The following is a 57,671-nucleotide window of genomic DNA, read 5'->3' as shown; positions in this document are numbered from 1 at the left end:
GCTTCCCCGAAATTTCGTTGGTCCCGATCGCCCAGCATAATCGGACAAGAGGCGGAGTTCGGTGGCGGTGGTTCCACGGGGGATAAGGGTTCCACGGCTGAACCCCCGACGGATTGAAACAGTCCCCAGTCTGTCCCGCCATAATACATCTGCTGTAAAGCGGGGGCGTATATCCAACCGGCGATCGGTTGAAAATTTGAGAGTAAGCCAATCATCACGGAGTAATGGGGCTTCCCTTGAATAAATCCTTCGGTGCCATCAAGGGGGTCAATGCACCAGAGTTGTTCGCGATCGCCATTAAATGCCAGTCGCGATCGCTCGTTTTCCTCCGTAATAATTCCATCTTGGGGAAATAACTCAGAAAATCCGGCGGTTAACAGGCGATCGAGTTCCCGATCTATGCTGGTGACATAATCTTCTGGCCCTTTTTCCGATACCGAGTAGGGTTGTTTCGCCAAGTCTTCAGCCCGGGTCCCGCATTGGTAGATTAAGTCTCGGATTTTTCGCTCTAGCTCAACGGAGAAAGTTTGCATATAAACAGTATCAATAGGATTTGACTCTGGCTTATTCTAACCCCCGGACTGATTTCTGAATATTGTTGGAATTAATCACACCCTTGTGTTTTCGAGGGGTGATTCCCAGGGGTCCTAAATGAGTCGAGGGCCAATCGGGATGGATTGAGGCGATCGGCTTTAGATGGAGTGGTTTCGCTGGTCGAACACCGGGTCTAGCAACTGTGCCCAGTCAACTTTTCCCTCAACAGCGAACTAGGAATAAAATTTTTTTAAGTGTGCTTTAGCCTCTGGTTGTTTTCCTGGCAAGGCTAGAATGCTGGCGATGCTGTAGGGGACCTCAATATCCTCCGGCTGACGGGAAATTCTCTCCTGATACTCTTCTAACTGTTGTTGACGTTTTTGATTTCCCCTCACCATGAGACCGAAGAGTTCTCCAGGTTAAGGAACCAAAGATCTCGGCTAGGTTGTTTCTGTTGGTTCTATCCCCAAAAAGCTGTGAATTTCTTGAGTGGTCCGGAGTTTTTCCTCATATCCGGAACTTTTATAGGGCGTTACAGCAAAGGTTTCTCCAGAGGTAAGCATCACTTTGATAACATACGTTTGGCGACCAATACGGCGACTAATACTCGGTTCCACATAACTCCGGGCAATATTCCGCAGGGGATGTTCAATCCGTTTGGTCCCCAAAATTCCTCGCCAAGTAAGAATAAATTGATTGGAGGGTTTATCCAATTTGAGGATAATGATTTGGCCGAAGCAGGCAATGGTTAACAGACCTGTGCCACATACCAAGAGAAAGGGTGTAATCATCAACCCCAACATATTTCGAGAGATCGCCAACTTGGACTGGGTTGAATCTTGCACAAATTGGTTGATGAGATCGGCTTGTTTCTGATGAGCGGGGCGATCGGAACTCAAAAAATCATGAAGGGGAATGAGTTTTCCTGGGAGCAGGAGAACGACTTTGTAAGCGGTATTCGGGTTCCTACTGTTATGCAAGACAACCTCAGCCCCTTGTAAGTCTTTTAGAGGAAAGGTTTGGCGGTAGGTTTGCCAGAAACTGGACTGGCTGATTTCACAGTGACCAGAATCTGGGAGGCGATCGCAGATCACACGGTATCTCCCTATCTGTTGACTCTGACGCACCCCGATACTCATGATTATCCCCCCAATCATCCAAATCAACAAGGGGAGGATTTTTAGTTTTAACTGAGTTGAGGTTCGTTGTATAATTTGCATCTACACTCCCCCGATATTCCTGACCGCAATTCTATCTCAACAGAAAAAACGGGCTAACCTATGGTAGGTTAACCCGTAATTCAAGGGAACGCGCTCTATGTTTACTGAACAACGAGCTTAACGTTAGCGTTTTGCAGACCGGGACGGCGAACTTCATTGAGAGTCTTATTAACCGCGTACTTCTGGTTAATGGCGTTGATCAGTTCGGTCTGGTTGTGCTTCTTAGCAACACCCCACAGGTCAGCGATCAAGTCGTAGGTGCCGTCGCTGTTGCGAGACCAGCCCAGATCATATTCGCCTTCGAGCACTGCAACCAAGTCGGAACGAACACGCTGGCCATTGTAACCACGAACGTCCGCATCGGATTTAACGCTGATGCCTAAGTCGCGCAGAGAAGTCTTGAGGATTTCGGCATCGGTGATTTTTGTACGGAGAGTGCTAAAGTGAGACATTGGATTTCCTCCAGTAAGATAGTTAAAGAAACGACAACATTTGGGTTTGAAGGGAACCGCGATCGCGGTTTTCGGACACTGCTAACCCGATATATGTGGGTTAGCCTTTGCTCCTGGAAACTCCAGGAGAAAGCCTTTAGAACTCCATGCGCTGGTATTCAGCGACGGAAGAAGCAGCTGGTCTAGCTCGCTGTCTGGCCCAATCTCTCAGGGCCGTGACCTGTTCGGTCATCGTCTTCGACAGCGGTAGCGTAGACTTAATCGAAGCGATGATGTCTAGCTGCGTAAATTCTCTGTCTTGAGCAAACGCCTCGTACATGGCTGCAATCACAGCTTGTTCGATTTCTGCCCCGGAAAATCCATCCGAGACTTTCGCCAATTGCTCGATATCGAAGCGATCGATCTCTCGACGCCGTTTGCTCAAGTGAATCTTAAAAATATCTTGCCGTTCTTCGTTGTTGGGAAGGTCAACGAAGAAGATTTCGTCAAATCGTCCCTTTCTGAGGAACTCTCCAGGTAGGCGTTCTACACGGTTGGCTGTCGCCATCACGAACACGGGGGAGGTTTTTTCTTGCATCCAGGTTAGGAAGGAACCAAAGATGCGACTGGATGTGCCTCCGTCTGAGTCCGATGACCCACCGCTTCCACCAAATGCTTTATCTAATTCATCGATAAATAGTAGCACTGGGGAAATGGATTCGGCTGTTTTCAAGGCGTTGCGAAGGTTGGCTTCCGATCGCCCCACCATTGAACCGTCATACACACGACCCATGTCCAATCGGAGTAAGGGTAAACCCCATAGGCGGGCGGTTGTTTTGGCAATCATTGACTTGCCGCAACCGGGAACCCCGAGAATTAACATTCCTTTGGGTTGAGGTAAACCATATTCTCGTGCCCTTTCCGTAAAGGCATTGGACCGTTGTCTGAGCCAGCGTTTCAGTTCTTCCAGACCGCCGACGGAATCTAGGGTTTCGTCCTCTTCTATATAATCGAGAATCCCATTACGTCGAATGAGTTGTTTTTTCTCGGATAGGACGATATCCACTTCAGCTTCTGTCAGTTTTCCGCTGGTGACTTGGGCTTTACGATAGACTTTTTCGGCTTCATCTCGCGTCAGACCTAGGGCGGCTTTTAATAGTTTTTCCCGCGTTTCGGTCGTGATTTTGCGAGTCCGGCTTGTCTCTAGTTGCTGGGATAGCACCTGATTGAGTTCTGCCAAATCCGGCAGAGCAAAGTCAATGACAACGACTTCTTTCTCAAGCTCGATGGGAACTTGCTGGAGCGGTGACATTAGGATGATGGCTTTTTGCGTGCCTTTAAAGCTGGCGATCGCATCTCTCAACCACCGGGTGGTCGCTGGAGAATCGATAAACGGATGCAAATCTTTGAAGATAAACAAACCAGGCTCGCGCTGCCGTACCACCCACTCAATGGCCGCTTCGGGCGACACAGTGTTGTGTTGGGTAACGTTGCGGGGTTGACCATACTCCACGATCCCGTGCGTCACAGTCCAGATAAAGACTTTACGCTGGGGCTTGATCTGAGCAATCGTTGCGATCGCTTGCTCGGCCCGTTCTTCCTCGGAGGTCACGAGGTAGATTAAAGGATATTGAGCTTGGACTAAAATATTGAGCTCTTCTTTCATGACCATCGACCTTCTACAAACGGTGCCAACAATATTGCTAGATCTTTATTGCCCCTGGGTTTAGATGCGGAGCACTAAATTTACTTCCCGATGGAAGTTCTTGGGTTTAGCAGGGAACTAATTGTTCCTCACCTTGTTGATCGGTGTTCGCGGTGACCGCTGGCACTTTCTCAACCGTCAACCCTTCGTCAGCCAATACGCTCGGCTGGTTTTTGAGGGATACCATTTCTCCATCGCGCATCACGATTGAGCTGGTGCAGTCGGGACAGTTATAGACCCTATGGGTGCGCCCGTGGAATGACTCTAGTTCGTCTACCACGCCGGGGTGAGTCAGGTAAAAATCTATGGCTCGTTCGGCAATGGTTGACATTGGCTCGGAGTCTACTGCGGCTCTAATTTTGAGCTTTCGATGCAGTTCTGGTGGCAGATACAATGTAACCTTTTGCTTATCTTGCATAGGACGCTGAATTGATTTACCCGGGTATGTGAACCATGTTAGCGATTCCTTTTCAGACTGTCAAGATGTTAAACCGCTTTAACGGCACTATTGTAATATTTCGTTACAATTGACCTTGAAAATCCAGCCTCCTTGAGGGCCATCTTTACCCCATTTTACACTATTAGTAGAGATGAGATGCGGGACTAATACTAGATGTGGTGTCAACACGCTTGATGCGGGTGAATGCGGTTATGGGAGGCGATCGGGCTTCAAAGTCGGGCTTAAGAGGCTCCAATTCCCCTAATAGAGGATCCATTATCTCTGTAGGGGCGATTCGCGAATCGCCTGTAAGTAGGGGCCGGTCTATAAAAATCCCGCAGGCTAAAGCCTGGGGCTATACGGACGAAGCCTGCCTACGCAGGCTGAAGAGTTAAGTCTTTGACAACCGGATGAGACTCCAACCCGTCAAATAGAGGATCCATTATCTCTGTAGGGGCGATTCGCGAATCGCCAGTCCATATTTACAGGCGATTCGCGAATCGCCTCTACATTTATAGATGCGTAAGTCCCAACAACAAGGGATCCATATTTTCCTACAGGCTCCCTTGGACAGAAACCAAGAGTCCTATATATATGGAGGTAAATCTTTGAGTGGGTAGGCTAAACTTGCGAGATGAACAAGAAACTGGGAGGGTTTGCTCAATTCCGGATAGGTGGATCCGTCTCCCCTGCGGTCTGGCAAGACTAATGGAAGGGAATGTTAGCGGAAATGGCGATCGCCTCTTTGGCTATAATAGGGGGGCTTCCTAGTCAATTGCTTATGACCATTGGGCGATCGCTTCGTCGAATAGCGATTTTTGGGACAATTTGTGTTGGGGCTTCCATCTTACCGGAGTTGACCCTCCCGGTCGCTTTTTTATCCACAGACAAAGGTCAAGAGTTCTTGACAAAAGTGGCCGAAATGATTAGCGGTGTGACGATGGGAAATACCGCCAATGCTATTGATAATTTTCCTACAGGTCGTGCTGATTATGTTCGGTTAGAGAATGAGGATTTAATTCGAGTGTCCGGGAAGGCGATCGCGCAAATTATTTTCCTCGCTTCCCAGAATAGAAAATATGATAGATCCACTCGCAACCATCTCAAAAACATAGCCGCAAAAGCCACAGAAAACTGGGTAATATTGGCGCGTTCGGAATTTTTTCAGTCTACCTATCACGAGTTAACCGAGAGAGAAATCCCCTTGATTATTACCCCCTCAGAAGCCAGATTGACCCAATCTGAAATTTTGACATTTGAAGAGTGGCGCACTATTTTTTTAAAATTAGATTTAATGACCGTAGACCCAGGCAAAGGGGTAGAATTGGCGACTCATGTACGCCAAGATGTTTCGGAATTACTCCAAAAAGAATTTCCGAGAGTCTTGCGAGAAGCATTAAAGCAGGACTTTAAGGAAGACGGTAAAGCCTTTGCGGGGTTAATGATTCAACTGATAACTGGAATTAGGCAACAATTGGGTCAACAAGGTATAGTCACCCTAAATTTATTAGAAAAATTAAGTTATTTAGAACAGCAGCTAACCGGGACAGAACAACAGATAGAGAGACTATTTATAGCTATTTCCACCCAAATGCAGACGGGGTTTGATGAACTTTGCCTTCAGTTCGGGATAGTTGAAAAAAGTATTAACCGAAATTTACAGCAACTGCAATATGTTCTCATCAACAAGCTTGATGAACAATCTCATAAACTTGATTTTATTCTGGATTTAATTCAGCCTAGACCTTGTGAAAATATTGAAAATAAGTTGTTAAACGCATTGCTGCATTTAAATTATGATAAACAGGTAAATTTGTTTAAAGAATTTGTAGAAAATCATCAAATAGGCGCTTGTTTAATTCATGGTCCTTTGGAGAGTGGACCTCGTTGGTTGCTCAATCGGCTCATTCGCAATGTCCCCAATGGCAATACCTCAAACTTTGTGAAAAAAATCAAGTTTTCTCGCCGAACTCAGAATAGCTCTTTAGAGAGTATTTTTCAAGAGATTAGTCGCAAAGTAGAAATCAATAAAACCAGCTCCCTGACAGCAATTCACAAAAAGATTTGTGAGCTTTGGCAATCTCAAACAGTAATTTTAATTTTAGAAAATACTCATGAGGTAGAAGAATCTTATCTGGAGACATTTTTGCAAGAGTTTTGGCAACCTCTAGCTGATTTAGCCAGCCAAATGGGAACGGCGGATGAAAATCATAGTTTACTTTTATTTTTACTTGATGAAGACGGATTTACAAATGATTGGCAAATTCCTTATACTCAAGACCCAACCTCAGAGTTAATCCCCCAAACTCTGATTAAATTTATGGAAATACAGCCAATCAAACGCCGACAATTATCAACGTGGCTAGAATTATATCTTTGTGCTGATAATCTTTTACAATACACAGATAGTTTAGTGGATGAGGTTCTGCGAGACAATGAAAAGGGAACTCATCAATATATCTTGGAAAAAATCTGCTGTCTCTGTCAAATTACATGGGAGGACTGTGAGTCCAAATGGCTGAAATATTAAAACCAACGACCGACAACTTACACTATACCGGAAAACTTAACCCGCCTGATGACTATCGGGATAAGAATGGACAGCGAATTTATCCCTATTTACCCAGTGATGAACTTATCGAAGCGGTTAATTTAGCCATTACGTTACAGCGTCCTTTGCTACTGCAAGGGGAACCCGGTTGTGGTAAAACTAAACTCGCTCAAGCAGTCGCCTATGAATTGGGAATACCCTATATCTGCTGGACGATTAAGTCCACCAGTCGCGCCCAAGATGGACTTTATACCTATAATAATTTAGCCAGACTGCGGGACTCTCAATTACTAGCTTTTCGTCAAAACAGCGATCCAGAAGAAATTAATCGAATTAATGACCCTAAATCTTATCGAGAATGGGGGCAGCTTGGACAGGCTTTTATTAATGATAAACGTACGGTTTTATTGATTGATGAAATTGATAAAGCGGATATTGATTTTCCCAATGATTTATTATTAGAGTTGGATGAAAAACGCTTTAACATTCCTGAAACTAAGGAGGAAGTGGTTGCTAAACATCCTCCGATTATTTTCATTACCAGTAATCAAGAACGAGATTTACCTGATGCTTTTCTGCGGCGCTGTTTATTTCATTATATTCCGTTTCCGGACAAACACCAGTTAATTAAGATTATTATCGCTCGCTTTTTTGGGGGTTCACCGGATAGAGCAACCATTCCCCAACCCGAAAATTATCAGGTGATTCAAGAAGTGGTGGCGAAGTTCTGGGAGTTGCGGGAATTTTTACGGGAGGAAAAACGGCAAACTGGTAAAAATATCAGTACCAGTGAGTTAATTGATTGGTTTGATGTCCTGCGCCGTAATCCTGATGATCAAGTCCTGAAACAGCTACAGGGTCAACTTCCCTATTTAGGTGTTTTACTCAAAAATTGGGATGACCACCGGCGTTATTTAACCAAGTTTAAATCTTATCATGAAGATTAATGATTTACCCCTGCAAGAGTTATTTGATAATCTGCGTCAAGCGGGATTGGTGTTGGGGATTGAGGAATATGAACTGCTGTTAGAAGCGTTAATGAAAGGGTTTGGAATTGCTGATGAAGCGGCGTTAAAAAGGCTCTGCAAAACTTTGTGGGTGAAGTCGGTTTCCGAAGAAAAAATTTTTGATGATTTTTTTAAAAAGGTCATCTCTAAACCCATTGAAACCTCATTGGTAACATTAGAGAAGCCTGTCAGGACACAACCCGCGATTCCAACAACCCAGCCACAGGTCAAATTGACCCCACGCCAGTCTCTACTGAGGTCATGGTTAAACAAGTTCAAAAAATTTATCCCCAAACTGCCTGATAAACCTTTAAAACCTCAACCCTTAGCAGAGGAACAGCAAACGATTCCCGAAACTCCAGAACAAACCCCGATTCCACCCTCTTATCAAGTTGATAAATTAGAATCTGCTGAACCAGAACTTTCACCAGAGGTGGCTTTAGATATGGATGATGTAGTCGAGTTAGCCAAAACTAAAACCCGTGACAAGTTTTTGTTATATTCGGACTATTTACCATTAACGAAAAGAGAGATGAAACAAACTTGGCGTTATTTACGCCGTCCCATCCGTGAGGGTCCATTAGTTGAATTAGATGTGACAGCAACCATAGAAAATATTATTCAAAATGGGTTTTTCTTAAATCCGGTGTTGGTGCCACAACGGCTGAACCGAGTTGAGTTAGTTTTGCTGTTGGATGTTGATGGTTCAATGGTGGCTTTTCATTCTTTAGGGGATAGAATTAAAGAAACTGCCATCCGGGGGGGACGGTTAGGCGCATCGCGGGTTTATTATTTCCATAACTGTCCAGTGGATTATGTTTATGGGAGTGCGGGATATTCTCAAGTGGTGAGGGTGGAGGAGATGTTAAGCGGGTTATCTCCTAATCGCGCCTGTCTGCTGATTTTTAGCGATGCTGGAGCGGCAAGGGGGGGATATAGTGAAGATAGGTTAGAATTGACTCACCGATTTTTACAGCAGTGTCAACAACGGTTACGCTATCTGGTTTGGGTGAATCCTGTACCGAGGGAACGGTGGGAAATGACGACGGCTGGGGAAATTGCAAAGTTTATCCCGATGTTTGAATGCGATCGCCTGGGGTTACAAAATGCCGTTAAGGTATTACGGGGTAATTTAGTGAATCATTCGTAACCTCAGAGCAGTTTTTAATCGAATTGTTAAGGGTATGACTGTATGAATATGAAAGAAGAATTACAACAAAGACGAGATTAAATTTTAGCCATTGCACAACAGCATGGCGCGTTTAATGTGCGGATATTTGGTTCCGTAGCGAGGGGAGAAGAACGGGAGGATAGTGATATTGATTTTTTGATTGATTATGATTTAGCTAAAATCTCCTCCTGGTTTCCCGTTGGACTGATTCAAGATTTAGAACAACTCTTAAATCGAAAAGTTGATGTGGTAACGGCTAAATCATTACATTATTTTATTCGTGATAAAGTTATAGCAGAGGCCATTGAATTATGATTGAATTATGAAGGAGTATCGGCTTTATTTGATTCACATCTGAGATTGTTTAACGCGAGTGAAAGATTATACCAGTACAGGGAAAGATAGTTTTTATGAACAAATGTTAATTCAAGATGCAGTCCTGAGAAATCTTGAGGTGATGTGTGAATCCATTAAAAAATTACCCGATGAATGGAAAGCATCAGAACATAATATTCCTTGGCATAAAATTGTTGGATTTAGGAATAAATTAGCTCATCAATATTTAAATGTTGATTTAGATGTTGTCTGGGATATTGTTGAAAACTATTTACCAGAATTAGAAATATCCATTGAAAAAATAGCCAAGAGATTTTTGGGATAACAAAATTATTAACATTGACTGCATATCATGAAACTGGAAGCCGCTCAACGTCGGATTAATGCTTTTAAGAAAAGGTTTGGGGAGCCTCACCTTTATTTGGCTTATCATGCGGCTTTACCTTTGGCCCTAACTCCCGATTTACTTTATCGGATTTGGGCCAATTTTCGGCGGGATATTCAGGATGAATTTATTGATATTCCTTGGATTGCGGTTTCGGATTTAATTCTATCCAGTTTGTGTGATGAGGTGGGGCATGAATTGTATGAAATGGAGGCCACAGTCCGCCAAGAATTGTTAGCTCAGTTCAAAGCTCATCCTCGATTTACAGCACAACGCCTCAAGGAAGTGGCGAGTTTTTTATTAGAGTATGTGCAGCGAGATTTAGACAGTCAAAATACTTATGACAGGGAGTTTGCACAGTCCCAAAGTTGGGCGGCTTGGGCTTATCAAGACCCAGAAAAATCGGTAGAGTTATTGGCAGGGGCTTTCCAGCGGGCCTATCAAGAAAACCCTAGGGATTTAATGCGGCTTTCTACCCTAACGGAAATGATTCATCAACCGATTGAAGAGTTTGACCGCCTGCGAATTTTTGCCCGTGCAATGGGTCATTATTGGCGGAAGAAGTTTGAGGAAGCGAAGGCAGAAATTGCACGGTTACCAACTGAGGGTGGGGTTGTTTCTTTGGGTTGTAATATTGTGATTCCCATTCCCGGCGAGTTGTTACCTGTTATCAAGACTGTGCAGGATGAAGAAACTCAGAAGCAAATCGCTGAGTTAGTTCAAGTTATTCAAACCACTGAAAAGGAATATATTCGTAGACAAGCGGCTGAGAGTTTACAGAAAATTGACCCAGGCAATCCTCAAATCATTGCTGGCTTGGTTACGGTTATTCAAGGGACTGAGGATAAATTTCTCATTCATCAAGCAATTGATAGTTTACGGAAAATTGGACAAAGAAATCCTCAAGCTATTGCTGGCTTGGTTAAATTGATTCAAAATACTCAGAATGAACGTACCCGTTTGCAGGCCGCAGAGAGTTTAGAGAAAATTGACCCCGGAAATTCTCAAGCTCTGGGTGGATTAGTTAACGTGATTCAAAATACTCAAGATGAAAATACCCGGTTGCAAGGGATTCTCAGTTTAGCGAAAATTGACCCGGGAAATCCTCAAGTTATTGCTGGCTTGGTTCAGGTTATTCAAAATACTCAGGATGAAAATACCCGGTGGCAAGGGATTCTCAGTTTAGCGAAAATTGACCCAAGAAATCCTCAAGTTATTGCTGCGTTAGTTCAAGTTACTCACAATACTCAAGATGAAAATACCCGTTGGCAGGCGGCGGATATTTTAGAGAAAAGCGACCCCGGAAATACTCAAGCTATTGCGGCGTTGATTCAAGTCATTCAAAATACTCACTATGAATATACCCGTAGATTGTCGGTTGAGAGGTTAGGGGAAATCGAACAAGGAAATCCTCAAGCTATTGCTGGGTTAGTTCAAGTTATTGAAAATACTCAAGATGAAGATACCCGGTTGCTGGCGGCTTACAGTTTAGAGAAAATCGAACAAGGAAATCCTCAAGCTATTGCTGGGGTGATTCAAGTTATTGAAAATACTCAGGATGAATATACCCGTAGGTTGGCGATTAAAAGTTTAGGAGAAATCGGGCAAGGAAATCGTGAAGCTATTGCTCTGTTGATTCAAGTGATTCAAAATACTCAGCATCCATATACCCGAATGCAGGCGGCTGAGAGTTTATGGAAAATTGCCCCCGGAAATCTTCAAGCCATTGCGGGGTTAGTTCAAGTAATTGAAAATACTCAGTCTGAAAATACCCGGATGCAGGCGGCTGAGATTTTAAGAAAAATTGACCCTGAAAATCCTAATCTGTGAATCAATTTGCTGTGATTCTTATTACTACCCAGAAACGCCGCTACTGTTTCCCCCCTGTGCAATCGCCCCGGGGGTCCACTCGATCCAATTTTGATTTATTCCCGTATTCCTTGTTCCCTTAACTGTGCATCCACCCAAGCAGCTTCAGATTCAGCTAAAGCGGGGATGGGTTCAGTCTGATAATCAATCACGAAATCATAGCCTGCCCGGTCATAAAGATGATTTAATAACTGGTTTAAATCAATGAGCGGTTCCGTATCCCCCGAACGTAGCGGGAGGGGAAAGGTGGGAATTGTCTCTGGTAAATTAAACAGATATAAATCCGCATAAGGACGCCGATCGCCTCGACTGACCAGAATCCGATAGTGCGCCTCCACGTCGTTACCTAAAACCGGCATCGGTTCCCCACCCCGCAACAGGTCAATTTCCACCAAATGAGTCCGACTGGCTAAAATGCGGCTGCGCTTTTCTTCATACATCTCCCGCCCTTTTCCCTGGCGTTTATTTGCTGGAGAAAGCACCTCGATCGCCGTTACCACTTCCCCCGTTGCCATCTCCCGAACTTCTAAATATGCCTCCCGAAATTCCATCATCATCGGCACTTCCACCGGCAGAGGTTTTTGAGTCGGAGGCGCTGCTACTGCTACATTAGAATCTTGCTGTGGTGCAATGGGGCGACGCTGCACCACGACATCAGGAATTCCCACCAATAAACTATCATTTGCAGCACTTTCATACACCCGTTTTTCGATAGCAACTCGATATTTGGGTCGCAACTGAGGGACTAATAAATCTGCGATTTCTATCATTAAACGACTATGAACCTCGGGCCAAAAATTCGGCCCTTCTAAATATGGGTCCATTCCTGGAAATGGAGAAGGCATAATTTAACTCCCTATTTAACCACCTGTTTAAACTTGAATCTAAGGGCTAACGATGTCCATTTTTACTCTGGGTTTGGCTTCAAGTAGTGCGGCAAGTATAGATTTAGGAAAGGCATGATTATCCGCCCTAAATCTATACTAAAAATGAGAACTAGAAATTAGTGCGATCGCGATTAGCAACCTTCATCTTTTCAATCACCTCTGCCACCGCCATTGTTCCCAACTCACCACCGGCGCGGGTGCGAATACTTAACTGATTCGCTTCCACTTCCTTAGCCCCCACCACAGCCATCACCGGAATCTTTTGCTTTTCCCCATTGCGAATCAGCTTCCCTAAACGCTCTCCGCTGGTATCTGCTTCAGCCCGAATTCCCTGGATTTGCATCTGAGTCGCTACCTCTTTAGCAAAGGGCAAAAATTCATCACTCACTGGCAATAACCGCATCTGAATCGGCGCTAACCAGAAGGGGAAATCCCCGGAATATTCCTCAATTAAAATACCAATGAGCCGTTCCAATGACCCAAAAGGCGCACGGTGAATCATCACCGGACGTTTGCGCGTGCCGTCTTCTCCCACATATTCTAATTGGAAGCGTTCCGGCAAGTTGTAGTCCACCTGGACGGTTCCTAGTTGCCACTCGCGATCGAGCGCATCCCGGAAAATAAAGTCCAGTTTTGGCCCATAAAAGGCCGCTTCTCCTGGCGCTTCAAAGGACTCCATCCCCAGGGTATCAACGGCGCGACGAATGGCATTTTCTGCCTTATTCCAGGCTTCATCAGACCCGATATATTTATCCGATTCTGGGTCACGGAAACTCAACCGGGCTTTAAAGTTTTTCAGTTGCAAACTATTAAAGACCGATAAGATTAAATCCACCACACTCAGGAATTCATCGTCCAGTTGTTCCGGGGTAACAAATAGGTGGGAATCATCTACAGTAAAGCCCCGAACTCGGGTTAATCCCCCCAATTCGCCGGATTGTTCATAGCGGTAAACGGTGCCAAATTCCGCCAGACGCATGGGTAAATCCCGATAGGAACGCAACTCGTTTTTATAAATTTGGATATGGAACGGACAGTTCATGGGTTTGAGTACAAAACCCCGTTCTTCTGCGGCGGATTCTTCATCCTCAGCCATCATCGGGAACATATCTTCTTTATATTGTTGCCAATGACCGGAGGTTTTAAATAGGTCAATTCTGGCAATATGAGGCGTGACAACCCCGAGATATCCGCGTTTGACTTGTTCTTGTTTGAGGAAGTCTTCAAGCACGCTTCGCAGGACGGTGCCTTTGGGGGTCCATAAGGGCAATCCGGGACCTACGGGGTCGGCAAACAAAAATAGTCCCAGTTCTTTGCCGAGTTTGCGGTGATCTCGTTTGAGGGCTTCTTCTTTGCGTCTCTTGTATTCGGTGAGTTGTTCCGGGGTTTCCCAGGCGGTGCCATAGATGCGCTGGAGTTGTTGTTTGTTGGCATCGCCGCGCCAGTAGGCCCCAGCTAAACTTTCGAGTTCGATCGCCTTGGGGTGAAGTTCGTTGGTGTTTTCCACATGGGGACCCGCACACAAATCCCACCACTCTTCCCCGAGGTGATAGATGGTAATCGGTTCTTCTTTAATATCCCCGAGAATTTCTAACTTGTAGGGTTCATTAATGGCTTTGATGCGTCTTTCAGCTTCTTCTCGGGTGACTTCTTCGCGGGTGATGGGTAATTTCCGGTTGATGATTTTGACCATCTCTTTTTTGATGGCTTTGAGGTCCTGTTCGGTGAAGGTGTCAGGATTGTCAAAATCATAATAAAATCCATTGTCAATCCAAGGTCCAATGGTGACTTGGGCCTTGGGGAAAAGCTTCTGGACTGCCATCGCCATCACATGGGAGGTGGTGTGGCGAATCTTTTGGAGTTGCTCAGATTCGCCGGTACGTGGCAAGTAAATTTTTTCGGCGGGTGCTTCGACAGCCGGAGATGAGTTAGCCATTTGCGTTGGATTTTAATCTCGGATTTGTATTACCTTCTGTTCTATTTTAAAGGGTCGGTTCCCCAATCGGAGTGCTTGGATCAAGTTGTTACCACAGGAGGAGCCTGAGATAGAGGGGCGGTTGCGGCGGGGAATTATGCAGATTAGATCAGAAATGTCAAGGGTAAGAAGGGAAATTCAGACCGATCGCCAATTGTTACCAGGCGATCGCTAACCCCTTGTAAACTGTGTCGCATAATGTTAAGTTTTGTAAAATAAGTTAAAATTAGCCTCAGTACCCCGATTATCTAAAAATCATGCTCAATCCGAATCTTCCCGAACCCAACTTACTCAAAACCCTACTAGAACCGTTATTAGAGGATTTTCAATATTGGTTTGCCCGATCGCGCAAGTTATTGGAAAATGAGGAAATCTCCTTTTTGGGGAAAGAGGGCCAAACCGAGTTACTCGCTAGAGTGCAATACGCGCAGCAAGAAGTCACCACGGCTCAAATGCTACTAAGGGCCACGGAGGGTCAGGTAGGCGTAGAAATGGAAGTGCTGATGCCGTGGCACAAATTGCTAACCGAATGCTGGCAAGTGTCGATGCGGTTTCGCATGGAAAATTCCGTCTAGGCTGTCCTAGGTGGAAGTTCCCTCGACTCCCCTTTCAACCCTAAATTAAATCCATAGATCTGCTTTAAGAGTAAAAACTGACTATAAACTTCAGAAACACTCTTTTATAGCCCCCTGAGTTACCCCTTAATAACCTGACTGTGCCGGAGAATATCAGTATGCTGCACTTAGTTTACATTTTTGCCTTCACCATTTTGGCGTTTCTGGCCGTCGGAAACTTGATCCGCAGTTTAGTCATGCTCAGTAGTGAATCCAGAACCTATCCACCAGGACGGTGGAACTCTGGGTCCCCGAATTCCGCAATGGGACGGTATCAACGTCCAGTCCCCCACCCGGAGCTGTTGGATGCGTCAGGAAATGTGGTCAATGAACCGTTGATGGTGATGAAATCCATGACAATGGATGATGCCCGAGAGCGCCTAGATGCTTTATATGATGCCTCACCGGGAGGATCCGGGGAGACTAAGGAAGAAAAATAAATCAGCAATAAGAGATTTTAGAGTTGAAATTTTAGAGGTCTAAACTCTGACTAATCAAATGCAATAGTGCCGGTGAACTCAGGGTGTTGACCGGCTTTTGACATGGGTAAGCAGAAAACCATAGAGGCGATCGCCTTCGGTTTTCTATAGCAATCAAATTGGCACAGGTTGATGCTTGGGGTCGATATCGCTATCATAGAAGTACAACCAAGACCCAGGGGGGAGGATAAAATGACGAGTCAATTAATGGTTGAACCTTCATCCTTGATGTATTCTGGAATCGTACTCAATACCATCCAAGACCTTCATCTGTTTAAATTTACCGATGAGTTGCAAGCGCGTTCTGATGAACTGCTAGAAAAACTCAAGACTGGATTACTCACTTCCGAGGAAGAAGCAGAACTAGCGGGTATATCCGACTTAGCTAGAATCTTTACTTATGCCAATACCCTTCTAGCCGATCGCCAAAAATGGTCTCAGACTCCCTCAGAGAATTCGTCCGAACCCGAGCAAAAGAACTATGTGAATACTGCCATTCCCCAGAATTTATAAGTGCCGATCGCTTCACAATAGAACATTTAATTCCCCAGTCTCTCGGGGGGTCATCAGACCCCTCTAATTTGGCTTTAGCCTGTCGTCGCTGTAATGAGCGCCGCTATAATTTTCTCACAGGAATAGACCCTGACACTCACGAGGAAACGAGCCTGTTTAACCCACGTCAGCAGCAATGGTCTGAACATTTTATTTGGACATCGGACGCAACCCAAATAATAGGCACAACTCCAACAGGTCGAGCAACTTGCGATCGCCTGGATAGGAACGACCAATTTCACCATAATCGTTTTATTCAAAAATCGCGGAGGTTTTGGACGAAACTTGGCTATCATCCTCCCAAAGATGACCCGCGTCAGAAAGGGTAATCCTAAAACCATGCCAGAACTGAATGCTTACGATAGGGTAAGGTTAAGGCAAACACTCTACAATTTTCTCAAAAATTCCCGAACCCAGGCGCGAAATGCTTTCATTGTTTTATTTCTGCCTTCGGTTTTTGCTTGGTTTAAATACTGGGGAATCACCTCAGTTAGGGGAAAATTGCGAAAAATTTGACTGCGATCGCCTTCTTGATAAGTGCCATCTTCTTGCAGTAGACTAATTTTGAGGGTTCCTTTATCAAACTGCCATAATTCCGGTACGCCTAACCCTTGATAAATTGTCGTATGAGTGCACGAGGTGACATCAATTTCTAAGGCTAAATCTGGAGGCGGATCTACCGTTAAATCTAATCGGTCCTTACCCCGCACTGCTGCCTCATGTTTGATATAAAAGCAATTATCTGGTTCAATGCCTTGTGCCATAACTTGATTTTTAAATGTAGTCGAACCCAGAGGACAAAATTCTAGGTCGAGTTCTTCTAGGAGAATTTCTATGAAGTTGCTAATTAAAACTTTCCCTGTTTCCTGTTCGGTTAGGGGTTTCCTAATTTCTAACGTTCCGTTGTCGTAAGCAATTCGCGCTCCTCGATGTTCGCATAAGTCTTCTAAAATGGCTTCAAATTCTTTCCAGTTTACATCGGTGAGTAGAACTCGCTGTCCCGGGGGAAGGTTGATTTTATTGATTTCTAGTAGCATTTTTCAACTCCTACAATAATTTTTTATGGGAATTAAGCCGTTTTATTCACTCTAATTTTGCAATAAAATCTAACAATTTTGTAGGAACCAGGACTAACTCACCAGATATCAATTGGTCTATTTCGACCCAGAGGGCTTTCACTTCCCGTTTTCCTTCAAAAAAGTAGAGAGATTCGAGTTCATAAAATTTGCGATCGCTAAAATCACAACGATAGAGTTGAATGATTTCATGGCCCGGTTTGCCGTTATAAATAAAAATATTTTCTACGCAACCTAGGTAGTGAATATTGGCCAAGTCTGCGTTAACTTCTTCTTGGAATTCCCGTTTTAAAGCCTCCAGACTGGTTTCGCCAAACTCAATACCGCCTCCTAAAGGCCGATAAAATGATTGCTGTTTGACCGAATCATAACCTTCCGACACAAAGAGGCGATTTCTGTCTTTTATGAGTCCTAATGTAATGACGCGAATCTTATTTTTTTTACTCATTTTTTTTAATTAAACCAAATGAATTTTCCCAGTTTAACGAACTGGGAAAATTTTAAAACCAGACTAATTATCCTCAGCAAATCGGGAACGGCTTTCACTATCCGCTACGGGCCAATCGGCATTTTCTCCGCCGAGAATCAGGCGTTCGATGACTACAAATTCTTGACTGAGGCGATCGAGGGCATTAATCAGAACATCAATGGCGATCGCATCACTGGTCCCGAGGTCAAACCAGCAGCGTCCCCAGGTTCCATTATATTCAAAGTCTCCCATATTGTGCATCAGCGCCATCAAACTTTTTTCCGCAGTCACCGAATCATACTGCATATAGCTAATCTCTAATCCGGTGTCCTGAACTTGGAGATTTTCTGCATTAAATCCCCCCAGTTTGCCGAGAAAAAACCAAGAATCGAAGACTTCCTCAACGTACTGTTTTTCGCTCTTGCCTGGACTGGTGCTAAACTCCAACCAGATCCAGACATCAAAGGGGTTAAACTCCCGAAACTCTACTTGCATATTTCTGTGTCTCTACATCAAGGGGAGATTAAAGGTCAAAAAAACCGACGCCTATAGATTAACATATCCAGGCATCGGCTCACGATTAAATCAGTGGGACAATAAACCGCGTTTCCTCACCCAGATTGGGGACGGATTCGCCGAGTTTTTATCAAGAAACTGGGTTTCTAACTTTTGCTATACCGACGCCCTAGGCTTCGGCGAACAGAGCGGTTTCCAGAAAGAGGTTTTTGAGGTGCTCAGGAGGCAGCGGCTAACTCTTGCATTTTGCGAACATTGCGATCGCGTTCTCGTTGCAGTTGTCGTCTTAAGGCTTCGGGGAATTGCTCATTGGCTTGAGCGAGGGCTGTTTGAAAATTAGAGTCTGCTTGTTGCAGCAATTCCATATTATTCTGATCGTTGCCTTTTTTAACCAGAATCTGTCCTTTGAGATAAAACAGTTCTGGATTGTTTGGGGTAATCTCTAAAGCTCGATTCACCGCTGATAAAGCTTGATCTAGCTTATCTATATCCCGATAGCCCAGGGCGATTCCCCGATAGGCTAAATAAGAAGGAGCTGCATAATTTTCCAAGCGGGCGATCGCATCATCGGCATTAGCAAAAGGCAGATTCACCGCTAACATTAAATCCATGAATCCTTTAATCAGATTCAATTCCGGATCATTAGCTTCAATTTTTTCTGCCGCATCAAAATGCTTGAACACTTCTCTGAGTTTACCCATTGCTTGGGGAACCCCGCGCAATGTCCCTTCGGTACTCAGAATATAAGCGCCCTCTAAAAAATGACCCACGGCTAAATAAAGATTGCCGCGTAAGGGATTCTCAGTCAACAAAGATTCCGCAGTAGTGCGAGTGCGGGTTGCATAATCATTTAAGCGATCCCAGTCTTCATCTAAATAGGCCAAAGCCCCCTGCATCGCATAGACTAAAGGTTCATTGGGTTCGCTTTGTTCAGCTTGTTGGAGTTTATTGAGTGCTTCTTGATAATTTCCCTGTTCAAAGAGGGTTCTAAATGCGGCTTCAGTGTGCTCGCCGATTTCATGGCGATTTTCGGTGCGGAAGGGGTCTAAAGCCAGAGTCGGACTGATACTGAAAGTCAAGGCAATCGCCGCAGTCCCGGCGATCGCCGCAAGCAACCGACCCGCCATAGAAAACCGATAGTTCATACTCTACCTCGTCTGTTTTGCCTTGATGATGCCAAAAAATTCTGAATCCCCATTGAGTCGCGATCGCCTCAAGCCGGTTATTTTCATTTTAGAATCCCAATCCCGTTACAGCAGAAGTCCGGGCTAAAAAGTAATCTGTTCCACACTGGGCAGGTAATACGCAGGTAGTACGCAGGTAGTGACGCCGGGATTAGGGGCAAGTTCCGAACCATCCCGGAGTAGTTTAATCGGGTTAAGTTTGTCAAAATAGAATAGAGACTCAGCATTAGAACGCTGTTGAGTCTGTGCCATCTCGTTTAATCCCCCTATTGTTAACAAGGGTTTCAATGCTTTATCTGAAAAACCTAACTTACCATCCCACCGCGACTCCCACGCCGATTCTCAAGTCCCTTGACCTAGAATTTGCCCCACAACAGTTAGGCTTGATTATTGGACCAAGCGGTTCTGGTAAATCCACCTTGTTAGAAATTTTGGGAGGGTTGGCGGAAAAAACCCAAGGTGACATTTTTTGGCGGGATCAACTGTTGACTCCAGCCCATTTACAACAATTGGGGGGCCTGGTGTTTCAGTTCCCAGAACGGCATTTTTGTTGTGGGACTCTGTTGGAAGAGTTACGGTTAGGGCATCCGGAACTGGGGTCCGAACGGGTTCATGAGGCCCTCAAAGAAGTGGGTCTGGATGGGTTATCGTTGCAGACAGCGCCCCAATCCCTCAGTGGCGGACAGCAGCGCCGACTCGCATTGGCAGTACAATTAATTCGGCAGCCTCATTTGCTGTTACTGGATGAACCGACGGCGGGTTTAGATTGGTCGATGCGGCGCAATTTAGTCACGCTGTTGGCGAAGTTGAAGAAGCACTGGAGTTTGTTGGTGGTAACCCATGATGCGGGGGACCTGTTGGCGATCGCCGATTGCTGTTGGACCCTGAATCACGGGGAACTCCAAAGTGTCGAACCCAATAAACTCGCCATCAGCACTCAACTCTCGGTAGTCAGTTCTTGAGCGATCGCCCAATTCGGGCTGGTTTTATCCACCGTCTCCATCCCACTGCCGACCCCCGACTTCTGACCACCGCAGATTTTGGGGCAGGGGTTGGATCCCAAAAATCTGGATTTTCCCCCCCACCCAACCCTTAGAAAGACCCAAAAGTGCTTGTATTTGAACGACTAACCATGAGTGAACCTGACAAACCCGTTCTGCCATCCAATATCAAATTATGGGAAAAAACCATGAATTGGCAGCCCGATGCGGGTCATCTGCTGGAATTTCAAAGCCTTTATGAAGGCATTCTCCAAGGGAATCAATCCCTAAATTTAACTCGCATTACTGCACCGGATGAGTTTTGGGAAAAGCATCTGTGGGATTCTCTGCGGGGAATTACGCCGTTATTATCTCAACCCTTGGGTTCTACCACAAAGACGGTTCCTTTGGAAGGCGGGAATGGGTCAGTTCGGGCGATCGATATTGGAACTGGGGCGGGTTTTCCAGGGTTGCCGGTGGCGATCGCTTGTCCTGAGTGGCAGGTGACTCTCATAGACTCGACTCGCAAAAAAATTACCTTTCTTCAGAGTTTGATTAACCAGTTGGGGATGGAAAATGCCCAGGCGATCGTCGGCAGAGTCGAAGAAATGGGTCGTTCGGTTCAACATCGGGAACGGTATGATTTCGCCTTTGCGCGGGCGATCGGGCCGACGATGGTTTGTGCAGAATATGCCCTTCCCTTGCTGAAAGTGGGCGGGTTGGCGATTCTGTATCGCGGTCATTGGACTGAGGAAGAAGCGCAAGTCGTCTCCGCTGGGGTTGAGCAACTGGGCGGGATAGTGGATTTTGTGGAGAAATTTACGACCCCGCTAACGGATAGTGTTCGCACTTGTGTTTATTTGCGAAAGGTTGCACCGACTCGTGCTGAATTTCCCCGGGCGGTGGGCATACCGGCTCAAAATCCTCTACTGTAATCGGGGGCCGGATCGTCGGCGATTGTAGGAGATGGGGAATGTGAGAGTTAGCTGCACAGACAGACCGGCATATCCAGGATATGCCCGGTGTTGGTGAGGATTTAGAAGCGACTGAAGTTGTTACGCCCACAGCCGGATAACGACTTCAGTCGTTACTACAAAAAGTTATACGGGGAGAAAATTAGGTTTTTAGCAGTTCGTCGGGTTGGCTGCTCTTTACGGGTTCCTATTGATTAAGAGGCGGTGACGACGCGATCGCGACCAGCCGCTTTAGCTTGATAGAGGGCGACATCGGCAGCACGGAGGACGGCGAGTCCGGTTTGACCATGTTCAGGAAAGCTGGCAACACCTAAAGAGAGGGTGATGCAGCCGAGGGATTGGCCAGCATATTCAACTTTTAATAATTTTATCTTTTTTCGCAAGTGTTGGGCGCGCTCTTGAGTAACTGTTAAAGGCGCTTCGGGTAAAATGAGGGTAAACTCTTCCCCTCCATAGCGACAGGCGATATCTGTAGGGCGAATATTTTTTTGAAAAAATTCTCCCAATTGTCGTAAGACTTGATTTCCAGCTTCGTGACCGAAGGTATCGTTAAATTGTTTAAAGTGATCAACATCGATCATGATCAGGGAGAGGGGATATCCCTTCAGTTCAGCTTGATAGACTTCCCGTTCCAAGGCTTCTTCTAAATAGCGGCGATTGTATAAACCCGTTAGCGGGTCGCGGATGCTTTGGTTATGCAGGGTTTCTCGCAATTTTAAATTCGCTAAGGCTAGGGCAATATGTTCGGCAACTGTCATGGCTAACAGTTGGGTTGTATTCGATAATTGTCCTTTATCTGGGGCGCATAAATAGAGCACCCCTAGGGCTTTTCCCTGGGCCATCATCGGGACGCAGCAATATTCCGCCGGTAAGAGATTTTGATGGAGGTGTTGGCAAATTAATCCATTTTCCATATTCCCGACAAAATGCACCCGTCCTCGTCGCAAGGCCCAACATTCATTGGGAGCAAATACTTTCTGACTGCTAAAGGTAATCCCCCAACTGGCAACGACATCGAGCAAATTATTGAGGGAGTTAATAATAAAAACGGCACCGGGAATTTGGGGAAAGAGTAATTTACAGCATTGGGCGATCGCACTGTATGCCTCTTTAACAGTCAGGCAAGCTTGGAGTAAATCGCTCATTTCACTGAGCAAGATTAATTCTCGCTGACGCACTTCCAGTTCTAGGGTTTTTTGGTGTAATGCTTCCTGAGCTTGCTTGCGTTCCTCAATTTCTTCTAAGGCGCGATCGCGCATGGACCGATAATCCTGAAGGCGGCGAGTCAGATCCGTGACATCTTCGATGGCTAAAAGAGCGTAAAACCCCTCACCCTCAAAAGATTTTACCCCAGTTACTGTGGTATGTTGGATCCGGAATTGCCCATCGGGAAGGGGGGCTGGAATCAGATGTTTGTGCAGTTGGGAGGAAAAAATAGTTGGAGGGCCGCCTTCAAAGACTTGTTGAAGACGGTGGTGATACTTCGGCTGAGTTAAATGAGGAAAGCGATCGCCCAAATTCTTCCCTACAATTTCGCTTTTCGGAATTTTTGTCCAATCCTCTAGGCAACTATTCCAAAACAGAACAATAAAATCTTCCCGCAGCACGCAAGCACCCACGGGAACTCGGTCGAGAATTCCAAATTTCTCCTCAACCTGTTGGAGCTCATTCATTCTTCCTCACTCTCTTCTATCATCTCTAGGGCAGTCAGTAAGGCATCAAAGGACCCGAGCTTAAAAATTAAGATAATATCTCCCGCAATTTGGAGCTGTTCAATGGTAAACCGAGCCTGAGCTAATAAGACCGTGGTGTTAGGCTCTAATTGCTTAGAACTCAACAAGTGTTCCACGGTATCTTCTAAATACATGGGCAGGGAATAATTAAGATGCTGTCTGAGCAAATTGCTCATCGAGCCCATCACCCCATTGATCACAATATTGCCTATTTCCGTCAGGGTTCCGATTTTGACAGCATCCAAGTCCGGGGTTCCGACTTCCTCATTGGTCAACAAAGCCACTAATTTAGAAGCGCTATCTGTGGGAAAAACAAGCTGGGCCAGACCACTGAATGAGCCTGTAAAGCCAAGGCGTACCGCTGAAACCAGAGAAAGTCCCAGGCGATTTTCCAGTTCCTGCTTCATTTGTCCGGGGGAAAACACGCGGATAAATGGAACCTGCAAGCGGATGTGGCACTCAATCATTTCATTGAGGACACTTGCTGCTCGGCCAACACCAATGTTGACCAATTCCTGCAAAGTATCCAGTTGGTCAACGGTTAAATTCATCGAGCATTCTCCTCTGTACAACCCAATATTTTTTTCAGGGCATTATTCAATTCATCTGGTTTCGGCGGCTTATTAATCACTGCCTTTGCTCCCAATTCAAAACAGTGTTGACGGGAGGTTTCTTGAATGTCGGCTGTAATGACAATCACGGGAATTTTGTAGTTGTTATCCTTTAAATAGGTTAAAACATCCCATCCATCAAATTCCGGCATCAATAAATCTAATAAAATACAATCCGGCACTTCTTCATCTAACAGACCGATCGCCTCCCGCCCATTGGAGGCTTCTCGGGTAATATATCCCTGTTTCTGTAAGGATTTACAGATAACCCGCCGGGTAAATTGTGCATCATCTACAATCAAAATTAACGACATCGTTCTATTGTTTACACCAGAGTAACGGCAAAATTTATATCCTTTTTTGAGGTCCTTTTTGAATACAAGGTACGAAACATCGGTGCGTTGATACGATTCCTCCTTTGAGCATCCATCACATCCATTAGAGTAGCGCAATCGTTAGGCGATCGCGTTCCTCAGCCTGAGACTGATAAAGTGCTACATCTGCCGATTGAATCACCCCGATCGCAGTGTAAGGTAATTTCCTCTATGCGCCTTAAAATTCTTCCTCATTGCCTAGGGACCGCTTCGGAACCCATTGCTGTATTCCCGCCATCCACCCTCAGTCAATCACCCGAATAATGATCGCAATTATCCAGCATCCGTTCAGTCCCATGCAGACAACCGGCTTTATCTACCCATAAGTTCGCCAATTAGTAACAAATTAGGAACAGAAGCCCGGTTTCTGGTCCTACTGACTTAATTCTGTATCGATGCCCTAGAATTGGGGTGGCGACGGATACAACGATCCTCCCTCATTCGGTCAATCCCACACCCATTGGGACCCCTCGTGGCTTCTAGGTCAACCCCAGCCTAATATGAAAGAATTTGCACCCCGATTTTTCGGATTCCTACCCGATTCAATTCTTTCTGCTGGGCACTGATTTGACTATCATGGCAGAAAAGGGCAAGGAAAAATTTATAGTTTGATTAAGGCTGGGGTCTGGTGCTAATTATTTGTCCGGGAATTCACGAGCAGAACCTGACGCAGAGTTTTGTCTCGACTTTGCTGCCGAACCGAGTCTCGTCGGGCGGAACTCCCCAGGTTTGGATTCTGCCACCGAGCGATCGCCCCTATTTTCCCCTAGAAATCTTGCAGTTTTTGCACCAAAGCGGGGCGATCGACTTAAATAGACCCGCATCCACTGAACCGTTAATCTGGATCGCATTCAGCGCAGGAGTCGTGGGTGCGATCGGGGCAGCCTGGGGGTTATATTCTCTTCAATGTCCGGTTAAAGCCTTCATTGCTATTGATGGTTGGGGGGTCCCTCTATTTGCGCCCTTTCCGATTTACCGAGTCAGTCACGATTATTTTACCCACTGGAGTTCTGCCCTCTTGGGCCCCGGATGCGAGAGTTTCTATGCTGACCCCCCGGTGGAACATTTGGCGTTGTGGCGATCGCCGCAGTGCGCAGTCGGGTGGAGCCTTCCTCCGGACGGTTCTATCTCGTCACCCCAGCGGACTACAGCGGTGGAATTTCTAAGGTGGGCGATCGGTGGTGGATGAACTCAGCGGAATCAGGAGGGAATTTTGGCAGACAGAAGCAGTAGGAAGCGTTGGCAGTAGGAAAAAAGAGCGTTGCACGAAAAAGGCGATCGCCGGCTGTCAAAAATACGAGATAATGGCAACAGTCAGAACCAACCGAGGCTCGACTCCTCCTGCAACGCTACAGGAAGGGAGTAATACAGTTTTTTTGTATGTAAATTTATATTAACGCGAAAAATCATAAGTCAAAAGAGTAATTATTTATGAATATAATAGACTCAAATCTATATCAAAGGGTTATTCTGAGGAGAAAGGCCATTGAAGCAGTCAACCCTACACCAGCTTAGAGTCTTTGAAGCCGTGGCTCGACATAAGAGCTTTACTCGTGCTGCTGAAGAACTATTTTTAACGCAACCCTCGGTTTCAATGCAAGTCAAACAGTTGGCGAAGTCGGTGGGAATGCCACTGTTTGAACAAGTCGGGAAACGGCTGTATTTAACTGAAGCGGGAGAGGAATTGTTAGGGACTTGTCGAGACATTTTCGATCGCCTCTCCCAATTTGAGATGACGGTGGCCGATCTCCAAGGTCTCAAACAGGGACAATTAAAACTGAGCGTGATTACAACGGCCAAATATGTCATTCCCCGGTTACTCGGGCCATTTTGTCAGCGCTATCCGGGAATTGATGTCTCCCTCAAGGTGACGAACCATGAAGGATTACAAGAACGACTCAATGACAATCTGGATGATCTGTATATTTTAAGCCAACCTCCCGTGACTCCAGATGTCTTATGTCATGAGTTTCTGGACAATCCCCTGGTGGTGTTAGCACCGATGAATCATCCCTTGGCATTGCAGAAAAATATCCCCATTGAACGTTTGAATGGGGAACCCTTTATCATGCGCGAACCCGGTTCGGGGACTAGGCAAGCGGTGCAAAAAATGTTTGAAGAGCGGGGGGTGGCGGTGAAGGTGCGCCTGGATCTGGGGAGTAATGAAGCCATTAAACAGGCGATCGCCGGAGGATTGGGAATTTCCGTGCTATCTCGTCATGTTTTGACCCTGGATGGTTGGCAAAGTCAACTGACGATTCTGGATGTGGAGGGTTTTCCAATTCCTCGACAGTGGTATGCCATTTATCCCAGTGGCAAACAACTTTCCGTGGTGGCGCAGACCTTTTTTGACTATCTGCTGAATGAAGGCAAGCAGGCGATCGAAAGTTCGACGAAGATATACCAGCAGCAGGAATGACTCTTTGAGTGCAACAAAATCCGGCGACCCCATAACAGGGCGATCGCCGGATTATTCTTGAGCTTAATTCGAGATCTCAGTCATCTCAATCACCCGTCCTTGTCGGTCTTTCACCAAGAAATTTAGGGGCTTTTCTCGGCGGATTTTGTACTTGACTCCGCTCATCTGCACCCGTAATAACAACTGTTCTAGGCAGTCATGGTCAAACCCTACATGGCGTTGTCGGTTCTTGCTGCCTAAACTCGCCCCAGAAATGACGTGCAGTTGAGTATTTTTCTGTAATTGATACCAGAGTCCATCGGGTCCGGCAAGGGTTTGAGTCGCTGAGGACCCCATTGGGGAGGACATATAAAGGGGATCGATACCCGTGCCGCCCAGGGTTTGTTCGTAATTATAGTAATAATGTAAGGGGACTTCCGCCGCAGGCAATTCGAGCAACCCTTCATAAAGCTGTCGGGCAGTCTCCAAATCTGAAACCATGATAGTGTAAACTTTCGGGGCGCTGGTGAGGAACATCCACATCGCCACACCGTATGCGGCGAGTAGCATCACCATAATCCCCTGGGTAGAAAAGAGGCTATCCAGAGGTAGGGATGGCAGCAACGAGCTTAATGTCGGAGGAACGCTAACAGTTAGAGCCATGTACTTTTCAATAGGGTAAACCAAGGTTTAGATCGAGCGATCGCTTGGACAGTCGGGGTGGTGACCCACTTCTATGTCAATTCACTTGTTAATTAATTGTAACAAAGCCGGACAGAACTCATCACAGCATTATCTCTGACTTCCCTCCCCTACCCTACAAACCCGGTTTCTGAAGCGATAGTTTGCTTCTTTACCGACCGATTTTCCTAAAACCCTGGTTTCTTTGCATTCATTCTAATTCTGTTGAGGTTGGGGATGCGAATTTCACGCAAGTGTGGATATATTACAGACATCCATCAGAGACATCTGGATTCGTCTAGGGACTTCAAACCCCTTGTGGGTGATGCAATTTACCAGCTTTCATTCGTGAGTTCGAGCTTATGCAACCGCCTGTTTTTTCTGAATGTCAGCACCCACTGGTGCAGTCTTTGTTTCAAAGAAGCGATCGCGAACTGCTGACCCTGTTTCAGCGCCACCCCGATGAAGGCAAATACTTCACCGCCATTTTTGGGCGCTATAGTTCCATCGTCTATACCCTGATTCAACATCAAGCCAAATCCCCAGTTCAAGGGGACTATCTGTTTGCCATGACTTGGCGGCATATCTACCACGAACTCCGGGGACTCGATTTACGCTTTGAGCAAGGGGCTTCCACTCCCTTTACGTTACAAACCTGGCTGATTAATATGACCGCTTGGTGTATCGAACACGCTGAATTACCCCCCGTTGAGTCCATCCACTATTCCTTACAGACTTCCCCGCCTCCATTATGGTGTTATGTGGAACAAGCCTTAGATTTACTGTCTCCCCTGCTACGGATTACGGTATTAATGGCACAGACCTTTCACTGGAGTGAAACTCGAATTTCGGCCTATCTGCAAGCGGAAGGAGAAACGATCGCCCCAGGGGATGTCAAGGCATTACTCGAAGAAGGATATCAACGGTTAGAATCAGCCCTGCCAAGGGATATTAGAACCATTTATTTGGAGGCTTTTCCCCCTCATTCTAATTCCGCCCCCGCTTTGCAAAACGCCACCTAATCTAATCAGGACAAGGCAAATGCCTTGTCCTAATCATCCTTATGCTTCGGGATCGACCCCTAGCGCCCGTAGTTGGGCGGCGAGGGCCTCTGCCCGGTCCCGTTCGCGATCGGCCCGTTCTCGTTCCTGTTGCCATGCTACACGCAACTCCTCGGGCATCAGCAACCGTTCCCCACTATCCCCGCGATAAAAGGCGATCAGCTTACCTTCTACGGCCAAACGTAACCCCAAGACGGTACTATAATTATCTGCGATCGCCTCATACACTTCATTCCTTAAACGATACCCCTGCAACTGTTCCGGGATCCACTCTCCCCTCGGGTCAAATAACCAATATTCCTCAACCCCCATCTGTTCATAGATGGTTTTCTTAAACTCCATGTCCTGATTGCGGGTACTCGGTGAAGTCATCTCAAAAATCACTGATGGTACTTGTCCCTCTTCCCAAATCTTATAATTATCCCGCCCCCCTGGTTCCACATTAAAAATTACCATCACATCCGGGGCAACCCGCAACCGGGGGAAGCCTTGCGCATAGTATAAAAACTGATCGCCTAAAACTGTCGCCTGACGACCCGTTAGGTATTGTCGCAACACCTCCAGGGTGACGAGAATCGCATAGAGATGATCATAAGTTTCTGCCAAGGGTTCACCGTCCTCGCTGGGGTAAATAACCGGAGTTGCTTGTTTAATCGGTAGAGTTCCAGTCATTGATTTAGGTGGATTTTATAGTATTTTCAGTTTAACAATTTTAGGCGGTTCCAGACTATCCCAGACTTTCACCCATTCTTCATGAAACAAAAACGCACGAGTTGAGAGGACTCGTGCGTTGCAAAGGCTTGTCTATGAGAAAGTTGATTTGGAGATATCGAGCTAAAGCTCGTTATTTTATAAATTTTGAAAAAATTAGATTACTCCATTTTTTGTTAAGACTTCAAAGGCGAGTAATGAAACAAAACCAATCATTGCCAGCCTTCCGTTGAGTCGTTCGGCGTAGGGGGTAAAACCCGTGCGCGCGGTGTCATCAACGTACATTTTTGGCTCGATCGCAAAGTTGTTTAGTTTATCGCTTTCGCTAATCACGACTCCCTTTGTGGTGTTCATGGTTATTGGCTCCTTTAGTTGGTTTGGTGAACCCCTTGGTTGCTTATGTAAATAAATGTAACAGAGATTGTGAACTTTTGCAACAATATTGCAGAAATTTATTAAAATTCATAAACTCTTGTTGACAATTGGCAACTGTTAGGGTAAAAAATAGGAGGATTAACAACAACGCTAATCCTCCGAAACGCCTACTGCCACTCGCCTTGTAAGGTAAAGGCCGCCCAGTAGAAAGGGGCCTGCCACCGTTGTTGTTCCCAGAGTTCGATTTGGGCCGATCGCAATGCAGCAGCGGGAGTTAACCCTTGTTGGAGCATTTTCTGGTAAAAATTCACCATCAGCCTTGCGGTGGCTTCATCATCCACACTCCACAGACTGACGAGCACCCGAGGCGCACCAGCATACATAAAGCCCCGGGTGAGCCCCACCAAGCCCTCCCCTCGGATTTCCTGACCTAACCCGGTTTCACAGGCACTCAACACGATTAATTCTGCGGGTAAGTTGAGGTTAAAAATCTCATGGAGGCGCAAAAACCCATTTAACGGTTCCCCCTCTTTATTTAACAGGGAGAACACTAACCCCGATAACTCCGGATTCACACTATTCAGCAATCCGTGAGTGGCAAAATGAACAATCCTATATTGACTCAGTTCGGGATTAGTGGCAGCTTCGCGACTGGCGTCAAACCCGAAAGCTTTGCGGCGTTCGGATTCAGGTACCAGGGCGAGAATTTCCTCGGCTTCGAGTTTGGTATAGGGAAGACGGCTAAATTCGACTTCCGAGGCGCGAGTTCCAGTTTCCGATTTAATCCCGAGGGTAAGGGACTCATCGGAAGCATTCGGTTGCAGGCGATCGTCGTAGGGGGTAAACACCGGATCGGCGAGGACCGCTAGGGTTTTGGGGGCGGGGGTGCGTCCGGCTATTTCCTGACGCAAGACGGCCATTGTAGAGGCAGAGGGCAAGCTAACGACTTCATGTTTGACGATTAAAGGTAGATAGGTCTCGCTATCGTCTGGGGGATTGGGGACGGCGAGGGCGGCGAAGGGGATATATTGCAAGGCCCCATCACTGACTATCAGCAGGCGCTTGTCATCGCCGAGGTAGTCGGCGGCGGGTCCGAGGACTTTCTCGCTGAGGGCGGCAGAGGTTTGAGTAAAAATCGATCGCCGGATCCGCAGACTGGGAATGGTGAGGGCGTTTCTAAAGGCTTTGGCGGATTGTTCGATTTCTTCTCGGGGGGGTAGGGTGTAGCTGGTGAGGCTGGTTTTGGTGACCACCCACAGATAACTGCGTTCTTTGCCGAGGGAATATTCCAGGAGGATGGTGTCATCATCGAGGACTTGTTCCTGGATTTGGGTGAGGGTGAGGGGTTGGGGTTGGGTGAGGGCGGCGTAGCGGGGACTGGTGACGCGTAGCAGGGTTTGGACTCGCCGGTATTGGGTGAGGAGGTCGTCAATTTCAGCGGCGAGGGCGTCGGCTTGTTCCGGGGTATGGGGTCCGGAGAGGAGTTGGATGCGCCGTTCTTCTAAGGCGCTGAGTTGTTGTTGAATGCTGCGTTCGCGATCGAGAAGTTGGGGGTCGGCCCCTTGGCGAATGTCGGCGTTAGCTTCGTTGAGGATTTCTAGGAGACTGCGGGCGCGGCCCTGTTCGCTGGCTTGGAGGGCTTTGGCGTCAAAGCCTGCCCTGGGCTGCTGTTGGTGCAGTTCCATGAGCAGGTCGATGTAGAATTCGTAGTAGTCCTGGACTTTGGCGAAGAAGGAGGCGCGGGACTCCTGGCTGGCGACGTTGGTGCGCAGGTCCTCGGCGATCGCAATGGCGGTTTCGATTTCGGTGAGGGCCTTGTCCAGTTGTCCTTGATGACGCAAGGCGATCGCGATCCGGTAGCGGGTGAGGGCTTCTTTGGGGCGATCGCCGACGGATTGGCGCAGGGGTAGGGCTTGCTGATAGTATTCCAGGGCTTTGGGGTTGTCGCCGAGGGAGGCGTAGACAAAGCCGATGTTATTGAGGGTACTGGCTTCTCCCCGGCGATCGCCTGCGGTTTCCCACAAGGGCAATCCCTGGTGATAGGTTTCTAAGGCAAGGGGATAGTCTCCGTCTTTGGCATAGACAAAGCCGATGTTGTTGAGGGTGGTGGCTTCCCCTCGGCGATCGCCCGCTGCTTGCCACAGGGGAAGGGCTTCGTTATAGCGATCGAGGGCGGTTTGTTTGTCTCCTAATGCTTCGTAAACGTTGCCGATGTTGTTGAGGGTCAGGGCAACGCCTGCGGTGTAGTCCAGTTCTCGATACAGGGGAAGGGCTTGATTGTAGTAATCCAGGGCTTCTCGATATTGTCCTAAATCGTCATAAATTTTGCCGATGTTGTTATAGGTGACGGCTTCTCCCTGGCGATCGCCTGCTTCTTTCCACAGGGGGAGGGCTTCGTTATAGGCATCGAGGGCTTGTTGATATTCTCCTAGGGCATCGTAAACGGCCCCCCGTTCGGTGAGGGAAAAGGCTTCTGCACTGGGGAGTTCCAGTTTTTGATACAGTTCTCGCGCCCGATCATAAGCTTCCAGGGCGGGGATAAAGGTCCCCAGTTCCGCATAACTGCGCCCTAGGTTAAACAGGACGTCAGCAACGCCGGGAAGGTCTTCTACGGCTTCTTTGAGGGTGAGGGCTTGTTGGAGGTAGTCGAGGGCAGCTTGAGGGTCTCCGGAGGCTTTGGCAACGAAGGCGAGTCCGATGAGGGTTTCGGCTTCTAAGGATTGATTACCCAGTTGTTGATAGAGGGTGCGCGCTTCTTGGAGTTTGGCTTGGGCAGCGGTGAGGGCTTCTGGGGTGCCTTCTTCAAAGAGTTGCCCTCCTTCCTCAAAGGCGCGATCGGCCTGTTCTGCTACGCTGTCTGGGGTGGTTCTCTCAGCAGAGTCGGGGAGGGGCGCGGGAGGGGCAGCAGCAACTCCGGGGCAGATCAGGAGGCTTAACCCCAGGGTGAGGTTGAGGATCGCCCGGGGGATGCGCTCCTGGTATGGGTTATTCTTAGTTTGGTCTCCTCGATCGCTCATAAGGGGTTGGGGTTTTACCAGGATTGAGGGTGAGCTATTCGGTATGAAGGGGGGCGTTCTTTTTTCGTTCCCCTAGGCGTTGCCAGGGAGGGCTGTGCTCCTGTTTATACCCCCTTCAAGGATAGGTTGCTGTACCCTATTGGGGTATTATAGTCCCTGCTTTCAGGACTGACACTGCCTACGGGTGTTGTGGATTCTCTCTCGGGGGTCGGAATTGGCACGAGGAGGACTTTCCCCTAAAGGACCGTTTCTGGGGCTTAATTCTTTGGGTATTGATTGTGAGAAAAGTCTCAATCTCTCACAACTGACTCACTAATCCAGTTTAAGTAAGGCGTCGAACCTGCAATAATTGGGATGGCAATGATTTCGGGAACTTCATAAGAATGTAGGGATTTAATTGTTGATTCTAATCGGGTAAATTGACGCAAATCAGTTTTGATTGTGAGTTGCCATTCTTCTTCTTTATTAATTTTACCTTTCCAAGTATAAATTGAGTGAATCGGGGTAAGGCTCACACAGGCGGCTAACCGTGATTCTACTAAGGCTTCTGCGATCGCCTCCGCTTCGGTGCGCGTGGGGGCAGTGACCCAGACGATGCCATATTCTGGTGCTTCAATAGGGTTTTTCATGGGGCTTGTTTCCTCGGGTTTGCTGGATTGGCTAAGCTTCTAGGCTGTGATGGAGGCTATTTTATCGGGTTAGGGAACAAATTAGAAGTTTTGGAGTCTGGCATTCTTCACTTTCTTCACTCCTCGGGATGAAAATTGTAAAATTTTTGTAAAGAAATATTAAAGCTACTTGACATCACGGAGATAGATTAGGTTAAATAGGAGATCCAGGGGAATGAAAGATTAATTAAAGTAAAACACTTATAAACTGTTTAAACTGCAATTAATCCCAACAAATAAATAGAGGGTTTTAAACAGGGAAACCCTCATATCTTGATGTTAGGTTAAAGTTTATTTTTTTATACCAAGCCCTCGCTTTCCTCCCTTAATCAGGGAATTATTTGGACTTAGGTGGGCAGCATGAGCATCAGGGGCATCTACCAGTATCTACCAGTTACTCCAGGGTCATCTTTATTGTGGAATCCACTCAATACGCTGGAAAGCACCGGGCTAAGTACCCCTATTTAATCAGGATATTATTGCTGGGCGGGATGGGAATTGCGCCGCTATTTTTAGCCGAAGCATTGCCCGTTTTCGCTCAACTAACTCCAGCAGGAACCCCCATAGAAAACCGAGCGACGGGGAGTTTTGAAGACCCGCAAAATCCGGGGATACCGATTCAAGTTGAATCCAACACGGTCACGATTACCGTGGCGGAAGTTGCTGGAATTACAGTACAAGCAGACGGGATTACGGACGCCGATGGGGACGATCGCATCGACGTGGGGGACCTGCTTTACTTTCAATATGAGGTCACGAATGTGGGAAATGACCCCACTCGCTTTCGCATCCCCAATGAGGCGAATATCACCGGGCCCGGAACCCTCGGGGGTAATGTGGAAATTAGTACCGATGGGGGTCAAACTTGGATTCAGGTGACGGGAACGGAACTGATCACCCCCTCGGTCCCGGCAGGTGGTAGTATCTTAGTGCGAGTGCCGGTCACGGTCGGTCCTGATGCCGGAGTGGGTAGCGAAATTGCAGTCCAACTGGGGAATGCCCCCGGGGATGGGCAAAATGTGTCCCAAGACCCTGGGGTAGGGGATGTTTATACGGTAGATAACCCGAATGATGCGGTGCCCGGGGAAGTGGATGGACCGCCGGTAAATGGGACGCGGGGGGCAAGTGCGACCCAAAGAGTGGCGGTGCAAGCAGTCCCGTTAGCATTGGCGGCCCTGTATAAAACTCATGGGACGCCGGTGGAAGCGAATAATCCATCGGATCCGTCCGATGATGTGATTACTTATCAACTGGCGTTAGATGTGCGATCGCAACTTCCCCCAGGAGTCATAGGTTTTGTCCCGGGAGATTTAGCGCCGAATGAACGTTTCCCCATTAATGTTGATGGGAATCTGGTCAACCGGGTTCTGATTTCTGATGCGATGCCGGTGGGGACTCAATTGGTGCTGGATTCGGCAGTCGCACCCCAGGGATGGCAAGTTGTGTTTACGGCAGATGATCCGAACAGTGCCAATCCCTTGCAAGCAAATTGGCGGACGGATGTCGCCGCAGTCGGAGGGGTGGCCAATGTGCGACGAGTGGGATTTATTTCGGAAACTACCATCACCCGGGGCACGGTAGTCAGTGGATTTGAGTTTAAGGTCGTCACAAGCAAGATTGCCCCGGGGACAACAGCGATCGCCAATATTGCCCAGGTCTTTGGGGGAACGGCGGGGAATCCGGGCCGCCTGGTGTATGACGAATCCGGAGACCAAAATCCGAGTAATTTTAATGACAATGGGACATTACCTGTACTCGATGGGGAAGGGAATCCCGTTGTCTCCTCGGGGGTGGCCAATTCAGCAACCGATGGTAGTGACCCGAACAATAATAATACCGGCGCCGGACCGGGAGGGGAAGCAAATGTCCTCACCCTACCCTTTGCTCCTACTACCATTCAAAATGGTCCCCTTGGGACACCTGGGGCCGTTGGGCCGACGGATCAAAATGACAGTTTCACGAATAATGCGGTGGTCCCGCTGCCACCTAATTTAAGACCGGGAGACGAGATTTCCCCGGTTCCTCCCACGAATTTTGGCAATACGATTGTTAATCCCACGGGTCAAACCCTGACGATCGCCCCGGTTAACCCCAGCGATCGCAACTCGTTACCCCCAGGGACCGTTGTAACCATCACTTATGGGGGGCGAACCGTCACCTATACTTACGACCCCATCACCGGATTTACCACCTCAGATCCGCCGATTATCATTCCTGGAGAAGTTTCCCCGGCAGACTATCAAGTTCAGATTCGCTTGCCCAGTGGGGAAGTAAATACCGAATATTCAGTTCCGACCGCCGCCTTTATCGATACGGATGGTAATGGGACCTTTGGTCCCGGGGAACAAGGGGCGACGACGATAAACCGGGTTTATACCGGGTTTATCGAGACGATTAAAGAATCTCGCCTCCTCAAAGGGACGGGACCCGATGTGCTGCCCGGACAGGAAACCTTTAGTACCCAGGTAAAAACCCCGTCCCCCGGCAATATTATCGAATATCGCTTGACTTACAATAACTTTTCCACGGTTGGAGGTCCGGGGAATGTCACCCTAACCGCCCGAAATTTGGTGATTACCGAAGATGGCACAACCTATGACCCGGTGACCAATCCCCAAGGAAATAATTGGGCGTTAGATACGGACAACCTGGATGAGGATACCAATCTGACCACAGGAATTGATACCTCTCATGTGGTGGGGTCTGCGGTGGATTCAACCGGGGGAGAAATCCAATTGTTCCGGGGAACACCCGCCACGACGCCCACGGGAGAACAAAGCGGGACGACGGTGGAGACGGATGTTACCCGGTATGTCGTCCGTGTGACTCGGGAAATCGCCCCGGGAGAATCGGGAACCTTTACATTTCGCCGCCGGGTGAATTGACAAGGGTCATTGGTCATTGGTCGATGGTCATTCTCATGACAAACGAAAATTATCCATTCTCAATTATCAATTATCAATTATTTCAGTAATCAGGGGGGAAGGAAATGCAGGAAAACCCGTTCGTAATTTTAATGATAACTTTGGGCGTGATAGGGAATCTGTCATGGACGGGTTTGGCAATGGCATCGATTCCACCCGTTGACCAGGAGAATGCTACTGGCATCGGGTCCTGTGTTCCCGGGTCCTGTCCACTGTTCCTCACCCAAGGTAACCGGGTGCAAATTCGTCTGCAACTCTATCAACTCAGAACCGTTGAAGATGAGCAGGGGAAGGTCCAAAATGAATGGGTAGAACTGCCTGCTGCTGCATCGGTGCAACCCGGGGAGGTCCTGCGCTATACGATCGCCGCCGAAAACCAAACTGCTGAGGATATCCCCAACTTTATCCTCACCCAACCTATCCCGGATCCGGTGGTTTATATTCCTGACTCCTCCCGCATTGATACCGAGGCGGAAATTACCGTAAGCATCGATAACGGCGAAACCTTTGTTAAAAATCCCACAGTGGAAGTCACCTTAGAAAATGGACAGGTGGAAACCCAACCGGCACCCCCCGAGACCTATACCCACCTCCGTTGGACCTTGACTAATCCTCTGCCACCCACTGCAGTTGTGACCGGACAGTTTGAGGTGCGGGTGCAATGAAGCATCAACATTCTGGAGTGAGCAACTCCCAATCCAAATTGAGGACTCGTTCCCTGTTCTGGGGAGTGAGTGCCTCCCTCCTGGCGGGAACGGTGGGGACTCTGTTTATTAAAACTGGCAATTTTTCCCCAGCTTCTGCTCAGGATAAACCCCAATGTGTGATTCCAGGATACTTGCTGCAAAATGAAGCATCCTACAGTTACAGCAGCGATGGCATTAATCAGATTGAAGCGATTACCAACCCGATTAAAGATGCGGTCGTCGGGGGAGGACCCATCACCATTAATCCCGGGGGAATTCGGGATGGGGGAAATAATCGCGTCTCTGGTGCCTTTGCTGGTGTATTAGCGGATGAGTTAATCAAATTGGGATTTACTCAAGCAGAAGCAACTCGGGCGGTGATTGCTGTAACCGTTACCTTGGCACAGATGCCCGTTGAGTCGAGTTTCCGCAGAGTTGCGATCGCCGCGCGGACTGCGGTATTCCAAGCAGTTCCCCAGAAAGCATCCGCGATCGCCAAACTGCAACGCCCAGAAGCACAAGAAACGGCGATCGCCCTAACTGCTGAACTCTCCAAATCCATCCTCGTCAGCGATGGACTCACCGAGGCAGAAGCAGAAACCGTCACTCAACAACTCATCTCTACTATTGTCTCTGCTGGAGATAACGCACCCATTGACGATACCTTCCGCGCCGCCTTTCAAGCGATGGTTGCTGCTGCCCCCAGTCGCGAAACCCTCCTGCGCGACCTTGGCGAAGACTTTGTAGCAGAAATCCGCAACCTTCGCAACGGCGTTCGCAGTGGCATAGACCAAGGGGATGTCCTCTATTTTGATTTCACCCTCCGCAACCCCACCGATAGCGCCCTGCGCTTCCAAATTCCAGATGCCAATGCCGTTCAAGAACAAACCACTAACGGCATTGTCCGTGGGGTTAGTTATTCCATGATTGGCAGTGGTAGCGATGTCTTCCTCGTTCGCGATTGCTTCCCCGAACCCGAACCCGGACCCCTTGTCATTACTCCGGCACCGAATATCGACCCGTTACCGCAACCCGGAGAACAACCGCAACCGGGAGAACAACCGCCATCGGGACCCCCACCCACCATTACTCCGGCACCGGATATCCAACCCGAACCCCTTCCCACTCCCACCCCCCCCACCCCGCAACCGCAACCGCAACCCGTCACCACTCCCACCGATGTGATTGTCCCACCCGGTGGCGGTGTGCAGATTATCGTTGAGGTAGAAGTTGGACCCATTCCTACTGATGGCGGTGGGGTAACGGTTAACATTCCCACCCCTGTGGAAACTCCCGAACAACCTGCCACGCCACAAACCGTCATTATCACCCCCACCCTGCCTGGTACTCCCCGCCGTGAAGGACTGGGACGGGTTACCGGATGTGCGGGAGAACTGTTACCGGACTACAGCGGATTTAGAGTGGGACTGTACCAACCCAACCCTCAAGACCCCACGGGAGGAATTCAAGGGGTTGTCCCCTTGACTCCCACAGATATCCGAGGGGGACTCTCGCCTAACCTGGAAAATGCTAATCCTTTCTTTCTGACCAATGGGGAAGAAGGTACTTACAATTTCTTGCTGGATGTCTCCCGAGGTCAACTTGACCCCGGACAGCAATACATTTTCTTAGTCTCTCCCCCCTCCGGGAGTAACTACGCGGAACGTCGCATCCGCCTGGATATCGGTGCCAATAATAATGGCATCGTTTCCTATACCGCCACCGCCTTGGATGGACGTCCCCTGAATGTGGTGACGAACAGCACTTCCGCTACGGGCACGATTGATATTCGCGATCGCGATCAAGTCGGGTTGAGTTTAGGCACTTTTGACTTAAGCGCCACTCTGTGCGAAGCGCAGGAAATCCAAATCGAGAAAACCGGCGATCGCATCGCTGCCGAACCCGGCGATACCGTCATCTACCGTCTCGCCATCCGCAACCTTGCCAATACTCCCGTTACCGGCATCATCGCCGCTGACTTCCTCCCCCTCGGATTCCAATTCCGCGAGGATTCCGTCCGCGCCGAAATCTCCGGTCAGCGCATTGGCATCACCTCTACTCATGATGGCCGTTCCATCACCTTTGATGCGTCTAACGTCACCATTCCTCCCACGGAAGTCCTCAATATTGCTTACGCCGCACGCATCACCCCCGATGCCTTGCGCGGTAATGGTCGCAATTCCGCCTTCGCCAATGGTCGGCGTATCGATACCGGCATCCAGGTTCAAGATGGTCCGGCGATTCACTCCCTGCGCATCGCACCAGGAATTCTCTCCGACTGCGGCACCTTAATTGGACGCGTCTTTGAAGACTTCAACGGCGATGGCGAAAAACAACCCGATGAACCGGGTATGCCCAATGCGGTGATTTTCCTCGATGACGGCAACCGCATCATCACCGATGAACAAGGGTTGTACTCCGTCTCTAATGTCCTGGGTGGATATCGCACTGCAACCTTAGACCTCTCTAGCGTTCCTGGATACACCCTCGCACCCAACGAGTTTGTGAGTGAACGCAATAGTCTATCCCGTCTCGTGCGCCTCGAACCCGGAGGCATGGCACGGGTGAACTTTGCTGTAACCCCCGCTGCGGAGGAAAATCCTGCCTCCACCGTCGGTCAAGAAGGAGGTTAATTTAAAATGCATTTTTGTCATTTGTCATTTGTCATTTGTCATTTGTCCTTGGTTACGGGGTCGGGGGAAACCTTGTCCGAAATTCAGACAACTTTCGGGAATGCGTTCCCTGAAACAGTCGCTGATGTCACTGATTCCAGCAATATCTTGGCGGAAAGGACCCCTAACAGATTATTGTCAACAGAGCATCTGCAATCTGTAACCAACTCGGATGAAAAGTTGTCCGAAATTGAGACAACTTCTGGGAATGCTTTCCCTGAAACCGTCCCCGATGCTGCTAATTCCAGCAATATCCCCGGGGAAAACTTACCTCAGATACTGTTGTTAACAGAGCATCTGCAATCTGTAACAGGTTCCGATGAAAAGTTATCGGAAATTGAGACAACTGCTGGGAATGCTTTCCCTGAAATAGTCCCCGATGCCGCTAATTCCAGCAATATCCCAGGGGAAAACTTACCTCAGATACTGTTGTTAACAGAGCATCTGCAATCCGTTACAGGTTCCGATGAAAAGTTATCGGAAATTGAGACAACTTCTGGGAATGCTTTCCCTGAAACCGTCCCCGATGCTGCTAATTCCAGCAATATCCCAGGGGAAAACTTACCTCAGATACTGTTGTTAACAGAGTACCTGCAATCTGCAACAGGCTCCGATGAAAAGTTATCGGAAATTGAGACAACGGATCCTGAATTAGGGCCAATCTTCCCGATCGCCTCCAGTGACCCTGGGATGTTTTTGTCCCCAGAAATCATCCAAAATTTAGGGGTGCTGGAAACAAGGAGAAATTTTTGGGATTTTGAGGAATCTTCCAATATATCTGAACTTTCAGATAAAAAAGACCTAAAGAATGTAGCAACAAAAAGGATAACAAATGTAGCTTTTTCGCTTAATACACACGAAAAATTGTGCAAAATGGGGGTTTTTTGCATTAATCGTGCGGAGGGTGATGTTCTGACAAATGTTGTGACAAATGTAGCAGTTAGAGACAACAATTTACTTCAACTCACCCCTCCAAATGTCTACTCATTTGTAGACACAGAATTTTTTCAAGACGCCTATCCGATGAAATCGGCGCTATGGGTTGAAAATACAGAATTAACAAGGATTACTGATATTACAAACAGGTTAACAAATGTAGCTACAGTTAGTAGTCAAAGTTCGTTGAATTTAGCGATCAATTTGGGTGGGGGAGAAAATTCGGAAAATTCCCAATTTCAGACAGAAAACCCCCTTTCCCCCATTATAGCAGAAACCAATCCTGGGTCAAGAGGGACTGGGGAAAATTTGGAAGCTGCCACGGAGGCGATCGCACAATCGGAGAGTGGCATCCGGATCCTATCGCCAACCCCGGGGGAAATCTTGGGGGTTCCAGCAACCCCGATTATTGTGCAGTTTCCGGAAGGGACGGAAATCGAACTCCTGGTAAACGGGAATCCAGTATCTTCCGATGCAGTGGGACAAACGGAACGGGATAGTAATACTGGGATGGTGAGGCAAACCTGGGTGGGCATTCCCTTGCAAGACGGGGAAAATGCGATCGCTATTCGCGTGGTTGGAGCAACAGTCAACGAATCGTTAGTCACCGTATTTGTCGCAGGAGGAGCCGCAGAAATTGCCGTAGAAACCGTTGAGAAAAGAGTTCCAGCCGATGGACGGTCCATTGTTAATATTCAGGGACGGTTATTGGATGAAAATGGGAAATTAGTGGAACGGGAGACAGAGATTACCCTCAGTGCCAGTGCTGGAGAATTTATTGGGGAAGACCTGAATCTCGATCAGGCTGGATTTCAAGTACCCGTGATTGCTGGGGAATTTACCGCGCAGTTGCAGTCGCCTTTAGATGCTCAGACGGTGAGAATTCGGGCGGCAACAGATACAGAAACCATTGCAGGGCGATCGCTAGAAGCATTTACTCAGATGCAGTTCGATACTTACCTCCGTCCGAGTTTAGTCACTGGGGGAATTAACCTGCGATTTGGACGGCGAGGATTGGATTATTGGGGACGGTTGCGCGACTTTTTACCCCCGGATGAAAATAACGAGTTTAAATTAGATGTCACTGGTGCAGCGTTTGCCACTGGGGAGTTAGGCGGATGGTTATTTACTGGGGCCTATAATAGCGAGCGATCGCTCAATTGTGATTGTAGCGGAAACCGACGCCGGTTATTTTCAGATACCCAATTTACAGAGCAAAATTATCCCCTGTATGGAGATGCCTCAACCGTTCAGGCAACTGCACCTTCTAGTGATAGTGTTTTCCTGAGATTTGAACGGTCCTCAGCGGAAGAAAATGCTGGATTAGATTACTTTATGTGGGGAAATTATGGCACTTCAGAATTTGCCAACGAGTCCCAACAGTTCACCGCCTTAACCCGTGCATTACAGGGATTTAAAGGGAATTATAACTGGGGACAATTCCAAGTCAGTGCGTTATTTGCCAACGATGTTCAAGGATTCCAACGGGATGCGATCGCCCCCGATGGCACCAGCGGATTTTACTTCCTCTCTCACCGATTAGTCATCCCTGGCAGTGAAAATTTATTTTTAGAACTGGAAGAACTAGGACGTCCAGGAAATATCGTCCGGCGACAACAACTCAACCGAGGTTCGGATTATGAAATCGACTATGATCGCGGTTCAATTTTGTTTCGTCGTCCCCTCCTGCGAACCGATGTAGTAACCGTTAATGGGGTAGAAACTGTTGTTGCCAGACGCATCGTTGCCACCTATCAACATGAAGACTTAGATGGAAATACCAACCTCTGGGGAGGACGAGTTCGCTATAACTTTTCCCGCGATTTAAACACCCCTGGATGGTTGGGGGCCACCTACCTTCGTCAAAATCAAGGCATCCGAGATTTTGAACTTTATGGGGCCGATTTCATGCTCACCTTTGGTAAAGAAGCACCCGAAGAAATCACTGATTATCGAGAAGAAGAAGTACCCAACTTCAGAACCCCAGTCAGCGGCCAATTTATTGCCGAATATGCCCATTCCACCAACGATTCTGAACTTTTAGGACTCGTCACGGGAGAGGCGTACCGATTTGAATTAAATGCCATTGGCGGACCTTTTTCTAGTCGCTTATATTATCGAAATACCGATGAAGGATTTGCCAACGATGCCACGGTGAGTTTTGTGCCAGGACAAACGCGGTATGGGGCTTTATTAAATAGTCGGTTAACAAATACAACCTTGTTACAGTTTGCTTATGACCATGAGAAAAACTTTGGCAATTCTCCCCGTCCGATTAGTGTGATAGAGGATTTCTTAACCCCCAGACGAGAACCCATTCCAGGGAGTGGACTCAACAACTCGCTAACTACCATTTCTGCCGGATTGCAACAGACCATTGGACGGGCAAGTTTGGGATTAGATTGGGTGTGGAGAAACCGCAAAGATGAGGCAGTCAGCAGTCCTTTAGATGCGACCTCTTCTCAGTTGCGATCGCGCTTCTCTATGCCGATTACCGATACGATTAGCATTCGGGCGCAAAATGAATTTAACCTCTTAAAAGAAGAGGATGTCGTCTATCCCGATCGCACCATCTTAGGGATAGATTGGCGCTTAGTTCCCGGTGTTACTCTTGAATTGAATCAAGTCTGGTTTACTGGGGGAGAATTTGAAGACAATTCTATTACCAGTCTCAACCTCAATGGGGATTACAACGTTACGGAAGATACCATCGTTACCGGACGCTATTCCTTTATTGATGGACAGACAATGGGTGCCGCATTAGGATTACAACATGGGTGGACAGTCTTCCCGGGATTTCGAGTTAATTTTGCTTATGAACACGTCTTTGGTTCCCTATTCAGTCGCACAGGTTCGGGAAGTGAATTTGCTCAACCTTATGCACCGGGACAGAGTGCTGCGGCATTAGGAATTCTCAGCGGAGACAGTTACAGTGTAGGGTTTGACTATACCGGAAATCCCGACTTTGCTGCCAGTGCCCGATATGAACATCGGTTTTCCAGCAGTGGCAACAATACGGTGATTTCCGCAGCGGCATCGGGTAAAATTACAGATTCCTTGTCGGTCCTCACCCGCTATCAACAGGCATCGTCATCAAATCAATTGTTTGATGAAATGGGGGATACAGTGAATTTGCGAATGGGGTTAGCCTATCGCAATCCTAATAGTGATAAATTTAATGCATTATTGCGGTATGATTATCGTCAAAATCCGGCGTTGATACCCGATTCGATATTATTTGAGTCCGGGACGCGATCGCGAGACCATACCTTTGCCTTAGAAACCATTTATGCCCCCAGTTGGCGATGGGAATTTTATGGAAAAACGGCATTAAGGCAAAGTACCTCATACCTCGCCGATGATTTAGCAGGCACAAGTTTAGTGTCCTTAAATCAGTTAAGAGCAACCTATCGATTAGCATATCGCTGGGATATTATGGGCGAAGGCAGATGGATACATCAAACTAATGCGAATTATGATGAATGGGGAGTGGTAGCAGAGGTGGGATATTATTTAACCCCGGATTTGAGACTCGGGTTAGGGTACGTCTTCGGCAAAGTCAGCGATCGCGACTTCAATGGCGATCGGTCCGCCTCCGGTCCTTACCTAGGCTTAACCGTCAAATTAAACGAACTCTGGCCCGGATTCGGTCAAGTCATTCCCCCACCAGCAAGGGAGCAAACTGACATAGAAGGGACGGGAGGGGAAGAAGAATGAAACGAATTGCCATAACCCACCCCCTATTTTTACTGCAATGTTTCATTGTTGCTCTATCCTCCTGCGTGTTGCCTTCTTTACCCGCTCATGCAGAAGGGAGTTTGCAATTGGTGTACGATACAGATACCAATTCCTATAGACCGGGAAAACGTCCTTACTTACAATTTTTGCCTGGAACTACCCTAGGTGGAATACAATTTAGCACCACAATTAAAGTCTACGCTCAAAATAACGAGACTCTCAATCTGGGGTCTAGTGCAATGGGGAGGGGTCCGAATGGAGATATTATCGTGCGACCACCAACGGGTGGTCCTGTGAGTTGTTTAAACGATATTAAACCCACTGTAGCTCCTGCAATAGCTGATTTTGGGAGGATTGACAACCCTACTGAAGAATTAAATGGACCCTTTCCCACTACGGGAGGTTACAGGCCCTGCGTAATTAATGTCAATCAAACCGGGGTGTGGGAAATCGATTTTGTCAGTCCCAATTTTGCTAATGCTGCCAATCCTGCCGACAGCGCCACCAATGAATGGACTCAACTCAACAACGTTTCCTATGTGGCCGCTTGGGATGTAACGGTGCGAAATAACGATGGTGTCGTCATTCCGGGGCGAGCATTTACAAACTCCTTAGCAATGATCACCGGAGACAATGACAGATCAATCCACTCCAATCTGTTCGTCCAAACTACCGACGGATATCAATATCGGGTAGATCTCAATGGTCTCGATCCTAACGGATTTGTCTTCTTTGCCAATAACAAAGGATTTTTAGAAGCGTCAACCCGGAATCCACTGTATCGTTCCATTGGACTCAATGCTGGTTTTGCTCTTCCCCCCGGTGTTACTTTGCACCTACCCACCACTGCCAATAATCCAGCAACTGGAGACTCCACCCATCAAATTTTCTTTAACCCGCCGGATACAGCAGTTCGTATTGCCACCCTCAATATCGATAATATCAATAACTTTCGATTTGAAGGTTCGGAGGGCAATACCCTGGGTCAGGCGGGGACATCACCCCTGGGCGGTTCTTTCAAATTTACGCCTCCCTCAGCAGGGACTGCAACTCTGACTATTGATGCGAATGGGAATAACAGTTTCAACGATCCAGAAGATGTCCAACTAACACAATACGTCCTAGGCGGTTTAGAGGCGCAGATATTTTGGGATGGAAGGGATAGACTGGGAAATGTAGTGCCTCCTCGTAACATCCCCTATAGAGTGCAACTAACGTTCCCGTTTGGGGAGGTTCACTTCCCCCTAATTGACCCGGAAAATGATAGTAACGGAATTATTATTGAACGTCTGAATCCTACGCCTGATTTTACCCTCTATTTCAATGATGACACGACGACGCTCGCTCCCGGCCCGATCAATGCCGGTCAAAATAATAGTTCGAGTGATCCCCGACCCCACAGATTTAGTGGTCTCTTTGGTGACCTGAAAGGCATTGATCGCTGGACTTTTTTCACGCCTCGACCAGTAGCACTGACAGGGGGAATTTTGATCGCTGCCGCTGACCTGAAAATCACCAAAACTCGGACCCCAGACCCCGCAGTTGCTGGGGGGAATATTACTTATACCATTACCGTCACTAATGCCGGACCCAGCAATATTACTGCGGTTTCCCCGGCAAGGGTCTCAGATATCTTTACCGCCAATGGCGATACCGTTATCAACCTGAATTGGACCTGTGCAATTACAACGCCCAATAATACAGCGGGAACTTGTATTGATGCGACGGGTACGGGGAATTTGTCCAATGCCCGATTAGCCCTCAATGCAGGGGCTAGTGCCCAATACACCTTGACTGGAATAATCATCCCTACCGCAACCCAAGCGATTGTGAACCAGGCCACTGTTACTAGACCGAATGATGTGGCAGATCCCGTCAATGATGACACTGACGCAAACAATAATAATAATCGCACAGAAACGGCTACGGTAACCGTCCCCTTGACTTCCGGAAGTCCACTGCTGGGGGTGGCGAAGGCAGCAGGAACGCCGATTGATAATGGCGATCGCACCTTTACAATCCCTTATACTCTAGTCGTGAGAAACTACGGAAATCTCCCCCTCACTACTCTCCAGGTGACGGAAAATCTCAATGAGACTTTCGCCAATCTTACCTATATTCTGGAACCCAATTCCCTATCTAGTCCGACTCTCACAGTTAATCCCAGCTTTAATGGCACTACAGATACCAATCTCCTCGAAGCGGGCAATCCTAACAATACTTTAGCAGTGGATACAGAGGCCACGATTAATTTTGCCGTGCGTGTTACCCCTGGCAACAATCTCGGTCCTTTTAATAATCAGGTGACTGCTTCGGGCGTCACTCCCGGGGGTACTGGGGTTAACGATTCGTCTACCAATGGCGCAAATCCCCTTGGCAATAATACCGGGGACCCGACCCAGAGTAATGAAGTAACCCCAGTCACTCTGCGCGGCAATCCCAATCTGGAATTAGAAAAGCGGATTACTCGGGTGAATGGCGCGGTTGTGGGTCAGAGTGAGAATCTCCCGGATTGGCCTACTAACCTTGTGCGGGGTGTTGCCAGTTCCAATACGATTCAACCGGGAGATGAAGTCGAATATACAATCTATTTCCTCTCTGCTGGGAGTGGACCGTTAGAGAATGCAACGGTGTGCGACCCGTTGCAAGATTTTCAAACCTTCCGCACGGATACGTTCAATGGTCAAACTCCGACGGAAGGAACATTTGGGGCTGAGGTGGGGATTGCTTTGGCGTTAAATCCTCCCAACCCGGATTTACCGACGGCCTACCTCAGAAGTGCGAACAGTGCGAGTAACCGAGGCCGATTTTATCCTTCAGGAACTACAGCACCTCCAGTCTGTCGTCTGCCGAATGTGAGAGGAGCAGTTGTGGTGGATCTTGGTAGACTGGGGGTGGGTGACTATGGGTTTATCCGCTTCCGCGTTAGAATAGATTGAGCGAGTGTTGGGGAGGAGGTAGTCGCCTGTGGCATTGTCTAGGCATTCCCTCCCTTCCCAGTTATCCCAGCCGATCGCCGGTGTATTTATGACTTCTTTCCCTCATCCCATCCCCACAGCACTGTTCCCCCGAATGGCATCGGGGATGGCGATCGCTGTCCTAATTTCCGCTTGCACTCCCACCAATCCCACCGTCCCTACCCAATGGCAGACTTATCAAAATCAGCGCTTTGGGTTCGAGTTTCCCTATCCCCAAGATTGGGTCGCCCTTCCTCCCCCCACGAATCAGGATGGACGTGCGTTTCATGCTCCAGATTACCCCAATATCGAAATTAGAGGATGGGGAACCTTGAAACTCACTGGATTAGAGGAAGCCGAGGAAACTCCAACGGTTCCTAAGTCTAATTTCACCACGGAACAAGGATTACCGGCATGGTTAGAGGTGGAAGTGGGGACCGAAGAAAGTGTGATGAGAATGACCCTGGAATCGGGCAATGTGATTTATACTTGGCAAGGCCGATCGCCTAAAGACCGATTTGGGGAATATTACTCTTTATTTTATGCGATCGCCCAAAATTACCGCGTCACCCCCTAAACCCGCCAGACTGCCGCATCCTTGGAATAAAACCCGTTAAAATAATAAACCTCTTGCCAAATAGTGGAGAGATCCCCCCAACCCCCCTTAATAAGGGGGGCTTGAGAGAATTTTGCAAGAAGTCTATTATCCTCAACTTTAGGAAAACCAAACTGTGACTCACCCAGAAATTATCAAAAAACAAAAACTTTTTGACCGTTGGGCATTGAGCTATGATATCCTGTTTACGACAATCTTTTATCAAGCCATTCATAAAAGATTGCTGAATTATCTGCAATTGCCAGATTCTCCCAATGTGCTAGACCTCGGATGCGGGACGGGCAGATTGCTCGATCGCCTTGCGGAAGAATTTCCCACCCTGCGCGGCACCGGATTTGACCTTTCCCCCGAGATGATTCGCCAAGCGAGACAAAAAAAGCGCGATCGCCATCGTCCCCGGCTGATTTTCATCCAAGGAAACGCCGAACAACTCCCCTTCGCCGACCAACAATTTGATACCGTTTTCAATACCATTAGTTTTTTACATTACCCCAATCCCAGCCGCGTTTTATCGGAAGTCTACCGCGTATTGTCCCCAGGTGGAAACTACTACTTAGTCGATTTTATGATGCCGAACAAAACTGCTTCAGGAGTTTTGGGCGGATCCCCTGCCAATCTCCGTCTCTATCCCTTGCAAAAGCGCGAACAACTCGGCATAGAAGCGGGATTCTGCTGCATCGGACATCACTCCCTTCTCGGACCCGTCTGGCTGACTATTTTTACTAAAATATAGGGGAATTTCTGCCAGAAAAAAGTTTTCACCTCCCGGCAATTCTCGGGTTGAACAATTAGAGTACAATAGGCAGATGAACAGAGTAAGTTTAGGTCTTTTTGCCCGATGTCCAAGCGCCATAATACCAGCGCTGCACCCGTGCAAGAGGCTATTTTCTAGCAACTGGCTGCCTATTTTCCGGTTCCGGACCCCAAAGCAGCCCTGAACCTAGAATAAACGATAGAATCAGCGATCGCCTGTCTTATCCTAATTCGGTGTTTTTGTCAAGATAAAGTTGGCTTAACAAACCGGGCGATCAATAAAAAATGGAGCCGACCGTGCGGAATTACTCCTCGGGTGATGAAGCACTTTCAAGTTCATCGGCTATCTTTGTACTAAATCCTAATAATCAGCGGCCATGCGTCAACTTTTATTAAAGGTGTCAATTGGGATGCTCGTCCTCATCTTGAGTGCGTGTGGTGGTGAACCGGAGACTCCGGAAGTCGTCGCCCCCGTCGAGCCCCCTCCCACGGCAACGGGGACTCCACCGGAACCCCCAGAAGCAGCAGAACCAACCAAATCCCCGGAATTTGAAAAACCTGTGGTGCCGCAGCGCCCGGATCCCACTTCCATTGGGAATTTAATTCCACCCACCAGTCCAGATGAGCGGGTGCGGAAACTGGAACAAGAAAAGGCCCGACAGGGGCCGGAGAATCCCTTTGGGATACTCGATGTCCAGCCGGTACCCGTCACCCCTACAGCGGGTGCAGCCGTCGCGATTCCTAGAGTTCCAGAATTTCCCAGCCGTGCGGTTCCTGATCTTCCAGAATTGCCGGTGGCGATCGGTCCACAATTACCGCCCCGTCAAGCAGTCGCCCAAGCTCAACCCTTTCAACCCTTCCCCGGACCAGGGGGAGGAACTGGAAATGCAACTGGCCCAGGAGCCAGACCCGGACCAGGGGGAGGAACTGGAAATGCAACTGGCCCAGGAGCCAGACCCGGAAGGCCCGGGCCTTCCGGGCCTCAAATTCCTGCCCTGGTTGGACAAGGGGTTCCCTCCCTTCCTGAGTTACCTGTGGGAATTGGCCCAGAACAACTACCGCCAAGACCGAAACCCCCCGTACAGCAAGCGGCTGCTGGTCCACCGGCTCCCCCTCAACCCCCCAAACTTCCGCCTTTAGTGGCACGAGGGGTGCCAAATCTTCCCGAACTGCCCGTGGGAATTGGTCCGGAACAACTGCCTCCGGTGGTGGCCCAGGCACCTGCGGGTCCTCCTACTCCGCCGTCACTCCCGCCTTTAGTGGCACGAGGGGTGCCTGGTCTTCCGGATCTGCCCGTCCAAATTGGTCCAGAGCAGCTTCCTCCCCCACCACCACCGCCAGTCCTGCCACCGCCTCCTTCTACGGATTTAGCCCAAGGCACGGAAGTGACTGGGGTAATTCGAGCGGGGGGTCAAGTGCAAATTATTGTTAAGGCTCCCAATGAGGCCACTTCGCGCTATGTGAAGGTGGGCGATCGCATTGCTCTAGGCGAGGTGCTGGTTAAAGAGGTGCAAAATTTAGATTCGGCTGACCCGATTGTGATTTTGGAGCAAAACGGCATTGAGGTCAGTAAAGCGCTTGGAGAGCAAGAACCCCCGGAGGCTACTCCCGGTGGGGTTAACTTGGCTAATGCGGCCTTAAGACGTTAATGGGGTGGTCAAGGAGATCTAGCTAACCCCTGGGCTCAGAGTGCCAGATCGGGGATTCACGAGGCGATGGCACTCCGTGGTACTGATTGCGTTCATGATTTGAACCATGACCGCGATCGCCTCATTCTCTGGGGTGAATCTACCCAATTGCAGAAGAAATCTTCGGTTTCCAAAACTTAGAATAGATAATAACCATGCACATAGGAGAACGTTAGGATTATGACTGACTCTCTCAAAAAGATAGGAATGACGATGTTTGTCGTCTGTTTGATGCAGATTGCCAGTTCAATCGGGCCTATATTGACCGCCAGTGCACAAGAAGAGGGGAGCGAGGAGTATGTCCCTCCTTCTTGTATCGGAGACGCTTCGGCTGGCCCAGTTAAGTGTAATTACAGGGGTGGGGATAACTATTTCGGCTCTTTTTCTAATGGCGTTCCTAACGGTAGAGGCATCTATGTATATGCCAACGGCGATCGCTATGAAGGACTCTTTAGTGGGGGTCGTCCCAACGGAGAGGGAACCTTCATCTTTGCCGATGATGCCCGCTATGAAGGTACATTTGAAAATGGCAATATTGTGAGGGGGACAGCTATTTTTATTGATGGATCCCGCTATGAAGGGCCTTTCCGTCTGGTTCGGGATGTGGCTACGGATGTGGTTAGCTCTCAACCTGCCGGACAAGGGCAATTTGTTTTCACCAATGGCGATCGCTATGTGGGTGAATTCTTTGCGGGACAGCCCTTTGGTCAGGGCACCCTCAACCGCGTTGATGGAACCCGCTGCCAAGGCCGGTTTTTTAACGGAAACTTAGACGCGAATGGCAGTTGTACCTTCCCCAACGGCACTCGCTATGAGGGAGAATTACGTCAAGGTCTTCCCCACGGTCAAGGTGTCCTCATAGATAGCGCTGGCAGACGCTTCCCCGGACAGTTCCGAGAAGGCAAACGGATTTAATTGGACTGCTCATGGGTCCGATTCTCCTGGGGAGAACTTCAAGCGGCGCGATCGCCTATTAAAACTAGAGCATTAATACCGAAAACCCCAAGCGATTAATCACTTGGGGTTTTCTTAATTCTAGCTCCTATCATTTGGTGAATTGTTCCTTTGGTGAGGCTCACTCAACCCTAAATAACTATTCTAAATAACATTGCCCATTCGGCTGTTTAAGTGGGCAATAAATTCTTTAAACTCTTGCTCCCGACTTTGACCTAAATCGGTTTCTAACCACTTCTGAACCGACTCCTGGACTTGTTTAATTCGAGTGTGGCCCGAACGATATTCATCGATCGCTTGGACCAATTCGCGATCGGATAAATTTTCCACTAGGGTGTTCAGATATGCTGCAGCAATCTGGGCTACTTCTGCTTCAGTTGCAGGGCCATCAGTTCCCTGGGTTTGATGTAATCTCATCGCGAGGCGATTTAAGGCATCATAAGCTTGCTTGTTCATTGTCCCATCTCCACTTGTCTATATGCTATGGATTGAATACCTCAGTCTGGGGTCACTCTCCCGGGGTCTTGCACTGGAGCAATATCCTAGAGTGATTGCGCCGTAAAGGTTTGGCCCAGATTCTAGCCCTCAAATTCTCCAAAACGGTTGATCTTAACCCTACCCATAGGGATAGGTGGGGAGATGACTCCGCTAAATATGGAGGGGAAAAACTTAAAGGTTTTCTTAATCCGGCTAAAATCCTTTTGGCTATATTCTAATCGTATATACTGATGGAAAAAATGTCAATGTTTGATGACAAAAAACAATTTCACCCCGGTCAGAAGGTGGTCTGTCGCACGGATCCCCAGCACTCCGACTGGTATGAGTGCCAGATTTTCGAGATTGCGGAGGTCTGTGAAACTGATGAAGAGTGCTACATCCGGACAACCTGTAATCGAGTTTTAGGGACTGAGGAGATAGAGGCAGTCGGGTCACCGAGTAAGCGGGGGCATCACCCTAACTCCAAGGCAAATTTGAAGAAAGGGCCAAAAAGTCGCAAAAAAAACCGAGTCCGCAAGTTGTTTTCCCTCGCCCCGGAAACGGTGGAATGGTTGGAAGAGCAACCGATTCCAGCATCCCAGGCGATCGACAAGTTGGTGGAACTGGCCCTGGCAACTTCGGCGAGTTGTACAGAACTACCCCAGGTGGGGTCTAAGGTGGAAATTTTAGAGGGTCCCAAAGCAGGTCGGATGGGACGGGTTCGCAAAGTAGGGGTCCAGGTGTGGATTGAGGAACTTCCTGGCGATCGCCCTGTGGAAATGTTACCCTCTTATCCGCCTTCGAGTTTGAAAGAATGCTAAAAAATGATTCAGTTTCATGTTTGTAGTAACGACTTTAGTCCTTATTAATTTCGGGGAAGAAACGACTGAAGTCGTTACGACACACTGGGAAAGATAAGGACTTAAGTTGTTACTATAAACAAACTGGGGAAAGATAACGACTGAAGTCGTTACTACAAACTTTTTCTGTGTTTAACTGCGTGCTAGATAGTCATCAAAATGGGGGACAGTGACCCAGGTGCCGGTTTCGTGGGATTCATGGGTGAGGTCCATGAGGAGTTGAGAATAGACACCCTCGCGTAAGGAAGGGGCGATCGCCCGTCTTGCTTCAATCCCTCGGACCCAATTATCCACCACGCGAATAAAAGGGGCAATGCGTCCATCGGGGTAGGTTTTAGAAAACTCCAGACGGTGGGGAATCGCTAATTCTGATAAAGACTCCCCTGCCGGTGCACCCCACAATTTAAACCCATGTACATAATCTTTCTGATTGTCACTGCCGAGGACTAAGGTACCGCGATCGCCATACACTTCTACCCAATGTCCTCGTCCTTGGTAAGTTGCTGAACTCAAACTCACTTGGATAGGAGTTCCCTCAACCAATTCCAACATCAGCAGACAACTATCATCGGCATCCACAGGTTTCAGTTGTCCCCCCGCCTTGGGATCCGGACGTTCGGTCACTGCGGTACTCAGGGAGGCACACAAGCGTTTTACTGGCCCAAATAACCAGGAAATATAATCAAAACAATGGGACCCGATCGCCCCTAGGGCACCGCCCCCTTGCTGTTTTTGAGAGTACCAATTCCAAGGCCGACTGGCATCAGCGCGAGAGGATACTAACCAATCGATTTTAATTAACCGAATTTGTCCACAGTATCCATCATCTAATACCTCTTTAAAACGCTGCCAGGGTGGAACAAACCGAAATTCAAAATCCATCGCAGTGACGACACTGTTAGCATTTGCAATGCGATAGAGTTCTTTCGCTTCCGATGCTGATAGAGTGGTGGGTTTTTCCAATAATAAATGCTTGCCCGCTTCTAACAGAGGTTTGGCCATTTCATAATGCAAAAAAGGCGGGGTAGACAGACTCACTGCCTGGACTTCGGCCATTTTGGCGATATCGGCGATCGCATCCGTCGCCAGGGGGATATGATGAGTCGCGGCGATCGCCTCCGCCTGATCAATATCCCGATGATAAACGGCGACAACCTGCGTCTGAGGATATTCTTTCAATCCGGGAATATGCACTTTTTGTCCAAACCCCGTCCCCACAATCGCGACACCAATTGGTCCCGGTGCATAATTAGGCCCCGTAGGATAAGAGGAGGAAGTTGATAAGTTGGTCATAAGTCTTTCGTCTTTTGTTGTTGGTCATTGGTCATTGGTCATTGGTCCTTTGTCATTTGTTTGTTTTTGGTCAGTGGTGAGCAGAGGGATAGAGGGATAATGGGAGAGGGAACGACTGAAGTCGTTACTACGAACATGGACCCCATCCCCCCATCAACCAATGACCAATGACCAATGACTAATGACAATTCTCCCCTATCTTTCTCTTACAAAACTCTCCACCCAGTCAATCACTTGATGCCCTAAGCGTTCATCATTGGGGAGATATTTATCAATTTCTCGAATCCCTGTAGGACTGGTAACATTGACTTCCGTTAAATAGCCTCCAATCACATCTAGGCCGACGAAATATAGCCCATCTTCTCGCAATTTTGGGCCGACTTCAGCGCAGATTTGTCGTTCGCGAGGGGTAATCTCTGTTTTGACCGCTAGACCTCCCACGGCCATATTCCCACGAAATTCGGTGCCACTGGGAACCCGATTGACTGCGCCGATGGGTTCACCATTGAGGAGGATAATACGTTTATCTCCTTGTTTAGCTTCGGGGAGATAGGTTTGGACCATTATGGGTTCTTTGCCTTGTTTGGTACTAATTTCAATCAGGGAATTGAAATTTTTATCTTCGGGGTCTAAGAATAAAATTCCTTCCCCAGCTTTTCCCCCTAATGGTTTGAGAACCGCTGCGCCTTTTTGGTCTAAAAAATTGCGAATGACGGCTTTACTTTGACTGACGATGGTTTCAGGAATGACGGAGGTAAACTGGAGGGCATACATTTTTTCATTGGCCGATCGCAGTCCTTTTGGGGAGTTGACGACGAGGGTTTTATCGGGGTGGATGTAATCAAGAATGTAGGTTGCGTAGAGATAGGGAATTGTAACGGGAGGGTCGGTTCGCATGAAGACGACATCCATTGCTTCGAGAGGATGGGAACCGTCGGTTTGGATTTGGTACCAGGGGTTTGCCGCTATCCAGCGATCGCCTGCACGTTCGATCGGTTGGAGTGTAACTCGGTCGAGGATTGCCCAAGCTTTGCCATTCACGACGCTGAGTTGATGCGCCTCAGTTATCCAAACCTCATGTCCTTTCGCTTGGGCGGATTCCATCAGCGCGACGCTGGTATCGTGGGTGGGATCTAGTTTTTGGATCGGATCGATGATGAAGGCAAATTTCACGTTTACTTCCCTTGTGAATGATTCCCTGGGTGGAGCTTTACCTATTTTATTTAAGCGCTAAACGGGACAAAAAAGCGATCGCCCCTCGGAGGCGATCGCTTTTTTTGAGTGCTATGTCGGTCCTAATTCCCCTAGAGTAGGGGGACCGGATGAGATTCCCAGGACAAGAACCCAGCTTATTGCCTCAAAGAAAGGTGCTTTCTTGGCACAAATTTTGTGGTAATACGCGGTTGTCTTCGCTTTCCTGTACTCCCGGACTAAACCGATTCCGGTTGCAGCAGGGGATCTAGCTGATTTTTTGCATCTAGGGCGTGCAAATCGTCGCATCCCCCAATATGGCGATCGTTAATAAAAATTTGAGGCACAGATCGACGCCCATTTGCACGGGTTGCCATCTGATCCCTTGCACCTTCATCCCCATCGATGCAGTATTCCGCATACTCTACACCTTTGCGATCTAACAGCGCTTTCGCCCGTAGACAGAAGGGACACCGACTCCAGGTGTAGATTTCTACGTTAGGTTTCATAATTGGTTCACAGGTCTGAGCAATCTGATGTTTACTCAATTGTAACGGGACTGCTCACCCCCATTAGTTTTCTGACTCGGACTAATTGTTACTCAGTGATTCAACCGGGCAGAACTCCTCCAACGAGGACCCCCTAAAGCAGGTTCATCCCATCCCTTTTTTATAAAAATTGCCTACTTTATTGATTAATAACTAAAAAGCGATCCAAATAAAATTTAATTACAATTAACCGATAGGGCAGAATTAAACAAAAAAACTCCCCACGAGGCGGGGGAGCGCCAAAGCACCCAGTTTGAAATTTATAGAGCTTCAAACAGCTCCCCTTATTCACAATTAATTTATTCCTTTATCGGAACTGATGATGCTAGGGTTTAACCTTCAGTTTGAATCAGAGTTTCCGGCTTTTTTTTTCCATATCTAAGGGTTCCAAGTCCGACCAGTAACAGCGCCGTAGTCATCGTAGGTTCCGGAATCTGTGTCGGATTTTCTGGGGGGACGCCGATATCAATCGTACCCCGACCCGTGCCGCTGGCTCCTGCAAAGGTCTCTCCATTAATACTTTGGTAGCGAACGCCGAAGTTGTTCATCGCAAAGGTTTTGACATCACCGGAGAGGGCTAGAGTGGCCTTGAATTTTCCAGTTTCGCCCGTGGAGACGCCGCCATTGGATCCACCTTGGCAGGTATTGCCGTCGGTAAAGCAGACATCAATGTCTCCAAACTGATTGGGAAAGGAGCCAGATCGGTCATTCTCAAAGAGTCCTTCAACCCGAGTCTTGCCGGAACCTGAGGCCGACCCAACGCCCACCAGGGTCATAGCTGACCCGAGACTTGCACCGTTAAAATTCCAAACATCAAACCCTAACGCTGAGGTGCGGGAGGAGATGCCATTGCTGGAGTTGTTGGTGAGGGACACATCAAAAATAGCCTCGGTGTTGCTGCCAACGCGATTAAGGCCTAGGAACTTAAAAATGGCCTCTGAGGATAGTCCCGTAACATCTTTTGTGCTTACGTTTCCGTTAAAGTCAATAGTAAATTCTTTGCCAACATCGCTGGCAGAAAGACCTAGGGTTTTACTGCCGTCAAAAAGAGTAAAAGCTGAGGCCGATGCGGCGACAGTCAAGGAGTAGACCCCTATGGAGCCAATGACTGATAGTCCTAATGTAAGTGGTTTGAGTAATCTAAACATATCTCTTTCCTGAATTCTACCAGCATAATGGGTGAAATCGAACCGACGGTTGTTGCACTCTTGCTTGGCTGTTTTAGTGAGCATATTTATGCCACCCTATTAGGCACTTGCACTAAGCGACTGAATTTGTTAATCCTTTGACCTCTTTAAGCAATAGGCCAAACTCCCATTTTGCGGAGCGTATCGCCGGTACTCCATCCAACTGTATCCGTCCTGCCCTAAGTCTGTCCATAGTTTTCTCCCAGCTTTGTAAAATCTTTATATAAATAAACTTAATGGTAGAATTGGTACAGAGTTTGGCTCGGCACCAATACAAAGTTTTGATAAAGTGGGGAATTTTAGGGAGCAACAAGTCCTCAATAAATGAATTGGGGACTTGTTAAATTGTAGGGCTCCATTTATTCTTACATCAGGGGACTGGAATTGTCGTCAGCAAAATCGCGTAACTTGGGCAAAGATAAATAAAGAGATTACTGAGGAGCCACTGCATAATCGATGAGTTGAGCAAGTCGGTGGCGCAGGGTTTCGAGTCCCAGACGCTCGCTGGCACAGATAAAGACGGCCAGGGGAAACTCTTCCTTGGCGATCGCCAGGGTATCCCCATCCACCGCATCAATCTTATTAAAAGCAACCAAAGCCGGTCCTGGAGTAACAGGCATTTCCCCCAAAATCTTCATTACTGAGCGAATTTGACTTTGCCATGCCGGATGGGATAAATCCACAACGTGCAGCAAGGCATCTGCTTCGGTGACTTCTTCTAAGGTGGCGCGGAAGGCATCCATCAAGGAGGGGGGAAGTTCGTGAATGAACCCCACGGTGTCGGTGACAACGATAGTCTGGGTATCGCCCATGACGGTGGGAATCACTAACCGGCGGGTGGTGGGGTCCAAGGTGGCAAACAGTTGATCGGCGGTATAAATTTCCGCATTGGTCAAGGCATTGAGGAGGGTGGATTTCCCGGCATTGGTATAACCCACGATCGCCACGGAAGGGACATCCTGATGTTGGCGTCGCAGGCGCATCCGCGATCGATGGGCCTGCAACTCGTTGACTTCCTGTTGTAAACGTGCAATTCGCCGTTGAATGGCGCGGCGTTCGGTTTCCAGTTTGGTTTCTCCAGGGCCTCGGGTGCCAATTCCACCCCCTAAGCGGGACATGGCTTGACCGCGACCCGTAAGGCGGGGCAGCATATATTCCAGTTGGGCTAATTCGACTTGGAGTTTACCGGCCCCCGATTGGGCGCGTTG

Annotated in this window: 53 protein-coding genes and 1 pseudogene (2 of these 54 cut by a window edge); 27 read left to right on the top strand and 27 right to left on the bottom strand. The window is 48.0% G+C overall.

Annotated features, from left to right (window positions below; all coding sequences use genetic code 11):
* The 6 genes from NG792_RS14000 to NG792_RS13975 form a co-directional block, all read right to left on the bottom strand.
* On the bottom strand, window positions 1–533 hold the 5' portion of the coding sequence (locus NG792_RS14000) for a 3'(2'),5'-bisphosphate nucleotidase CysQ family protein (RefSeq protein WP_261235783.1). Its footprint begins 328 nt before the window's first position; only the first 533 of its 861 coding nucleotides appear in the window; the start codon lies at window positions 531–533; its stop codon lies beyond the left edge, outside the window.
* A 234-nt stretch (window positions 534–767) separates the two neighbouring features.
* Window positions 768–932 (bottom strand): hypothetical protein, encoded by a 165-nt coding sequence (locus tag NG792_RS13995; RefSeq protein WP_261199401.1) that lies wholly within the window; start codon window positions 930–932, stop codon window positions 768–770.
* Window positions 933–974: 42 nt separating this feature from the next.
* On the bottom strand, window positions 975–1,754 hold the full coding sequence (locus NG792_RS13990; RefSeq protein WP_261235782.1) for a hypothetical protein: 780 nt from the start codon (window positions 1,752–1,754) through the stop codon (window positions 975–977).
* Between the two features lie 101 nt (window positions 1,755–1,855).
* Window positions 1,856–2,206, bottom strand: coding sequence for a DUF1257 domain-containing protein (locus NG792_RS13985; RefSeq protein ID WP_015149336.1), 351 nt, complete (start codon window positions 2,204–2,206; stop codon window positions 1,856–1,858).
* A gap of 136 nt (window positions 2,207–2,342) precedes the next feature.
* Window positions 2,343–3,851, bottom strand: a complete 1,509-nt coding sequence (gene ycf46, locus NG792_RS13980; protein WP_261199399.1) for a stress-responsive protein Ycf46 — start codon at window positions 3,849–3,851, stop codon at window positions 2,343–2,345.
* A gap of 106 nt (window positions 3,852–3,957) precedes the next feature.
* Window positions 3,958–4,308, bottom strand: coding sequence for a slr0373 family blue light stress response protein (locus NG792_RS13975; protein WP_261199398.1), 351 nt, complete (start codon window positions 4,306–4,308; stop codon window positions 3,958–3,960).
* Between the two features lie 739 nt (window positions 4,309–5,047).
* On the opposite strand from NG792_RS13975, the gene NG792_RS13970 reads away from it, so the two are divergent.
* From NG792_RS13970 to NG792_RS13945, 6 genes are all read left to right on the top strand, one after another.
* Window positions 5,048–6,859, top strand: coding sequence for a hypothetical protein (locus NG792_RS13970; RefSeq protein ID WP_261235781.1), 1,812 nt, complete (start codon window positions 5,048–5,050; stop codon window positions 6,857–6,859).
* Window positions 6,844–7,827 carry an AAA family ATPase gene (locus NG792_RS13965; protein ID WP_261235780.1) on the top strand — a complete coding sequence of 328 codons (984 nt, stop codon included), beginning with the start codon at window positions 6,844–6,846 and terminating at the stop codon, window positions 7,825–7,827. Before NG792_RS13970 ends, NG792_RS13965 begins: the two co-directional genes overlap by 16 nt.
* Complete coding sequence (locus NG792_RS13960) at window positions 7,817–9,037, top strand: CoxE (protein WP_261199395.1); 1,221 nt, start codon at window positions 7,817–7,819, stop codon at window positions 9,035–9,037. Before NG792_RS13965 ends, NG792_RS13960 begins: the two co-directional genes overlap by 11 nt.
* A gap of 81 nt (window positions 9,038–9,118) precedes the next feature.
* Window positions 9,119–9,373 carry a nucleotidyltransferase family protein gene (locus NG792_RS13955; protein ID WP_261199432.1) on the top strand — a complete coding sequence of 85 codons (255 nt, stop codon included), beginning with the start codon at window positions 9,119–9,121 and terminating at the stop codon, window positions 9,371–9,373.
* A 58-nt stretch (window positions 9,374–9,431) separates the two neighbouring features.
* Complete coding sequence (locus NG792_RS13950; protein ID WP_261199394.1) at window positions 9,432–9,719, top strand: HepT-like ribonuclease domain-containing protein; 288 nt, start codon at window positions 9,432–9,434, stop codon at window positions 9,717–9,719.
* A gap of 27 nt (window positions 9,720–9,746) precedes the next feature.
* A complete protein-coding gene (locus tag NG792_RS13945; RefSeq protein ID WP_261199393.1) occupies window positions 9,747–11,609 on the top strand; it encodes a HEAT repeat domain-containing protein in 1,863 nt (620 codons plus the stop codon).
* A gap of 95 nt (window positions 11,610–11,704) precedes the next feature.
* Here the strand turns inward: NG792_RS13945 and NG792_RS13940 are convergent, their stop codons facing one another.
* Together NG792_RS13940 and thrS are read right to left on the bottom strand one after the other, a co-directional pair.
* Window positions 11,705–12,493 carry a DUF4058 family protein gene (locus NG792_RS13940; RefSeq protein WP_261199392.1) on the bottom strand — a complete coding sequence of 263 codons (789 nt, stop codon included), beginning with the start codon at window positions 12,491–12,493 and terminating at the stop codon, window positions 11,705–11,707.
* 151 nt (window positions 12,494–12,644) lie between these two features.
* Window positions 12,645–14,471 carry a threonine--tRNA ligase gene (thrS, locus tag NG792_RS13935; protein ID WP_261235779.1) on the bottom strand — a complete coding sequence of 609 codons (1,827 nt, stop codon included), beginning with the start codon at window positions 14,469–14,471 and terminating at the stop codon, window positions 12,645–12,647.
* A 296-nt stretch (window positions 14,472–14,767) separates the two neighbouring features.
* Between thrS and NG792_RS13930 the strand changes: the two genes are divergently transcribed.
* The 5 genes and pseudogenes from NG792_RS13930 (at window position 14,768) to NG792_RS13915 (ending at window position 16,484) form a co-directional block, all read left to right on the top strand.
* Window positions 14,768–15,085: a DUF2605 domain-containing protein gene (locus tag NG792_RS13930; RefSeq protein ID WP_261199390.1), complete on the top strand. Its 318-nt coding sequence runs from the start codon at window positions 14,768–14,770 to the stop codon at window positions 15,083–15,085.
* 158 nt (window positions 15,086–15,243) lie between these two features.
* Window positions 15,244–15,564 carry a DUF2973 domain-containing protein gene (locus NG792_RS13925; protein ID WP_261199389.1) on the top strand — a complete coding sequence of 107 codons (321 nt, stop codon included), beginning with the start codon at window positions 15,244–15,246 and terminating at the stop codon, window positions 15,562–15,564.
* 231 nt (window positions 15,565–15,795) lie between these two features.
* The gene (locus NG792_RS13920) at window positions 15,796–16,116 is read left to right on the top strand and encodes a hypothetical protein (RefSeq protein ID WP_261235778.1); all 321 of its coding nucleotides are present in this window, start codon (window positions 15,796–15,798) and stop codon (window positions 16,114–16,116) included.
* Window positions 16,113–16,166 (top strand): annotated as a pseudogene (locus NG792_RS28960) (hypothetical protein); the annotation flags it as partial. The gene NG792_RS13920 and the pseudogene NG792_RS28960, both read left to right, overlap by 4 nt.
* A gap of 18 nt (window positions 16,167–16,184) precedes the next feature.
* Complete coding sequence (locus NG792_RS13915; protein WP_317619512.1) at window positions 16,185–16,484, top strand: hypothetical protein; 300 nt, start codon at window positions 16,185–16,187, stop codon at window positions 16,482–16,484.
* 57 nt (window positions 16,485–16,541) lie between these two features.
* Here NG792_RS13915 and NG792_RS13910 read toward each other — a convergent pair whose 3' ends face one another.
* The 5 genes from NG792_RS13910 to NG792_RS13890 form a co-directional block, all read right to left on the bottom strand.
* On the bottom strand, window positions 16,542–17,192 hold the full coding sequence (locus tag NG792_RS13910) for a Uma2 family endonuclease (RefSeq protein ID WP_261235777.1): 651 nt from the start codon (window positions 17,190–17,192) through the stop codon (window positions 16,542–16,544).
* 46 nt (window positions 17,193–17,238) lie between these two features.
* Entirely contained in the window at window positions 17,239–17,679 is a 441-nt protein-coding gene (locus NG792_RS13905; RefSeq protein ID WP_261235776.1) for an NUDIX hydrolase, read from the bottom strand.
* A 63-nt stretch (window positions 17,680–17,742) separates the two neighbouring features.
* Window positions 17,743–18,195 carry a DUF3531 family protein gene (locus tag NG792_RS13900; RefSeq protein ID WP_261235775.1) on the bottom strand — a complete coding sequence of 151 codons (453 nt, stop codon included), beginning with the start codon at window positions 18,193–18,195 and terminating at the stop codon, window positions 17,743–17,745.
* 239 nt (window positions 18,196–18,434) lie between these two features.
* Complete coding sequence (locus NG792_RS13895; RefSeq protein ID WP_261199384.1) at window positions 18,435–19,361, bottom strand: Sll0314/Alr1548 family TPR repeat-containing protein; 927 nt, start codon at window positions 19,359–19,361, stop codon at window positions 18,435–18,437.
* A gap of 123 nt (window positions 19,362–19,484) precedes the next feature.
* Window positions 19,485–19,652 carry a hypothetical protein gene (locus NG792_RS13890; RefSeq protein ID WP_261235774.1) on the bottom strand — a complete coding sequence of 56 codons (168 nt, stop codon included), beginning with the start codon at window positions 19,650–19,652 and terminating at the stop codon, window positions 19,485–19,487.
* A 35-nt stretch (window positions 19,653–19,687) separates the two neighbouring features.
* Here NG792_RS13890 and NG792_RS13885 point away from each other — a divergent pair, with 35 nt between their 5' ends.
* Both NG792_RS13885 and rsmG read left to right on the top strand, forming a co-directional pair.
* On the top strand, window positions 19,688–20,362 hold the full coding sequence (locus NG792_RS13885; RefSeq protein WP_261199383.1) for an ABC transporter ATP-binding protein: 675 nt from the start codon (window positions 19,688–19,690) through the stop codon (window positions 20,360–20,362).
* Between the two features lie 170 nt (window positions 20,363–20,532).
* Window positions 20,533–21,315 (top strand): 16S rRNA (guanine(527)-N(7))-methyltransferase RsmG, encoded by a 783-nt coding sequence (gene rsmG / locus NG792_RS13880; RefSeq protein ID WP_261235773.1) that lies wholly within the window; start codon window positions 20,533–20,535, stop codon window positions 21,313–21,315.
* 233 nt (window positions 21,316–21,548) lie between these two features.
* On the opposite strand, the gene NG792_RS13875 is transcribed toward rsmG, so the two are convergent.
* Genes NG792_RS13875 through NG792_RS13865 form a run of 3 tightly spaced genes read right to left on the bottom strand, consistent with a single transcriptional unit; the run spans window position 21,549 to window position 24,012 of the window.
* The gene (locus tag NG792_RS13875) at window positions 21,549–23,027 is read right to left on the bottom strand and encodes a sensor domain-containing diguanylate cyclase (protein ID WP_261235772.1); all 1,479 of its coding nucleotides are present in this window, start codon (window positions 23,025–23,027) and stop codon (window positions 21,549–21,551) included.
* The gene (locus tag NG792_RS13870; RefSeq protein ID WP_261199380.1) at window positions 23,024–23,638 is read right to left on the bottom strand and encodes a chemotaxis protein CheC; all 615 of its coding nucleotides are present in this window, start codon (window positions 23,636–23,638) and stop codon (window positions 23,024–23,026) included. Before NG792_RS13870 ends, NG792_RS13875 begins: the two co-directional genes overlap by 4 nt.
* Window positions 23,635–24,012 (bottom strand): response regulator transcription factor, encoded by a 378-nt coding sequence (locus tag NG792_RS13865; protein WP_261199379.1) that lies wholly within the window; start codon window positions 24,010–24,012, stop codon window positions 23,635–23,637. The genes NG792_RS13870 and NG792_RS13865 overlap by 4 nt, the downstream gene beginning before the upstream one ends.
* Window positions 24,013–24,700: 688 nt before the next feature.
* Between NG792_RS13865 and NG792_RS13860 the strand changes: the two genes are divergently transcribed.
* Window positions 24,701–25,261 carry a hypothetical protein gene (locus NG792_RS13860; protein WP_261199378.1) on the top strand — a complete coding sequence of 187 codons (561 nt, stop codon included), beginning with the start codon at window positions 24,701–24,703 and terminating at the stop codon, window positions 25,259–25,261.
* Window positions 25,262–25,558: 297 nt separating this feature from the next.
* Complete coding sequence (locus tag NG792_RS13855) at window positions 25,559–26,491, top strand: LysR family transcriptional regulator (RefSeq protein ID WP_261235771.1); 933 nt, start codon at window positions 25,559–25,561, stop codon at window positions 26,489–26,491.
* 63 nt (window positions 26,492–26,554) lie between these two features.
* Here the strand turns inward: NG792_RS13855 and NG792_RS13850 are convergent, their stop codons facing one another.
* Complete coding sequence (locus tag NG792_RS13850; protein ID WP_261199376.1) at window positions 26,555–27,133, bottom strand: glyoxalase-like domain protein; 579 nt, start codon at window positions 27,131–27,133, stop codon at window positions 26,555–26,557.
* A 380-nt stretch (window positions 27,134–27,513) separates the two neighbouring features.
* Between NG792_RS13850 and NG792_RS13845 the strand changes: the two genes are divergently transcribed.
* Window positions 27,514–28,173, top strand: a complete 660-nt coding sequence (locus tag NG792_RS13845) for a sigma-70 family RNA polymerase sigma factor (RefSeq protein ID WP_261199375.1) — start codon at window positions 27,514–27,516, stop codon at window positions 28,171–28,173.
* Between the two features lie 39 nt (window positions 28,174–28,212).
* Here NG792_RS13845 and NG792_RS13840 read toward each other — a convergent pair whose 3' ends face one another.
* The 4 genes from NG792_RS13840 to cutA all read right to left on the bottom strand — a co-directional run bounded on the left by NG792_RS13840 (window position 28,213) and on the right by cutA (window position 32,944).
* A complete protein-coding gene (locus NG792_RS13840) occupies window positions 28,213–28,884 on the bottom strand; it encodes a Uma2 family endonuclease (protein ID WP_261235770.1) in 672 nt (223 codons plus the stop codon).
* 195 nt (window positions 28,885–29,079) lie between these two features.
* Complete coding sequence (locus NG792_RS13835) at window positions 29,080–29,277, bottom strand: chlorophyll a/b-binding protein (protein WP_261199373.1); 198 nt, start codon at window positions 29,275–29,277, stop codon at window positions 29,080–29,082.
* A gap of 188 nt (window positions 29,278–29,465) precedes the next feature.
* Window positions 29,466–32,315, bottom strand: a complete 2,850-nt coding sequence (locus NG792_RS13830) for a CHAT domain-containing tetratricopeptide repeat protein (protein WP_261235769.1) — start codon at window positions 32,313–32,315, stop codon at window positions 29,466–29,468.
* A 290-nt stretch (window positions 32,316–32,605) separates the two neighbouring features.
* Window positions 32,606–32,944, bottom strand: coding sequence for a divalent-cation tolerance protein CutA (cutA, locus tag NG792_RS13825; RefSeq protein ID WP_261235768.1), 339 nt, complete (start codon window positions 32,942–32,944; stop codon window positions 32,606–32,608).
* A 455-nt stretch (window positions 32,945–33,399) separates the two neighbouring features.
* On the opposite strand from cutA, the gene NG792_RS13820 reads away from it, so the two are divergent.
* From NG792_RS13820 to NG792_RS13780, 9 genes are all read left to right on the top strand, one after another.
* Window positions 33,400–35,868, top strand: a complete 2,469-nt coding sequence (locus NG792_RS13820) for a DUF7925 domain-containing protein (RefSeq protein WP_261235767.1) — start codon at window positions 33,400–33,402, stop codon at window positions 35,866–35,868.
* Between the two features lie 179 nt (window positions 35,869–36,047).
* Complete coding sequence (locus NG792_RS13815; protein WP_261235766.1) at window positions 36,048–36,572, top strand: hypothetical protein; 525 nt, start codon at window positions 36,048–36,050, stop codon at window positions 36,570–36,572.
* Window positions 36,569–39,226 (top strand): hypothetical protein, encoded by a 2,658-nt coding sequence (locus NG792_RS13810; RefSeq protein ID WP_261235765.1) that lies wholly within the window; start codon window positions 36,569–36,571, stop codon window positions 39,224–39,226. The genes NG792_RS13815 and NG792_RS13810 overlap by 4 nt, the downstream gene beginning before the upstream one ends.
* A gap of 174 nt (window positions 39,227–39,400) precedes the next feature.
* The gene (locus tag NG792_RS13805; protein ID WP_261235764.1) at window positions 39,401–43,918 is read left to right on the top strand and encodes a hypothetical protein; all 4,518 of its coding nucleotides are present in this window, start codon (window positions 39,401–39,403) and stop codon (window positions 43,916–43,918) included.
* Complete coding sequence (locus NG792_RS13800) at window positions 43,915–46,878, top strand: DUF11 domain-containing protein (RefSeq protein WP_261235763.1); 2,964 nt, start codon at window positions 43,915–43,917, stop codon at window positions 46,876–46,878. Before NG792_RS13805 ends, NG792_RS13800 begins: the two co-directional genes overlap by 4 nt.
* A gap of 28 nt (window positions 46,879–46,906) precedes the next feature.
* Window positions 46,907–47,473 carry a hypothetical protein gene (locus tag NG792_RS13795; protein WP_261235762.1) on the top strand — a complete coding sequence of 189 codons (567 nt, stop codon included), beginning with the start codon at window positions 46,907–46,909 and terminating at the stop codon, window positions 47,471–47,473.
* A gap of 154 nt (window positions 47,474–47,627) precedes the next feature.
* Window positions 47,628–48,245 carry a class I SAM-dependent methyltransferase gene (locus NG792_RS13790; protein ID WP_261235761.1) on the top strand — a complete coding sequence of 206 codons (618 nt, stop codon included), beginning with the start codon at window positions 47,628–47,630 and terminating at the stop codon, window positions 48,243–48,245.
* 397 nt (window positions 48,246–48,642) lie between these two features.
* Complete coding sequence (locus NG792_RS13785) at window positions 48,643–49,914, top strand: hypothetical protein (protein ID WP_261235760.1); 1,272 nt, start codon at window positions 48,643–48,645, stop codon at window positions 49,912–49,914.
* 219 nt (window positions 49,915–50,133) lie between these two features.
* Window positions 50,134–50,868, top strand: a complete 735-nt coding sequence (locus tag NG792_RS13780; RefSeq protein ID WP_261235759.1) for an MORN repeat-containing protein — start codon at window positions 50,134–50,136, stop codon at window positions 50,866–50,868.
* Window positions 50,869–51,051: 183 nt separating this feature from the next.
* Here NG792_RS13780 and NG792_RS13775 read toward each other — a convergent pair whose 3' ends face one another.
* Window positions 51,052–51,363: a hypothetical protein gene (locus NG792_RS13775; RefSeq protein ID WP_261199361.1), complete on the bottom strand. Its 312-nt coding sequence runs from the start codon at window positions 51,361–51,363 to the stop codon at window positions 51,052–51,054.
* A gap of 287 nt (window positions 51,364–51,650) precedes the next feature.
* Here NG792_RS13775 and NG792_RS13770 point away from each other — a divergent pair, with 287 nt between their 5' ends.
* Entirely contained in the window at window positions 51,651–52,205 is a 555-nt protein-coding gene (locus tag NG792_RS13770; protein ID WP_261199360.1) for a hypothetical protein, read from the top strand.
* A 171-nt stretch (window positions 52,206–52,376) separates the two neighbouring features.
* On the opposite strand, the gene NG792_RS13765 is transcribed toward NG792_RS13770, so the two are convergent.
* A complete protein-coding gene (locus tag NG792_RS13765) occupies window positions 52,377–53,537 on the bottom strand; it encodes a Gfo/Idh/MocA family protein (protein ID WP_261235758.1) in 1,161 nt (386 codons plus the stop codon).
* 195 nt (window positions 53,538–53,732) lie between these two features.
* Window positions 53,733–54,710, bottom strand: a complete 978-nt coding sequence (gshB, locus tag NG792_RS13760; protein WP_261235757.1) for a glutathione synthase — start codon at window positions 54,708–54,710, stop codon at window positions 53,733–53,735.
* 17 nt (window positions 54,711–54,727) lie between these two features.
* Here gshB and NG792_RS13755 point away from each other — a divergent pair, with 17 nt between their 5' ends.
* Window positions 54,728–54,850 carry a hypothetical protein gene (locus NG792_RS13755; protein WP_261235756.1) on the top strand — a complete coding sequence of 41 codons (123 nt, stop codon included), beginning with the start codon at window positions 54,728–54,730 and terminating at the stop codon, window positions 54,848–54,850.
* 117 nt (window positions 54,851–54,967) lie between these two features.
* Here the strand turns inward: NG792_RS13755 and grxC are convergent, their stop codons facing one another.
* The 3 genes from grxC to hflX form a co-directional block, all read right to left on the bottom strand.
* Window positions 54,968–55,237: a glutaredoxin 3 gene (grxC, locus tag NG792_RS13750; RefSeq protein WP_261199357.1), complete on the bottom strand. Its 270-nt coding sequence runs from the start codon at window positions 55,235–55,237 to the stop codon at window positions 54,968–54,970.
* Window positions 55,238–55,608: 371 nt separating this feature from the next.
* Window positions 55,609–56,508 carry a cistern family PEP-CTERM protein gene (locus NG792_RS13745; RefSeq protein ID WP_261235755.1) on the bottom strand — a complete coding sequence of 300 codons (900 nt, stop codon included), beginning with the start codon at window positions 56,506–56,508 and terminating at the stop codon, window positions 55,609–55,611.
* 386 nt (window positions 56,509–56,894) lie between these two features.
* Window positions 56,895–57,671: the final stretch of a GTPase HflX gene (gene hflX, locus NG792_RS13740; protein WP_494337209.1), read on the bottom strand. Its footprint extends 858 nt past the window's final position; the window shows 777 of its 1,635 coding nt (coding positions 859–1,635); the start codon falls outside the window, past its right edge — the gene reads right to left on this strand; it ends in the stop codon at window positions 56,895–56,897.

Origin of the sequence: Laspinema olomoucense D3b (genome assembly GCF_025370785.1) — a bacterium.
GTDB lineage: Bacteria > Cyanobacteriota > Cyanobacteriia > Cyanobacteriales > Laspinemataceae > Laspinema > Laspinema olomoucense.
Note: the sequence above shows the minus strand (reverse complement) of the source record. Positions and strands in the feature narration are given on the sequence as shown.

What these genes read in the sequence shown, in the direction of transcription:
- NG792_RS13995 (WP_261199401.1), bottom strand. Translation starts at nt 932, where the DNA reads ATGGTGAGGGGAAATCAAAAACGTCAACAACAGTTAGAAGAGTATCAG.
- NG792_RS13990 (WP_261235782.1), bottom strand. Translation starts at nt 1,754, where the DNA reads ATGCAAATTATACAACGAACCTCAACTCAGTTAAAACTAAAAATCCTC.
- NG792_RS13985 (WP_015149336.1), bottom strand. Translation starts at nt 2,206, where the DNA reads ATGTCTCACTTTAGCACTCTCCGTACAAAAATCACCGATGCCGAAATC.
- ycf46 (WP_261199399.1), bottom strand. Translation starts at nt 3,851, where the DNA reads ATGAAAGAAGAGCTCAATATTTTAGTCCAAGCTCAATATCCTTTAATC.
- NG792_RS13975 (WP_261199398.1), bottom strand. Translation starts at nt 4,308, where the DNA reads ATGCAAGATAAGCAAAAGGTTACATTGTATCTGCCACCAGAACTGCAT.
- NG792_RS13970 (WP_261235781.1), top strand. Translation starts at nt 5,048, where the DNA reads ATGTTAGCGGAAATGGCGATCGCCTCTTTGGCTATAATAGGGGGGCTT.
- NG792_RS13965 (WP_261235780.1), top strand. Translation starts at nt 6,844, where the DNA reads ATGGCTGAAATATTAAAACCAACGACCGACAACTTACACTATACCGGA.
- NG792_RS13960 (WP_261199395.1), top strand. Translation starts at nt 7,817, where the DNA reads ATGAAGATTAATGATTTACCCCTGCAAGAGTTATTTGATAATCTGCGT.
- NG792_RS13945 (WP_261199393.1), top strand. Translation starts at nt 9,747, where the DNA reads ATGAAACTGGAAGCCGCTCAACGTCGGATTAATGCTTTTAAGAAAAGG.
- NG792_RS13940 (WP_261199392.1), bottom strand. Translation starts at nt 12,493, where the DNA reads ATGCCTTCTCCATTTCCAGGAATGGACCCATATTTAGAAGGGCCGAAT.
- thrS (WP_261235779.1), bottom strand. Translation starts at nt 14,471, where the DNA reads ATGGCTAACTCATCTCCGGCTGTCGAAGCACCCGCCGAAAAAATTTAC.
- NG792_RS13930 (WP_261199390.1), top strand. Translation starts at nt 14,768, where the DNA reads ATGCTCAATCCGAATCTTCCCGAACCCAACTTACTCAAAACCCTACTA.
- NG792_RS13925 (WP_261199389.1), top strand. Translation starts at nt 15,244, where the DNA reads ATGCTGCACTTAGTTTACATTTTTGCCTTCACCATTTTGGCGTTTCTG.
- NG792_RS13920 (WP_261235778.1), top strand. Translation starts at nt 15,796, where the DNA reads ATGACGAGTCAATTAATGGTTGAACCTTCATCCTTGATGTATTCTGGA.
- NG792_RS13910 (WP_261235777.1), bottom strand. Translation starts at nt 17,192, where the DNA reads ATGCTACTAGAAATCAATAAAATCAACCTTCCCCCGGGACAGCGAGTT.
- NG792_RS13905 (WP_261235776.1), bottom strand. Translation starts at nt 17,679, where the DNA reads ATGAGTAAAAAAAATAAGATTCGCGTCATTACATTAGGACTCATAAAA.
- NG792_RS13900 (WP_261235775.1), bottom strand. Translation starts at nt 18,195, where the DNA reads ATGCAAGTAGAGTTTCGGGAGTTTAACCCCTTTGATGTCTGGATCTGG.
- NG792_RS13895 (WP_261199384.1), bottom strand. Translation starts at nt 19,361, where the DNA reads ATGAACTATCGGTTTTCTATGGCGGGTCGGTTGCTTGCGGCGATCGCC.
- NG792_RS13890 (WP_261235774.1), bottom strand. Translation starts at nt 19,652, where the DNA reads ATGGCACAGACTCAACAGCGTTCTAATGCTGAGTCTCTATTCTATTTT.
- NG792_RS13885 (WP_261199383.1), top strand. Translation starts at nt 19,688, where the DNA reads ATGCTTTATCTGAAAAACCTAACTTACCATCCCACCGCGACTCCCACG.
- rsmG (WP_261235773.1), top strand. Translation starts at nt 20,533, where the DNA reads ATGAGTGAACCTGACAAACCCGTTCTGCCATCCAATATCAAATTATGG.
- NG792_RS13875 (WP_261235772.1), bottom strand. Translation starts at nt 23,027, where the DNA reads ATGAATGAGCTCCAACAGGTTGAGGAGAAATTTGGAATTCTCGACCGA.
- NG792_RS13870 (WP_261199380.1), bottom strand. Translation starts at nt 23,638, where the DNA reads ATGAATTTAACCGTTGACCAACTGGATACTTTGCAGGAATTGGTCAAC.
- NG792_RS13865 (WP_261199379.1), bottom strand. Translation starts at nt 24,012, where the DNA reads ATGTCGTTAATTTTGATTGTAGATGATGCACAATTTACCCGGCGGGTT.
- NG792_RS13850 (WP_261199376.1), bottom strand. Translation starts at nt 27,133, where the DNA reads ATGGCTCTAACTGTTAGCGTTCCTCCGACATTAAGCTCGTTGCTGCCA.
- NG792_RS13845 (WP_261199375.1), top strand. Translation starts at nt 27,514, where the DNA reads ATGCAACCGCCTGTTTTTTCTGAATGTCAGCACCCACTGGTGCAGTCT.
- NG792_RS13840 (WP_261235770.1), bottom strand. Translation starts at nt 28,884, where the DNA reads ATGACTGGAACTCTACCGATTAAACAAGCAACTCCGGTTATTTACCCC.
- NG792_RS13835 (WP_261199373.1), bottom strand. Translation starts at nt 29,277, where the DNA reads ATGAACACCACAAAGGGAGTCGTGATTAGCGAAAGCGATAAACTAAAC.
- NG792_RS13830 (WP_261235769.1), bottom strand. Translation starts at nt 32,315, where the DNA reads ATGAGCGATCGAGGAGACCAAACTAAGAATAACCCATACCAGGAGCGC.
- cutA (WP_261235768.1), bottom strand. Translation starts at nt 32,944, where the DNA reads ATGAAAAACCCTATTGAAGCACCAGAATATGGCATCGTCTGGGTCACT.
- NG792_RS13815 (WP_261235766.1), top strand. Translation starts at nt 36,048, where the DNA reads ATGGCATCGATTCCACCCGTTGACCAGGAGAATGCTACTGGCATCGGG.
- NG792_RS13810 (WP_261235765.1), top strand. Translation starts at nt 36,569, where the DNA reads ATGAAGCATCAACATTCTGGAGTGAGCAACTCCCAATCCAAATTGAGG.
- NG792_RS13800 (WP_261235763.1), top strand. Translation starts at nt 43,915, where the DNA reads ATGAAACGAATTGCCATAACCCACCCCCTATTTTTACTGCAATGTTTC.
- NG792_RS13785 (WP_261235760.1), top strand. Translation starts at nt 48,643, where the DNA reads ATGCGTCAACTTTTATTAAAGGTGTCAATTGGGATGCTCGTCCTCATC.
- NG792_RS13780 (WP_261235759.1), top strand. Translation starts at nt 50,134, where the DNA reads ATGACTGACTCTCTCAAAAAGATAGGAATGACGATGTTTGTCGTCTGT.
- NG792_RS13775 (WP_261199361.1), bottom strand. Translation starts at nt 51,363, where the DNA reads ATGAACAAGCAAGCTTATGATGCCTTAAATCGCCTCGCGATGAGATTA.
- NG792_RS13770 (WP_261199360.1), top strand. Translation starts at nt 51,651, where the DNA reads ATGTTTGATGACAAAAAACAATTTCACCCCGGTCAGAAGGTGGTCTGT.
- NG792_RS13765 (WP_261235758.1), bottom strand. Translation starts at nt 53,537, where the DNA reads ATGACCAACTTATCAACTTCCTCCTCTTATCCTACGGGGCCTAATTAT.
- NG792_RS13755 (WP_261235756.1), top strand. Translation starts at nt 54,728, where the DNA reads ATGATTCCCTGGGTGGAGCTTTACCTATTTTATTTAAGCGCTAAACGG.
- grxC (WP_261199357.1), bottom strand. Translation starts at nt 55,237, where the DNA reads ATGAAACCTAACGTAGAAATCTACACCTGGAGTCGGTGTCCCTTCTGT.
- NG792_RS13745 (WP_261235755.1), bottom strand. Translation starts at nt 56,508, where the DNA reads ATGCTCACTAAAACAGCCAAGCAAGAGTGCAACAACCGTCGGTTCGAT.